The sequence below is a fragment of the Pseudoscardovia radai genome (assembly GCF_002259605.1).
GTDB lineage: Bacteria > Actinomycetota > Actinomycetes > Actinomycetales > Bifidobacteriaceae > Pseudoscardovia > Pseudoscardovia radai.
In genome coordinates this window covers 173,015-230,685 of record NZ_MWWR01000003.1, presented here as the reverse complement: position 1 = coordinate 230,685, position 57,671 = coordinate 173,015, and the positions used below count along the sequence as shown (strand labels likewise).

Genomic DNA, 57,671 nt, shown 5'->3' with positions numbered 1-57,671 from the left:
GCTGTTCCTGTACCGCCGCAGCATCGTCGGCTGGATCCTCACCGTTCTCACCGGCGTCATGATCGGCTTCACCGTGGCCGTCTGGGTGCTCACGAACCGTTCGAACACCGCCGTGTACTCCGAGATGGAAGGCAAGCCCGGCGCCACGGCCATGGTGCTGAGCAACCTCAACAACAAGGCGTACACCTTCTACGACCAGCCGATCTGGGTCGACCCGCGCACCAAGGACATGGTGCTGATCGGCACAAGCCTGAGCGGCATCTTCCTCGTGGGCGAGGGCGACTATGGCCGCGTGCAGCGCGCCATGGACGCCCAGACCAAGAAGATCAAGAGGATCACGCAGGGCTCCGCCATCCCGATCTACCGCATCTGCGTGGGCACCGGCCCCAAGCAGGTCCCGCTCAAGGACCTTCGCAAGTCCATCGTGCGCGGCCATAAGATGAAGCTGCGCCAGGACGAGCTGACGAACCTCAACAACCGCATCAGCACGCTGCAAAAGCGCAACAACACCATGAACATGCCGCAAGGCATCGACCCCAGCCGCGTACATATCAGCCCGCGCGCCCTGCGCGGCCGCTGACGGAACGCCGCACCACAGCACGGCGCGCGCCGCATGGCATCCAGGCCCCGTCCCATCGGACGGGGCCTTTCCGTATCCGCATGCCGGAAACGCGCCGTCGCTTCGAAAATCGAAGCCGGAGGCTCGTTTTTCTGCGCCCCATCCGGGGGCATTCCGCCATGCGCCCATCGTATTGCCATGAATTTTCCTTGCAATTGCAAGGCTTGAGGGCATCATGAAACATATCCGTAACGTAAAAGTCGACTTTGCGAAACCGGTGACCCTAAACTTTACGATGAATTCCTAAAGACGAAAGGATGGTCAGATGACCGACATCAAGACCAAGGAAGACGTCGAGGCCCTCATCAACCGCGAAGGCATCGAGTACGTTTCCGTTCGCTTCACCGACCTCATCGGTGTCCAGCAGCAGTTCACCGTTCCGGCTGCCGCGTTCCTCAAGGACGCGTTCACCGACGGCATGCCGTTCGATGGCTCTTCGGTGACCGGCTTCCAGGCCATCAACGAGTCCGACATGAACCTCAAGCCGGATGTGACGACGGCTTACGTCGATCCGTTCCGCAAGCACAAGACGCTTGTGGTGATCTTCTCCATCGTGGATCCGATCACCGACGAGGCCTACAGCCGCGACCCGCGTCAGGTCGCCGCCAAGGCCGAGGCCTTCCTGCAGTCCACCGGCATCGCCGACACCGCCTACTTCGCCCCGGAGGCCGAGTTCTTCATCTTCGACAAGGTGCGCTTCGAGAACTCCATGGCGCGTTCCTTCTACGAGGTGGACTCCATCGAGGCTCCGTGGAACTCCGGCAAGGAATACGAGGACGACGACACCCCGAACATCGCATTCAAGAACAAGGTCAAGGGCGGCTACTTCCCGGTTCCGCCGATCGACCACTCCCAGGATCTGCGCGATGACATGGTGCACAACCTCGAGGAGGCCGGCCTGGTGCTCGAGCGCTCCCACCACGAGGTGGGCGGCGCCGGCCAGCAGGAGATCAACTACCGCTTCAACTCGCTGCAGCACGCCGGCGACGACCTCATGAAGTACAAGTACATCGTGCATGAGACCGCCGCACAGGCCGGCAAGGCCGCGACGTTCATGCCGAAGCCGATCGCTGGCGACAACGGCACCGGCATGCACTGCCATCAGTCCCTGTGGAAGGACGGCAAGCCGCTGTTCTTCGACGAGAAGGAATACGGCGGCCTGTCCAAGATCGCCCAGTGGTACGTGGGCGGCCTCATCAAGCACTCCTCCTCCGTGCTTGCCTTCACGAACCCGTCGCTGAACTCCTACCACCGCCTGGTCCCGGGCTTCGAGGCCCCGGTGTGCATGGTCTACTCGGCCCGCAACCGCTCCGCCGCGATCCGTATCCCGCTCGCCGGCAAGTCCCCGGCCGCCAAGCGCATCGAGTTCCGCGCGCCGGATCCGTCCTGCAACCCGTACCTCGCCTTCTCCGCCCAGCTCATGGCAGGCCTTGACGGCGTCATCAACCACATCGAGCCGCCGGCTCCGATCGACAAGGATCTCTACGAGCTCCCGCCGGCCGAGTACGCGAACATCAAGCAGGCTCCGGGCTCCCTCGACGAGGCGCTCAAGGCCCTCGAGGAGGATCACGACTTCCTCACCGCAGGCAACGTCTTCACCGACGACCTGATCGAGACCTGGATTGACATCAAGCGCGCCGAGATCGACAAGGCCCGCCTGCAGCCGACCCCGCTCGACTACGAGCTCTACTTCCACATCTGATGCCCCGCCGCATGGCGAGCGTCCGATGACGGATTGAATCCCCTTCCCTTGCGGGAGGGGATTTTTGTTTCTGTGGCGGGAGGTCGTGGGGCGAGAGGTTATGGCAGCGAACGGTGGGCGGCGGGAGACGGGGGCGGCGGGTGCACGATGCCTCCGCGTCCGTTAGGCCCGCCATAACGACGGCGGTAGAATCGTGGGACTACCCGGACGATATGGGGCGAAAGACAATATGAGGCGGACGGAAGGAGAAACCCATGGGGAACACAACGCATGACGCGACGGCCGAGCCGATTCCCACTCCCCGCCCTGGCAAGCCGACGCCCGTCGTGTATACGGATTTCGACGGCGTGCTCAACGCCTTCCCCGACTACACGGTGCTGCGGCGCGGCGGCGTGAACCGCACGCCGCTGTGGCTCAGGCCCGACGACCCGCGCGCCGCCATCTACTCGCCGCAGCATGCGTTCCATCTCGACGGCAACGAGCAGGCGCGCACGCCTATCGGGCGTTTCCGCATCCATTTCTCACGCGAGCTGTCGGACGCCATCATGGCATCGGCCGCCGCCGGAGCCATCAATCTGAGCTGGCTGAGCACATGGCAGCCGTACTGCGACGACATCCTCGACCCACTTCTGGACTGGAACCCCGCCACGGTCGGAACGATTCTCTGGTATGACCCGGTGACGAACGAGCATCGGCGCACGGGCAAGCTCGAGGCGGTTGTGTCGCGTCTGCGCTTCGAGAACCGCGGCGCCGATCCCGCGCCGCTGGTGTGGATCGACGACGAGGAATGCACGCCGCACGCGGCCGATACGCTGCGTGGCCTTGCGCCCCGCTCCCGCGTGCTCATGGTACGGCCGGACGAGCGCATCGGCATCTCACGGCGCCAGTGGCGGCTGATCCACGATTTCTGCGCCGGCGAGCCGATCGACGGCCTGGTGGCGCGCCCGGCGGACGATAATCCGGAGGGCAACGCAGCGGCTGGCGGTAGCGCGGCGAACGATGGCATGCCACAGGTCGTTCTGGACGAGGAGCCAGGGCTGATCCGACGCGAAGGCCATCTCGGGCTGTGATCCGGGCTGTGTGATTCGGGCGGGCGTTATGATCCGGAAAGGCGGCCGCGTACCACGCCTGACGGTAGAATCGTTTGGGAACGGCGCGCCGCCGGCGCCCGCAGCAACCGCAACCGAAGGACACAGCATGAACAAGCCGATCGTCACCGACACCGAATTCCTCAGCAAGCCGTCGCGCGAGGCCACGAAGGACGATGCGCAGGTCATCGCCGACCTGCGCGACACGCTCGCCGCGCATCATGACGATTGCGTCGGTCTGGCGGCGAATATGATCGGCTCCTCCGTGCGTATCATCATCGTGAGCACGGAGAAGGGGCCGGTGGTCATGGTGAATCCGAAGATCACCAAGCATACCGGCGTCTATCTGACGCGCGAGGGCTGCCTGTCGCTGGCCGAGCCGCATCGCGCCACGCGTTTCGAGAACATCACCGTGACGTGGCAGGACGCTGATTTCAAGCGCCATATGCGTGGGTTCTCCGGCTACACCGCCGAGATCATCCAGCACGAGATGGACCATCTCGAAGGCATCCTCGTCTAGGTTTTCTGACGCCGGATGACCAGCGGACCGGTGGCGGCGAGGGCGGCATGCCGGCATACGGACGTGGCTGTTCGGGAACGGCTCCCGTGCATGTCTCTTCCCGAGGAATGACTTATGATAAGTTGTCTGAGGAAATGGAGATAGCGCGGCGAAGCGCACTTATCCTCACAAGGTCGGAGGAACACATGGCCAATGAACACGGGTACGGGTCGGACCGTCAGTCCATCCCATCGAATGACGATTCCCCGTACGACGATTCCCAATACAACGATTCCGGGTACGCCGATTCCCGCTATGCCCAGCCCCGGTACGGTGCCGTGAACGGCGGCAACGGATACGGCGATGGAACCGACGGGACGGACGGCGGTTACGGCGCCACAGACAGCTATCGCAGCGCTGCCGCGGATTCCGTGGACTGGCAGTCGCTCTACGCCTCCGCCGAGGCGGATACCGTCGTTCCCAACTCCCCGTCCGCACGCCGCATCTATGACACCGACATGGATCTGGGCGGCGCGCAGGACGTCCCGGACGTGACCGACCCGAACGGATTGTCATCCGCCGAAGGCCTGCCCGGCGTCGATACCCCGTCCGACGCGGACGACCAGCAGATTCCCGCGCTGTCCAGCACCGTCGATTACGGCACCCAGCCGGCCTACGATGTCACGAACGACCGCGGCATGCAGTTCGATTCCATCGCCCAGTCGACGACGCAGTCCGCCGACTCGTACACCATGGACGGCGATGCGGCGTCGGCGCAGCGCGTGGAAAAGCCCATCGAGCGCGTATCCGTCACGATGAAGATCGTCCTCGGCGTACTGCTCGCGGCCACTCTCGTCGCGTTCCTCATGAACCGCATGTCGCAGAGCGAATCCGTGCGCTACCTGACGTCCTTCATCGCCTTCGCCACCGGCTTCCTGTTCTTCCTCTTCCTGTTCTTCTCGAACGGACGCAACCGCGTCATCACGATCCGCAAGTCCATCACCGCCGTGCAGATCGTGATTCTGCTGCTGACGCTGGGATGCGCGGCGGGCGCTGTGTTCAAGGGCCTCGACCTTCCCGGATACTTCGCCAACACGTCGGCCGACCTGACGTACGTGTCGGTGTCGAAGTCCCCGTACAGCATCAAGGGCAAGACCTCCGACGGCTCCGAGCTGACCGTGAAGCTCTCGCAGGGTCAGTATGACAGCTGCAAGACCCAGCTGGCGGGTACGAACCCGGCCAAGAAATTCGCAACGGTGCGGTATCTGCCGCATTCGATGACGGCGATCGACGTGACCTGCACCACCAAGTGACGGCGCGGCGATAATGCCACGATAGAAAATGGGAAGGGGTGGATTCGCTCAGGCGGATCCACCCCTTCTTGTATCCGGTTTCCGGCGTCCGGCGTCTGTTTCCGACATCCGGCGTCCGGAATACCCAGGATGCCAGGCCTCACGCCGCGGCGCGCCCCGGTTCATGCGCGAGCAGGGCGCGCGCGATGCTTTCGAAGCTGCGCGCCACATCGGAATCGGCCAACGCGCCGTTCTCGTCGAGAACGGCCGGACGCCCGCCTTCCGTCGTCTCCCTGAGCTCGGGAACGAGCGGCAGCTGCCCGAGCAACGGCACATCGTAGCCCAGCTCGTCGGTCAGCGTCCGCGCCACGCGTTCGCCGCCTCCCTCGCCGAAAAGACGCAGGCGCTCGCCCTTGTGGTCGAAGTAGCTCATGTTCTCCACCACGCCGTCCACCTGCAGCGGCATCTGCAGCGCCACAAGGCCCGCACGCACGGCCACCTCGGAGGCGGAGGGCTGCGGCGTGGTGACGACGACGAGCTCCGCGTTCGGCAGCGTCTGCGCCACGCTGATGGTCATGTCTCCGGTTCCGGGGGCCAGGTCAAGGAGAAGGACGTCGGGCTCGCCCCACCACACGTCGGTGAGGAACTGTTCGAGCGAGCGCTGCAGGCGCGGGCCGCGCCACAGAATGGCGCGGTCTGAGCCAGCGAAAACGCCGATCGACATGAGGCGCACGCCCCACGCCTCGGGCGGCACGAGCATGCCGTTGAGATTCGTCGGACGGTCGGTGATGCCGAACAGACGGGGCAGGGAGAAGCCGTAGATGTCGGCGTCGATGGCGGCGGTATCGTAGCCCATCGCGGCGAAGGTGGCGGCGAGGTTGGCGGTGACGGAGCTTTTGCCCACGCCGCCTTTGCCCGATGCGATGGCGAAGATGCGGGTTTTCGAATCGGCGCGGGTGAAGGGGTTGGCGCGACGCTCGGCCTTGAGACGCGCAACAAGCGCCTCGAGCTTGCCCTGGCTCATGGTGGAGGTGTCGATGGTGACGTTGAGCCGGCCGCCGGGATATCCCGCCAGCGCGGCCGTGATACGGCGGCGGATGGTGTCGGACAGCGGGCACCCCGGCACCGTGAGTTCCAGATGCACGGTCACATCCCATGCGGGGGCGGAGGGATCCGGAGCCTGGGCCGGATTCTCGGCCGGATCCGGGGCGGAATCCGACGCCTGGAGCGGATCGGACGGCGCGGATGCCGACCGCGCCACGTCGACGCCCGACACCATGCCGAGGTCGACGATGGTGCGCCCCAGCTCGGGGTCCATGACGTGCCCGAGCGCCGCCATGACATCGTCATGCACGCGCCCGTCGGTGAAAGTAGTGCTCATGTCTTCCGTTCTTTCCTCTGTGCCGGCGCGGGGTTCACCGACGCGGTTTACCGACACGATCCATCGGCCGTCCGCGCCGCGTTCCGCCACCCCACTGTATTGCCGGGCGTCCGATGGCACAAGACCCTCCGATGACGCACGACGTCTCAAAGCGCGGTGCCGTCGTCCTTCTGCGAGTCCTTCTGTGCATCCTCCCCGGCGTCGGCCGTGAAGCGGCCGGTCTCGAGGAAATGCGCGAACTGGCTCTGGTCGATCATGGGGATGCCGAGCTCCTCCGCCTTCGTCACCTTCGCCGCACCGGGCGCCGTGCCGGTCACCACAACGGTTGTTTTGCGGCTCACGCTCGACGTGGCCTTCCCACCACGTTCCTCGATGGCGGTTTTCGCCTCCTCGCGCGAATAGCCGTCCACCGTTCCGGTCACGACCACCACCATGCCGTCCAGCGTCTGGGCGAGCTGGGACGCGACTGCACCCGTCTCGTCGGTGCTGCCGAGCCCGGCGAGCTTCCACGACGTCAGGATCCTCCCGCGCCAGTCCCCCGGCTCGTGGGCCTTGGCGAACCAGTCGTGGATGATATGCGCCTTGTCGTCGCCGATGCCGGGAACCTGCGCCAGCTCCTCCTCGGAGGCGTTCTCGACCGCCTCGAGGGAGCCGAAGGCGCCGGCGAGCTCACGCGCGGTGGGCGGGCCGACGGTGCGGATGGACAGGGCGACGAGCACGCGCCACAGGTCGGCGTGCCGTGCGGCGGAGATTTCCGAAAGCATGTCGAGCGTCGTTTTGGCCGGCTCGGTGTCGGCAATCGTCTCGCTTTTCTTCGGCGCCTTGAAGAACGCGTACTCCTGCCGCCAGAGTCCCGACATGCCGAGCTTCCTGCGGATCTCGCGCTTCTTGCCCGTTTTCGGATCGGTTACTTTCTGCACCTCGACCACGGGGATCTGGCGCCACACACGCACGTCGCGCAGCTGGTCGGCCGTCAGGGAGAACAAATCCGCCTCGCTTGTCAGAACCGGCGTCTGCACGGCGGGCAACTGCAGTCCGGACGCAGGCACATAGGGTTCGGGCTCCTGGCCCGGCTTCACCTTGATCTCCTTGTGGTCGGGGTCATAGGCGCCCAGTTCGGGGCGGTCGGCTTCCGGATTCGTCAGCGCGACGGCCGCCTGGATGCCCAGATGCTCGATGTCAAGCGCCTTGCGCGAGGCGAGGTTGTAGATGCGCTCGGTCAGCTGCGCGGGACAGGTCTCGATATTGGGGCACCGGATGTCGATGTCGCCTTCCTTGGCCGGAGCAAGCGGCGTGCCGCAGCTGGGGCAGACGGAAGGCATGACGAATTCGCGCAGGTTCGCGTTGCCCTCCCTTTTCGACAGCACAGGCCCCACGATTTCGGGAATCACGTCGCCCGCCTTGTGGATGATGACGGTGTCTCCGATGAGCAGGTTCTTCTCCTTGACCACCTGCGCGTTATGCAGCGTGGCGCGGGACACGGTGGAGCCTGCCACGTAGACGGGGTCGAGCACGGCGACGGGCGTGACGCGCCCCGTGCGCCCCACCTGCACGATGATGTCGCGCAGAACGGTGTTGACCTCCTCGGGCGGGTACTTGTAGGCGATGCCCCAGCGCGGGGCGCGCGACGTGGCGCCGAGCCGGCGCTGCAAGGAGAGATCGTCGACCTTGACCACGATGCCGTCGAGCGCATGCTCGATGTCGTTGCGATGCTCGGCGTAGTACTCCACCATGTCGATGATCTCGTCAAAGGAGGAGACCTTACGGTTATGCGGCGAAACGGGCACGCCCCACGTCGCGTACAGGTCGTAGGCCTGCGATTGGTCCTGGATGGCGTCATGCCGCGGGTCCGCGTGCTCGCCCCAGACGAGGCGGCCGATGCCGTGCGCGTAGAAGCTCAGGCGGCGCGAGGCTGTGACGCGCGGGTCCTTCTGACGCAGGGAGCCGGCGGCGGCGTTGCGAGGATTCGCGAACACGGGCTGCCCCATCTGCCTCTGGCGGTCGTTAAGCATCTGGAAATCGTCGAAGCGCATGAAAACCTCGCCGCGGATCTCGACGAGCTCGGGGATGTCCTCATGCGGACCGCCGAGGTTTTGCGGAATCGTGGAAATCGTGCGCACGTTGGGCGTGATGTCTTCGCCGATGACGCCGTCTCCGCGTGTCAGGCCCTGTTCGAGCACGCCGTTGCGGTAGATGAGATTCAGCGCCAGGCCGTCGATCTTGACCTCGCAGGTCATGGGAAGCGGCTTGCCCTCGGGCCAGTCGAGGGCGGCGCGCACGCCGTCGTACCAGTCATGCAGCTCTTCGTAGCTGAAGACATCGTCGAGCGAGAGCATGCGCGAGGGATGGCGCACGGAGGCGAAGTCGGAGGAGACCTGTCCGCCGACACGATGGGTCGGCGATTGCGGGTCGTCCAGCTCGGGATAGGCGGCCTCGAGCGCCAGAAGCGTGTTCATGCGGGCGTCGTAGGCGGCGTCGGAGGAGACAGGCGCATCCTTGACGTAGTAGGCGATCTGGTCGGATTCCACCCAGGCGGCGACCCTCGCCCACAGCCTCGCCGCGCGGGCCGGGCCGAGAGTCGTCACATCAAGCGCCGTCAGGCGCGCGGCATCCGAGTCGGTCGGCTGCAGATGCGCGATCCACGCATCGCTTCCCGGTTCCTCGTCGGGAGACGCGCTATCAGCCGCGCTGTCGGGAGACGATGCGGGCGCAGCGTCGTCGGCTGCGGACATTGCCTCGGGCGTCGACGCGTCGGCCTTGCCATCGTCGGCAGCGCCACGGCCCGTCTGAGGCACGGGGTCGGGATCGTCGGAGTCGAAATCCCATGCAAGCTGTTCGTCTGTCATATCTGTGCGCCTTCCATATCTGCCATATCTGCGCCGTTCATATCTGCGCCGGGCGGCGTCAGGCACCGAGCGACTGACGGAACTGCCAGTCCACGGCGCTCATATGCGTCACGGAGCTGTCGTTCATGCGCGAGGACGCGGTCGCGAGATTCGCGGCGGGGATGAACATGCCGAGGTCCACGCACACGCGCTCGGCGTCGCGCACGATCGACGCCAGCTTCATATGCGGCCACACCGGGATATTCGCCTCATGCAGCACCGCCACGGCCTCGTCGAGGGTATTCGGCACATCGATGTTCTGCGAGACGGCGTTGCCGCGCAGCTGTTGCAGCTCCACCCCCGCCGGCGACATCTGGTCGGGGTTGATCTGCAGGCTCACCATGTAGCAGGCCACGGCCACGGCGAAATCGTCTCGCATCCACTCCGCGTAGGCGAGACGGTAGTAGGCGTACGATGCGTCCTCCCTGGCCAGCGAGACGCGCAGCGCGTTCAGCGACGCCGCATACACGGAATCCCAGTCGCGTGCGACGACCATCTGCGTGGCCAGCAGCATATGCGGCACCGAATACGCGGGCGAGTACTGCACGAGCATCTGCAGATGCGGCAGGGCCTCCTTGGGGCTTCTGACCTGCGCGATGAGGTTGGCGAGCGCCATATGCATGCCGAAGAGCTTGTCGGGCACGAGCACGACCTTCTCCCCCGGCATGGCGAACAGGCGGTTGTACACCACGCGTTCGGCGTAGGAGTTGAAGTAGCGCGGCACGCCGTCGATATGCGCATAGGTCTCATCGATCTTGGCCACGGCCTCCTCGGCCACGGCGATGGCGCCGTCGATGTCCCCGACATGCAGGTGCGAGCGGGCCGCGTCGTCGGCCTCGTCGAGGATATGCGTGGCCGTGAACGCGAGGTTGGGGATCTCGGTGCCGTCGATGATGGCGGAGGTCACGTCAGTGGAGTGGGCCTCGAGCTCGGGGTCGCCGATGCCGTGGACGACGCCCATGACGGCGCGTGCCTTCTCGGCGGAGCCCATGGACGGATCGGAAGCGATGCGGTGGAAGTCCGACATGGCGCGCTGGAGCAGGTCGGCGCGCTGGATGGACAGGCCGGTGGAATCGGTGCAGCCGAGGATGCGTGCCACGCTTGGCTCGAAGGTCACGTCGCTCATCTCGGGCACCTCCTGGGCGCCGACGGGCGAGAACCGCGAGCCGTGGATGTCGAAGGCGGCGTCGATGGACCCCAGTCCCCCGTCTTCGCGCGGCTCCATGACGGCGCCGAATTCGCGGAAGAAACGCATCGGGTCGCTCAGGCCCGTGTCGCGCAGCATCGTCAGGAAGCGGTCGCGGTCGAAGGTGACGGTGACGAGGGGGCGCAGCATCGAGAACATGTCGAGGTTCTGCCCGTCGTCGCCGGAGTCGGAGGTCTCGGAGGACGACATCTCCTGCGAGCGCATGGACATGGAGTAGCCGTTGGGCATCTGCCCGGCCGAAGGATGGTTCGGCATGCCGTTGCCGGTCGTGTCGTTTTCTTCCGACGATGTGCCGTGTGCATCCGCGGAGGCAGAGGCGGAGGAGGCGGCCGTGGCGTCCGGGTCGACGATGCCCGCGATGCCCGAGGCCGCGGAATCCGATGCGGAGGACGCCGTGGGGCCGGACAGCGGACCGATGCCCTCGGCCGCGCCGTCGGCCTCGATGCCGCGTTCGCCGTGCACGTCGCCGTCCTTGGGGTCGGAGCGGGAGGCATGCTGCTCGGCCTGGCTCAGCGGGTTGAGCAAGGACGCGAGAAGGGCGCCCATGGCGGCGGACTGCTCGCGCAGCGCCTCCTCAAGCCCCAGGGAGTCAAGGCGCAGCGAGACGGTTTTCACCGCGGCGTCGGCGCCGAAGGCGAGTGCCGCGATGATAAGGCCCAGGCGCAGGTTGTAGTCGGTCGCCAGGCGCCGGCGGGCGGAATCGTCAAGCGTGATCCAGGAATTGTCGGCCACATCGTAGCGTTTCGAGGGCATGAACGATTCCCCGACCGCGGAGTATTCCACGGCCACGTCTCCGCCGGCGAGATTCGCGCGGAAGTCGACGTCATGGCGGAAGGGCACGCGGATTTCGTCGAGAAGATGCGACAGGACGCGGCGGTACACCCATTCGGAGCCACCGCAGTCGGTGACCTCGCGGGCAGCGGGCGCACGACGGGAGGCCCCGGAGTGCGTCGGTGTTCCGGAGTGTGCTCGGGTTCCGTCCTCTGCGACGGCGGAGGAATCGTGGGCCATGCCGCCGCGCGCCGCACCGTCGGACGACGCCGCACTGCCAGACGCCGCCGCACCGTCGGACGACGCATCGGCGTACAAGGTGCCGGCAGACGGCGCATCGGCGGACGGCCATTCGGTTTCCGACGACGGGGCGAGGGCGGGGTCCGGATGCTGCACGTATTCCAGGAAGCCGCGCCGGCGCGCGTAATCCACCAGCTGGTACACCGCGTTGCTGCGGGCCGTGAAGCGCCTCGTCGGGTCGGTCTGGGCGCGGTGCAGCATCGCGAGCGCCGGGTTCTCGAGCAGCTCGAAGTCGATGCGCGCCGCATCCGCCTTCGTCAGCGTGTCTTCGATGGGCAGGAAGCCCTGGTACTCGTTGTACTTGAGCTCGGTGTCGATGGCGAGGAAGCGGTTGAGCGCCCCCTCGAGGCGCAGCGCCGACATGCCCTGCCTCAGCGGCAGATCCTCCTTCCACAGGAAGTACACGTCGCCGGTGCTGTCGGACTGCGCGATCTCCAGCGGCTCCTGGCCGTGGCGCGCCTCGAGCCCGGACATCGTGCCGAAGACGCCGGCCTCGCGCATGAGGTCGATGAAGTATTCGTCGAGGCCGGAGACGCGCTGCTTGAGCATACGCGCGGCGCGGATGTCGTCGGCGGCGGAGCGGATGGCCGCGAGCGGGGCCTCGTGCGACAGATGGGAGACGATGTTGTCGGCGCCGTACGCCTTGGCGGGCGCGCCTTTGCCAAAGAAGATGTCGAACTCGAGGTAGGCGATGGCGATGGCGTCGCGGTACGTGAGGTTGCAGCGGTTCTTCGCCGGGATGTCGGCGCGCGTGCTCATGAAGGTGTAGCGGTCATGCCATTTGATCCATGTGGCGACGCGGACGGGCGCCGGCTGTCCCTCGCGGTTGACGTAGACGCCTCCCACCACCGCCTCGGCGATCAGGTCGTCGTCTGTGCGCGGCTCGCCGGAAAGCCAGCTCAGGGGCACGTTCTGGTTGCGTTCCTTCTCGAACACGAGGGCGGGTACGCGCCGGCTCGTGTTCGGCGCGGCGTCCATGCCCACGTACACGCGGCCCTGTGCGTCGGCGAAGGCGATGGGCAGGAAGCGGCGCGGTTCGAGGAAGATGCCGATGGAGAAGCCGCGGGATTTCGCGGCCGGGAGCTGCGCCCAGCCGTAGCACTGCGCCTGCGGGTAGGACACGGGCACGCCGGGAATCATCCTCGCCTTCGTCAGCGGGCCGAGGGTGATGACATGGGTGCGCGCGAGGTTGAAGAGGAACCGATCCTTTCCATCGGACGCGCCGGAAGGCGGCATGGGCACGTCCGCATCGCGCCGTGCGCCGCCCCGCGAGCCGCCCAGAGAGGAGCCCAGGGACGCCAGCGCACGCGTCAGGCGTCCGCCGCGCCCACGGCGCCGCGGATCGTTGTTTCTTCCTGAGGAGAACGGAGTGCCAGTCATGCTCACCATTGTCGCCGCTTTGTCAGACATGCGCCGGCGAATCAGCTCTTGGCGCAGAAGCCGGCGTGCCGGGCCGTCGATGGCGGCCTTGGCGCGCGCCTCCATACAATGTAGGGTGTGAAAAACAGGAAGCTGCCCGTATTCGGTTGGAAAACGCTCCTTCTTGCATCGGCGATCGTCGTCCTGCTGCTTGAGGTCTTCGTCTTCAACCTCCCGCACTGGAACTCGCTGACCAAACCGCAGCCCGAGGAGACCCAGCAGACCCTCGGCGACGGTCTGGACCGTCTTGACGACGGGACGGTGCGCATCGAGGACTCCTCGGAGGCCTACTTCGAGGTGACGGCGGACGACCAGCCCGTGGAATACGTGCGCATGGTCCCCTCGTCGCTCGTACGCTACCAGCACACCGTGTCGAACGACACGGCGACTCGCATCGACGTGCTGCCCACCGGCTCCACCGAATGGATCACGGGGCGCGTCGATTCGTTCTGCTACCAGATCGACCAGAGCACGTACCTGAAGAACCGCACGGGATATTCCGGTCCCGTCAGCAAGATCCGCGTCTGGTTCCAGGAGGCGCGAGGCTCCCGCATCCCCGTCTCCTCGGTTATTGTCAACGCGCGAGTGCCCTTCCACATCGACTTCGTGCGGGTGATCCTCCTGCTCGCCTTCGCGGCAATCGCCATCGCCTTCCGCCCGCGCTCCAAGCTGCACAGAATCGTGCTGGACACGGCCAGCACGAAGCAGCGCCTCGCGTTCTGGCTCGCCATCGGCGTGCCGTGCACGGCCGCGATGACATGGGCCTTCATCGGCAACGGCCTGGCGCAGACGCCCTCGGTGTTCCACCATTCGAACGCGTATGTCTACGATTTCAACCAGTTCCAGCAGACGGCCGACGCCATCCTGCACGGGCATGCATGGCTCGACCTGACGGTCTCGCCGCAGCTGGCGGATTCCTCGAACCCGTATGACGCGGGCGTGCGCGAGGCGCTTCTGTCCCAGGGCGCCTACCCGGTGTACTGGGACCATGTGCTGTACAACGGGCACTATTACTCGTATTTCGGCGTCATCCCGGTGATTCTGCTATTCCTGCCGTTCCAGGCCATCACAAGCATCTGGACGGACGGCGGCCTGTCGCTGAGCACGATCACGGCCGGCTCGTTCATGTTGTGCCTGGCCGTGGTGTTCGGCGCGCTGTGCGCGGTGCGCTTCGTGCAGAGGCATTTCCCCGACGCCAGCGTGTCCGCGGTTTTCTTCGCGTTCGTGCTGCTGTTCTCCGGGTCCACGATTATGGCCCCGATCTGCCGCGTGGATTTCTACACGATTCCCTTCTGCGCTGGTCTGTGCATGGCCTCGATCGGACTGTACCTGTGGCAGAGCGCGCTGCGCGTGGTCGACCCGTCGCGGCCGGCGAAACGCAACGGCGCGCCGCGCACGCGCGTGTGGACGGTCGCCGACAAGGAGGGCGACGCCACGCTGGTGCGCGTGTCGAAGGCGCGTCTGTTCTGGGGATCGTTCTTCATGATCTGTCTTCTGGGCTGCCGCCCTCCGCTGGTGGCGCTGTGCGTGCTGCTCATCCCGATGGTCATCACGATCTGCAAGCAGACGAACCGCCGCGCCGCGGCGATGACCGCGGATTCCCCGGCGACGCACCGGACGCCCGCGGGGCTGCGCGACATCCTCGGATACGTGCTGGCGTGCGCGATCCCCGTCGCCGTCGTGCTCGCGGGACTCGGCTTCTGGAACTACGTGCGCTTCGGCTCGCCGCTCGATTTCGGCAACGATTATCAGCTGACGGTCGTCGACCTGAACAACTACCACGAGCCGCTCGACGTGTTCGTGGAAATCGTGTTCTACTACCTGTTCCTGCCGCTGAAGTTCACGAACGAATTCCCGTTCATCACGTCGCCGCAGACCGCGCTGAGCTCCTGGCAGTGCTACGAACCGATTATCGGCGGCATGTTCGCGATGACGCCGCTTCTCGTGCTCCTCGTGGCGTTCCCGTTCCTCAAGCGCCGGCTCAAGGAGCACGACGGATGGCTGACCTGCTGGCTGTGCCTGGGCACGGGACTGCTCATGCTCGCGTTCATCAGCTACAAGGGCGGTCTGCTGTGGCGCTACAAGATCGACTTCGCGCTGTACATGGTGGTCATCGCCCTGTTCGTGCTGCTTCTCCTGCTTGGCTGGGCGCGGCGCAACGAGGGCCGGGGCGCCGCGACTGCCGTGATGTGGGTGGTGCTCATCGCCACGCTCGTGGCGGGGCTTCTGTGCTTCCAGTCGGTTTTCGTGCGCAATGTCTCGTACCCGATTGTGTCGGACCAGCCCGGCATCTTCCACTACGTGCGCAGCTGGTTCCAACTGCTCATCTGAGACGGCCCGTCCGCGGTAGCAATATCGGCGGGCGATGGCATCGGACGGCGGTGACGGAATCGGGAGGCGGAGGGCGGAATCGTTTTCCTCCCGCCCGCCTTCCCGGCGCGAAGCCCGGAGCCTTTCCGCGCGACTGCGTACAGTGGGGCCTATGAAATTCTCACATCGCGTGAACGTCGGACGCATGAACCCCATCGCCGCCGAGGCAGCGGCGGCACGGGCCGCGGGCCATCCCCTCGGCCAGCTCAATGACTCGAACCCCACCCACCACGGTCTGGCTCCCGCAAGCCTCGACGAGCTGTATACGGCAGATCCGCGCGGCCCCCGCGAGGCACGCGAGGCCATCGCCGCCTTCGCCAGCTCACGCCCGCAGGGGAGCCCCACCGATGCCGACGACGTGTATGTGCTCAGTTCCACGTCAGAGGCCTACGCCTGGCTTGCCATGCTGCTGTGTGACCCCGGCGAGGCGATTCTCATGCCCAAACCCGGATACCCGCTTATCGAATCGATCTGCGCCCTGACGGGAACGCGCGCCATCCCCTACCGCCAGTTCTATGACGGCTCATGGGGCATCGACGTGGCGTCCATGGAGCGGGCGCTTGAGGAAGCCGACGGCGCCGTGCGCGCCATCGCCATCATCAATCCCAACAATCCGACGGGCGCCTACACACATCCCGGGGAACGCCGTCGCATCATCGAACTGGCGCGCCGCTATGACACGGCGATTATCGCCGACGAGGTGTTCTACGACTTCCCTCTCGAACCCTTTGACACGAACCGCCGATGGGCGGGCGAAAAGGATGTCCTGACGTTCTCGCTCGACGGATTCTCGAAAATGCTCGGCGCCCCGCATGCGAAGGTCGGCTGGATCCAGGTATCCGGCCCTGCGGATGACGTGGCACAGGCCAAGCGGCATCTCGACATGATTTCCGACGACTTCCTGCCCATGAGCAATATCATCTCCGCGCGCATCCCCGGCATGCTCGAGGAAACACCGAGGCAGACAGCGCGTATCGGCGAGCGTGTGCGCGGCAATCTCGCACTGCTCCATTCGATTCTCGACGCCGATAAAACGGACGGCGACGGCGTGGTGGACGTTATGCGCAGCGAAGGCGGTTGGAACGTGCTCGTACGATTCCCTTCCACGATCGACGAGAACGACCTGGGCCTGCGCCTGGCGCGCGACTATGGCATGAACTGCCAGCCCGGATACTATTTCGACATGGATTCCAACGGATTCCTGTCAATCTCCCTGCTGCCCGAGCCGACGGTATTCGAAGCGAACGTGCGCACGATTCTGTCGGCCGTGCACGACGAGCTCGGCGCCTGACATTCCGCCGCGGCACACAGCCCGGCGAATACGGAAGCCCCGCGAATACGACTGTGGCCGCACTCCATGGAGTGCGGCCACAATGCGTTACGGGATGTGTGCCGGGTTATGAACGCCCGCGGGCTTCTTCCCCAGTACGTTCCGCTCTCAGGCATCCTTCTGCGTGGAGGCGAAATACGCGGCACCCACGATTCCGGCATCGTTGAGAAGGCCGGCCGGAACGATCGGCGTGTCGATCTCGATGTACTGGAAGTACTTGTCGCTTTTCTTGCTGACGCCACCGCCGACAACGAAGATGTCGGGGCTGAACAGGTGCTCCAAGAGCTGGTAATACTTGGTCAGGCGACGGCCCCACTTCTTCCAGCTGAGGTCATCGCGGGTACGCGCGTAGTCGGAGGCGTACTGCTCGGCGTCCATGCCCTTGAGCGTCAGATGGCCGAGCTCGGTGTTCGGCACAAGCACACCGTCCATGATGATGGCGGTTCCGATGCCCGTTCCCAGCGTCGTCATGAACACAAGACCCTTGCGGTCCTTGGCGGCGCCGTACCGCGCCTCGCCCACGCCCGCGGCATCGGCATCATTGACGACGCGCACGGTGCGGCCGGTCCTCTCGCGCAGAAGCGCATGGATGTCCACACCGACCCACGACTGGTCGAGGTTCGCCATGAAGTCCAGGGGCTTGCCCGGCTTGATGGGTGCGGGGAAGGACACGCCGATCGGGACGCCGTCCGGGACATCGTAGTGGTCGAGGATCTGCTTGATGATATCGGCAACCGCCTCGGGCGTGGACTGCTCCGGCGTGGGGATGCGCAGACGCTCATCCGCGAACTTTCCCTCCTCGAGGTTAACCGGTGCGCCCTTGATGCCCGAGCCACCCACGTCAATGCCAAATGCCTGTGCCGTCTCGATCATGGTTTCCTCCTGAATCGACACTTGTCAAGAACCCTGTGGCTTCTTGAATTTCTGCATGCACCGTCGTTCGACCACATCATTGCCGCCGTGCGACAGCCTGCCTTCACTGTACCCCATGGCGCGGGCCGATGGCGCATCGGGCGGGTTTCCCGGCACTTTCCGATACCGCGGCCCTTCCTCCGAATCCTCTCGCTCTCTTCTTTCTCTCTTCGCTCCTCCTCCCATCCCTTCCTGCCCCCATTCTTCCTGTTTCCTGCCTCTTCCTTTCCTATCTCCTCCCATATCCCCCTTCCCTCCTCTCTATCTCCTTCCCATCCGGGAACGTAATGACATTGGGACGTTTGCCGCCCAGCAACGGGCTCATGCGCACGGCGGTGGAATAATAAGGGCATGTCAGACAATGCAGAATCTTCGAACACCATCAGCCCGCATCGCAACACACTGCTGGACGCCATCGCAGTGCGCACCTCGGTGCGCACATACAGCGACGAGGAGATCCCTCTCGAACTCGACCGGCAGCTGAGGTCCACAATCAACGCTGTCAACACACTGTCGGGCCTGTCAATCCAGTTCGTCACCGATGACCCGGCCACCTTCGCCGAAGCGAATGCAAGCGGGCATTTCACCAATGCACGCAACTACTTCGCCGCCGTCGGCGCCAAAGACGACCCCGAGGCGCAGGAACGTGCCGGCTTCTATCTCGAACGTCTGGTTCTGACGGCCACGATGCGCGGTCTGTCGACCGTATGGGTCGGTGGCAGTTGGGACAAGGAATCCGCGGCGAAGCATCTCCGCATCCGGTCGAGCGAAGAGCTGATCGTCGGCGCCGTGGTGGGTTATTCGGCCGACCACGTCGAGGACCTCACGCTGTCCGAACGTGCGGCGGCCGCCGCAGGCCACCGTCCGTCGCTGACATACGGAGACCTCGTGACCGTCTCTGGCGACCCGAACGCCGTCCCCGACTGGTTCCGCTCCGGCATAGACGCTGTGATCAAAGCCCCGAGCGCGCGCAACGGACAGCCCGTGCGCTTCACCTTCGACACGCTGACCAATCGTCTGCGTGCCCACATCGAAGGCGAGCACACGCCCATGGCCTTCGTTGACCTCGGCATCGCCAAGCTTCACTTCCAGCTGGGTGCCGGCGGCGGCACTTGGGCGTGGGGCGACGATGCGCGCTATGCGCGCGACGAGTCGATCGACTGACCGCGCGCTTCCGCCGCCTGTCCCGGATGACGGTTCCAGGGCACAGTACCGGAGCGACGGTCTTCCTTGAACCGTCTTCCCTAGGCGGTCTTCCCTGGACTGTCTTCCCTTAAGCGCCCACCCAACGCACAAGGCCAGACAACCGGTTTCTTGCCGATTGCCTGGCCTTGTCATATCCGGCGTGATTCCGTCTCCGCCCTTACTCGGAATCGGAGGCGGAGCCGTCCGACGATCCGCTGTCGTCGCCAGCGGCATCGTCGTCGCCGACGGCATCGTCGTCATCGGGAACGACCGTCGCCGACACGCTGACGAGCTCGGGCGCGGGCTTGGCCGGCTCGACCTTGCCGTCCGGCGTGAACGGGATGCCCGTGAACGTGAGCTTCGCGTCCTTGCCTTCGCCCTCGGTGCCGATGAGAATCTTCTCATTGTCGTGGAGACGGCCTTCGAGCACGCCCTCGGCAATCTCGTCCTCGACATCGTTCTGGATGACGCGGCGCAGCGGACGCGCACCGAGCAGCGGGTCATAGCCACGCAGCGCGATGGTGTTCTTCGCCTCATCCGTGAGGTCGATTTCGATATGGCGCTCGAACATGCGGTCGTTGAGCTTCTTGAGGTCGAGGTCCACGATCTCGCGCACCTGCGGCTCGGTGAGCTGCTTGAACACGATGATGTCGTCAAGGCGGTTGAGGAACTCCGGACGGAAGTTCTCCTTGAGCTCGCTGGTGACGGCCTCCTTCATGCGCTCGTACGACGTCTCCGTGTTGCCGCTGACGTTGAAGCCCGTCGTGGCGGAACGCGTGATGTTCTTCGTGCCGAGGTTCGTCGTCATGATGATAATCGTGTTCTTGAAGTCCACCGTGCGGCCCTGGCCGTCGGTCAGGCGACCGTCGTCCAGCACCTGCAGCAGCGTGTTGAAGATATCCGGGTGGGCCTTCTCGATCTCGTCGAAGAGGATGACGGAGAACGGCTTGCGGCGCACGCGCTCGGTCAGCTGGCCGCCGTCATCGTAGCCCACGTACCCCGGAGGCGCACCGAAGAGCCTCGAGGCCGCGTACTTCTCGCTGTACTCCGACATATCCACGCGGATCAGCGCGTCCTCGTCGTCGAACAGGAACTCGGCGAGCGCCTTGGCCAGCTCGGTCTTGCCCACGCCGGTCGGGCCGGCGAAGATGAACGAGCCGCTCGGACGCTTCGGGTCCTTGAGGCCCACGCGGGCGCGGCGAATCGAGCGGGACAGGGCCGCGACGGCCTCATCCTGTCCGATGATGCGCTCGTGGAGCTTTTCTTCCATATGCATGAGCTTGGAGGACTCCGCCTCGGTGATCTTGTACACCGGGATGCCCGTCGTGTCGGAGAGCACGTCGGCGATCACATTCTCGTCGACGGTCATGGAGACGTTGGAGGCGCCCTGCTTCCAGGCCTTCTCCTTCTCCTTGCGCTCCTTCTCGAGGTTCTCCTGCTCGTCGCGCACATGCGCGGCCTTCTCGAAGTCCTGGGCGTTGATGGCCTCCGTCTTCTGGGAGTTGAGCATGGCGATCTTGCGGTCGATCTCCTTGAGCTCCGGCGGGGCGGTCAGGCGCTTGATGCGCAGGCGTGCACCGGCCTCGTCGATCAGGTCGATGGCCTTGTCGGGCAGGTTGCGGTCCTGGATGTAGCGCTCGGATAGCTCGGCGGCCGCCTGAAGCGCGTCATCGGTGATCGTGACCTTGTGGTGGTCCTCGTAGCGCTTGCGCAGACCCTTGAGGATCTCGATGGTCTCGGCCACGCTCGGCTCGGGCACCTGGATCGGCTGGAAGCGGCGCTCGAGGGCCGCGTCCTTCTCGATGTACTTGCGGTACTCGTCGTTCGTGGTCGCGCCCACCACCTGCAGCTCACCGCGGGCGAGCATCGGCTTGAGCATGTCGCCGGCGTCAAGCGCGCCGTCGGCGGAGCCGGCACCCACGATCGTGTGGATCTCGTCGATGAACAGGATGATGTCGCCGCGCGTCTGGACTTCCTTGAGCACCTTCTTCAGGCGTTCCTCGAAATCACCGCGGTAGCGCGAACCTGCCACCATGGAGCCCATGTCGAGCGAGTACAGCTGCTTGCCGCGCAGAGTCTCAGGCACGTCGCCCACTGCGATCTTCTGCGCCAGACCCTCGACGACGGCGGTCTTGCCGACGCCCGGCTCGCCGATGAGAACGGGGTTGTTCTTCGTACGGCGGCTGAGCACGACCATCACGCGCTCGATCTCCTTGCTGCGGCCGATAACCGGGTCGAGCTTGCCGTCGATGGCGTCCTGGGTCATGTTGCGGCCGAACTGGTTGAGGATGGCGGAGCCGCTCTTGTTCTGCTTCTCGGCAACATGGCCGGAGTTGGCCAGGTCGCCCTCCTGCTCGCCGCCCTCGCCATTGCCGCGGATCGCGTCGATGACGGACGAACGCAGATCGTCGAGGTCCACGCCCATCTTCACCAGCACCTGGGTGCCCACGCCCTCGCCCTCCTGGATGAGGCCGAGGAGGATGTGCTCGGTGCCGATATAGCTGTGTCCCAGCTGCAGGGCCTCGCGCAGAGACAGTTCGAGAACCTGCTTGGCATGCGGGGTGAACGGGATGTGACCGCTCGGGACGGCGTGCCCCTTGCCGATCATCTCCTCCACCTGCTTGCGCGCGGTCTCCAGATCGACTCCCTTGGATGCGAGCGTCTTCGCCGCCACGCCGTCACCTTCGCGGATCAGGCCCAGAAGCAGGTGCTCGGTCCCAATGTAGTTGTGCTGGAGCGAACGCGCTTCCTCCTGAGCCAGCACGATAACCCTGCGGGCTCGATCGGTGAAACGTTCAAACATCGGATAAACCCTCCTACTAAGTGCTTGCAACTTTACCGATTCGCGATGACGAATGGGGCGGAATCGTTCGAATATCGCTGTGAACTGAATGTGTTTGTCCTCAGCGAAATCCGCGAGCGCCCGGACACCGACCGGACGTGGTGCATGACGCGCAGAACAACGCATGACTCACGCATGAAGCATGAGTCCATTACAGTGGTACCTAGGAATGCGGCTATGAGAACCGTCAGACCCTTGGAAAGGAGAATCATGACCGAACCTTCCACCTCGACGGGGTCTTTCCCCGTCGTCAAGAAGAATTCCGACATCGTCGTCGGCATCGACGGATCGAAGGGATCGTGCTGCGCACTGGCATGGGCGATGCAGGAGGCGTCGCTCACCGGCCAGTTCGTCAACGCCGTGTACGGATGGACCTATTCCTGGGATATGGGCCCCGAGCCCGAGGACGAGGACGGCTGGCGCGCCATCCGTGAGCAGATCACGAAGAAACTGTACGGATGGGCCGAGATCGCCAACGAGGGCATCGATTTCGACATGTCGAAGCTCAAGCTCACCAGCGTGCGCGCGTCGGGCAGCTCCGCGCTGCTGCGCATCGGCCAGGAATCCGACCAGATTGTGGTCGGCCGCCGATCGCTGAGCCCCGTCGCCCGCTGGTTCTTCGGATCGGTGTCGTCATCCATCGCCGAGCATTCGCATGTTCCCGTCACCGTGGTGCGCGTGCCGGAGTACAAGGAGAATGCGGTCAAGGAGAACATCCATAACGCGCTGAGCGACGACCTCAGGTCGGAGCCGGCGGCCTCCCGCCCCATTGTGGTGGGTCTTGACGGCTCGGACTGCTCGCTGCGCGCCCTCGAGTTCGCCGCGCGCGCCGCGCATTACGAGAAGCGCCAGCTCAAGGTTCTGTACTGCTGGCAGCTCAAGAAGCTCGAAGGCGATTTCAAGGACCGTGTGCCGAGCGAGGACGAGGCGCAGGAGTTCGCGAGCGCCAAGGTGCAGGAGTGGATCTCGAAGGTGCAGCTTCCCGAGGATGTGAATGTCAAGGCGCTTGCCTTCCACATCGCTCCCGGCAAGGGCATGATCCAGGCGAGCGAGGACGCCGATCGCGTGGTGGTCGGCTCGCGCGGGCTGAGCGGTTTCGACGCGCATGTGCTGGGCTCGGTGAGCCAGTATGTGCTGGAGAACGCCACGGGCACCGTAACCGTCGTGCACTGAACGGCACGAGCTGAACGGCGCGAGCTGAACATCTTCTGCAAACAGCGGGGAGGGATTCTTTGAAGGAATCCCTCCCCGCTGTTTGCATACCTTCGCCGCGCGTCATTGTGCACGGTGGCTGTCATTCTGCACGCCATACGCCGCGGGAAGACGCCATGGATGAATCTTCCCGCAGCCGGCGCTTATACGATGGCGGACCGGCTCACGGCGCAGAAGCCGTCAGGCAGCATACCCGGCCTCTTCGGTTCCGTCGGTTCCGTCGGTTTCTTCCGCAGCGGTCTCTTCCACAGTGATTCCCTCCGCAACGGTGTCCTCCGCAGTGACGCCCTCCTCGAAGGTGTTCTCTGCGGTCTCGCCCGCCGATTCGCTTGTTGCATCTTCCGACGCGGTTTCTTCCACGATTCCGCCGTCTTGCACAGCATTGCCGGCCGCGGCTTCATCGGCCAGAGTTCCGTCAGGCACGGTTCCGTCGTTTGCGGTGCCGGTGACGGCTTCGGCAGGTTCTTCGGGCGCGGCCGCCTCTGCAGGCTCGGTGCCGGCTGCATTGTCTGCGTCATCGGGTTCGGTGGATTCCGGCTCGTCAGACTCCGGTTCGGCGGTCTCATCGGATTCGCCGGATTCATCGTCCTCGGATTCTGCGCCCTCGGATTCCTCGCCATCGGACTCATCGCCATCAGACTCACCAGTCTCGTCGGCATCGTCAGATTCATCCGCATTTTCGATATCGTCTGATTCATCGGACTCAGCGGACTCATCGAATCCATCGGACTCAACGGTTTCGTCCGGTTTCTCGTCGAGGCTCACATCAAGCGACTCCTCGTATTCGACGGATGTGGGATGCGACTGGTCGGAATCGGTGTCGAAGGCATCGTCATCCGTATCGGGAACGGCGTTCTCGTCGATATCCTTCTCGTCGGCGTCATCCTCGGAGTTGATGCTTTCCATCATCTCCACCTCGGCGCGCTCCTCGCGCCTGCTCTGGCGCACGATTTCAATCGTGTTGTCATCAAGCGCGGGCTCGGTCTGAATCCACATGGGTGTCGGCGACGGAGGCGTGATCTCGGAGTGCTCGCCGCATCCGTGGTCGCGGGAGACGACGCGGCCGTCATCGGGGCTCCACTTGTTGGCGCACACGCCGAACAGGCGGCCCAGGTCACCCTTGATGGGAACGAAGAAGCCACAGGTCTCGCACACCTTGCCGTTCGCGGTCCTCGTGCTCAACGCCTTGGGACCGTGCGGACCCTCGTACCAGCGACCGGCCGCCTGGGAGCGGCCCAACGGCGAAAGAACACGGCGGCGGTCCAGCTCGAAGTCATCCACGATGTCCTCGGCCTCGTCATGCTCCTCGCGTTCTTCCTCGGCCTCGGCCGCCTTCTCGGGATCGGCCTGCTCGAGTTCATGCCTTTTCTCGTCGTCGGCCTTCTGCTGCGACGTTTCGGCGCGCGTCTCGGTTTTGCGGAATCCGTCCTCGAGACGCGGATCGTTCTCCTCCGTGCCGATGGAATCGGTGGGAGACAGATCCGACGGCTCGAGTCTGTCCTTCCACGGAACCCATTCGGGAGCAAGAAGGGCGCCCTCGACGGGAACGAGGGATGATTCGCAAACAGTCCAGACATCACGGTCGGTGTCATGGAACAGGGTGATCGACCACTCCCAGTGCTCATAACCGGGAACGGCTGCCTGGAATCGGAAATCCGTCACGCCGTCGCCGATATCGGTGGCGCCCACGAAATTGCCGACCTGCGTCTCGTCCTCCGCCACGAGGAACGCCACATTCAGCGCCAGTTCCTTGGGATCGATGCGCGGATACGACTCTTCCGAATCCTGTTCATCAGCGTCCTGCACATCGGCACTCGGTTCAGCGGTGCTCTGTTCGTGGGCACCCTGTTCATCGGCGCCCGCTTCCGTTCCTTCGCTGGCGACGGCGTTCCCGTCATCGGAATCGGAGCCGGCATTGCTTCCGTTTTCGCTCCCGGTACCGGCGCTATCCGCGGAGTTCTGCGGCTCCGTGAGGTGCATAGACTGTTCGGCCTGCGCAGTGTCATCGCCGTCCGCAGAAACCTCCGCGGTCGCATTTTCCGTAGCCGCGCTGGCCTCCGGGGTTTCTGTCGCAGCGGTTTCTTCAGCAGCGGTTTCATCAACTGTGGCCTCATCCGAAGCGGTTTCTTCGACGACGGCTTCTTCCGCAGGGTTTTCTTCGACAATGGCTTCATCGATAGCGGTTTCTTCCACAGCGGCTTCTTCAGCAACGGTTGTTTCAGCAACGGCCTCGTCAGCCGTGTTTTCTTGCACGGCGGTTTCCTGCACAGCGCCTTCTTCAGCCGTCTTCACCTCAGACTCCCCTGTTGCGGTTACCTGCGTGCTCTCCACGGCATCCTCTGCAGCATCATTCGCCGTGACATCTTCCGCGGCATTCTCCACAGCATCTTCCGTGGCATCCTCTGCAGCATCTTCCGCGGCATCCTCCACAGTGGCTCCGGTCGCCTCCACCAGGTCATCACGGCGTTCCTCGCCTCCCAGGCCATCGCTCATGCCATCGGGAAAAGCAGGATCGGCGAACGAACCATTGGAAGAAGCTTCGGTGAAATCAGTCATAGTTAGAACCTTAGAGTATTTCGTCGCGATATGCGAACGGCGGCCGCGATGGCCGCCGTTCGTGGTGTACGGCAGGATGCCGGCAATCGGCTTCCTATGTCGAATCGGTTCCTGACATCAGACCGGCCCCTATGCCAAGCCGGTCCCCTATGCCGGGAACCGGCTCAGCGACGTCGGGTCGGTTCCCGATTCAGACCAGTTCCCGACACCAAGCCGACCATCGGCGTCGAATCAGTCCTCGACGTCGAAGTCGTCGGCGACGGCGCGGAGCATCGCGGCGAGTTTCTTCGAATCGCGCGGATTCGGGTAATGGCGACGGCGCAGGTCGTTGCCCGCGGAATCCAGCAGCTTGATGAGATCCTCCACAATCGCCGCCATGTCTTCCGGAGCGGGCCTGTTCGCGCGCACCATGGACGGGAGCGGACCGGCCACCGTCAGCGACAGCGCCTGTGGTCCTTTTCTTCCGTCACCGACCGAGAACTCCACCTTCGTGCCCTTGCGCAACGTGGCGATGTCGGCAGGCACCGCCGATGCGGGAAGGAACACATCCTTTCCATCCTCCGATGTGATGAATCCATAACCCTTCTTACGATCAAACCAACGCACGCGTCCGCTAGGCATATGTCACCTCCACAAAAAGTTGGCCGGCGATGGCGCGGGGCCTTTCCGAGCCCCGACGCCACACGCCGGCATTCGATGACCTTGTGTCATCGGTATCCACATTCAGGGAAACATTCTAACGCTATTTCGCGCGTCCGCCGCCGTTTGCCTCCCGATTACGCTGTGGCTGAACCGCGGGGCGGCCTGGCTCCTGTCCCGCGTCCACGGGGATGACGATCGAATAGGTCAGGCCTCCGCCCGGCGTGCGCGTCGCGCAAATAAGGCCGTGATGCGCCTTGACCACGGACTGCACGATGGCCATGCCCAGACCGGTGCCGCCCTTGAGACGCGCCCTGGACGGGTCGGCGGTATAGAAGCGTTCGAAGATACGCTCGCGCTGGTCCGGTTTCATGCCCGGACCGTGGTCGTTGACAACAACCACCGCATATTGCCGCCACGGCTTGTCCGTCGTCTGCTGTCCGAGGGATTCGATGAATTCGTACAGGGAGCCTTCGGTGCTGGGCTTCTCGGCGAGGTCCCCGCCGTCGGGCGCCATGACGACGGTCGCGCCGAGTTCGACGGGTGAATCCGCGGGAGTGTAACGGTGGATGTTGCCGATGATATTCGTCAGCACCTGGTGCAGCCTCATGGAGTCGCCGACCATACTGACGACGGGCATCGGCGCGTCGGTGATATCGAAGCGTACCGCATCGTCGCTGCCGTCCGCGCCTTCGACGGGCGGCACGCTTCCCGTGACGTCAACGGATCCCATGCGCACGGTGCGCTCCGGATCCAGCGCATGCAGGTCCTCGGCCGATCCGCTGATGATCTCGTCCATGCGCACGCCGGGCTTGAACTCGATCCCGCGGCCTTCGTCGAGTCGTGCGAGGGACAGCAGGTCTTCCACGAGGGCTGACATGCGCTCGCTCGAATGCTCGATGTGGTCGATGGCGTCGTCCGCGTATCCGAGGATCTGCTCCGGGTTCTTCCCGTCCGTCGCGGCGCGCTGCATCTTGTACAGTTCCGCGTAGCCGTGGATCGTGGCGAGCGGCGTGCGCAGCTCATGCGAGGCGTCGGAGACGAATTGCTTCATCTTCGACGTCGTCTTCTCCTGTTCCTTGAAACTTCGTTCGATCTGCACGAGCATCGTGTTCAGGGACGCGGCGAGGGAGCCGACCTCGGTGTTCGGAGGTAGGTCCTGGACGCGTTCAGACAGGTCGCCGGCGGCGATCTTAGCGGCAGTTTTCTCCATGCGCTTGAGCGGCAGCAGCGCGCCGCGCGTGAACATGATCGCGAGCGCACCCGCCGCCAGAAGGGTGCAGATGCCTGCGATGGCGAAGTACTGGGTGATCATGTCGGTGGTCTCGTACACGTCGCGCAGCGACAGGCCGATGTAGGCGATGCCGATAACCGTTCCCTGGGATGACGCGGTGGCGTCGCCCGCCGTTGAGGCGACGATTCCCGAATCGGCGAAATACGTATTGAGCGTATCGACGTCGGATGGCGTCACACTGGTATCGACGGCTTTGAGCGTGACGCCATCGGACGCGACGGCATCAAAAGCCATGGCATCTGATGCGACGTAGGAATCCTCGGCGTTCTGCGTCGCAGTGGCGTACGTGTCTGCGGCGTCCATGACGGAGGACACGGTGGAAGCTGCCGTGGAACCGTCGGCGGAGTTCGCGGCACCGGTGCCGGATCCGGTGTAGTCGCTGTTGTTGTAACCGCCGCCATCGGACTGCTGGGAGGAGCTGCCCGGATCGCCGGCGCGGATGATCTGGAAGGCCTCGACGCGCCAGTCCTGCTTGGCGGAGGCCAGTTCCTTGGCGGAGATCTGCACGCCGTCCGGCACGGTGACGGATGCGGGGACGGTGAAGGGCTCGCTGTAATCGACGGCGGTCAGGTCGAGGGAGTCAAGGTTGGGCTGGCTGACGATTCCGTCGCGCATGGACGGCGTCATGGTGGAGATGATGTCTCCATCCGTGTCGCGGATCTGCAGGAAGTAATCGGTCAGGGAGTAGCTGCGTGGGCTGGGGCCGTTGCCCAGGAGCTGCTGGTAGTTGTTGAAAACGAGCTGCGCCTGCTGCGAGAGCTGGTTGTCGGTTTTGTCAAGGATGTACTGGCCGACGAGGCGGCGGATGGCGATGCCGAGCACGCATTCGGCCAGGAGAACGACGAGAATCACCATCGAGACAAGCTTGAAGGACAGTGACATGCTGTCGAAACCGTGGGCGATGCGCTGCTTGATGGTGCGCCTGGACTTGCCGTCCTGTGCATTCTTCGGTTTCTTCGGCGCGGGCGCGGGCGCGGGACCGTGACCGGCTGCGGATTGCGAATCGTCGGCTCCTGTACAGGAGGACGTCCCGAGGGTATGAGCGGCCCCGTCCGACGGCATAGGTGCCGTCGGAGCATTCTGCTGCGCCACCTGCTGCGTCGCCTCCGCCTCACGCATGGGCTGTTCCGATGCGTCTCCGGGGGCATCCCCATCAGGTCCGGACCACGACGAGGGATTCTCCTGGTTCACTTGCTCGCTCCTGCACTCCTCCACCGGTCATCGGCGGAAAACTACTTGTCGGAATTGCCGCGCGGTGCGCGAATCATGTATCCGATGCCGCGCTTGGTCTGGATGAGCGGCTCGACCTTCTTGCCGTCGACGACGATTCCGTCGACCTTCTTGCGCAGATAGGAGATATACGATTCGACGATCGCGGCGTCGCCGCCCCAGTCGTACTGCCACACATGGTCGAGAATCTGCGCCTTGCTCACGACGCGGCCCTCGTTATCCATGAGATAGCGTAGCAACTTGTACTCGGTCGGGCTCAGGTCGATTTCCTGGCCGGCACGGGAGACATCGTGGCTGTCCTCGTTGATCTCGAGGTCGGCGACGCGGATGATCGGATCGTCCTCTTCCTCGCCCTTGGTGCGGCGAAGGATGGCGCGAATCCTAGCGATGACTTCCTCGAGGGAGAACGGCTTCGTGACGTAATCGTCCCCGCCGACGGTCAGGCCCATGACCTTGTCCTGCGTATCGTCACGCGCGGTGAGGAACAGGACCGGCGCGTCGATGCCCTCGCGGCGGATGCGGCGCGTCACGGTGAATCCGTCGATATCCGGGAGCATGACGTCCAGGACGATGAGGTCGGGATTCGTCTCCTTGATGACGTCGATGGCCTCGCTGCCGGAGGCGGCGGTCTTGACCTCGAAACCCGAAAAATGCAATGATGCCGACAGCAGCTCCCTGATCGAGGGCTCGTCGTCGACCACGACGATCGTTGCTTCCATATTGTTTGCCATGTGCGTCATGGTGGCACCGCTTTCTGATGTTTCCCTGAGAATTCACTGTAGTCATCTTCAAGAAACCGTGATTGTCCATCACGCGGATATGCGCGATAGGCGCACGCCGAAGAACGGCATGGCTGCCCCATGGTTTCCGCTCCCGGCCCTTCCATGGGGGTGGCAGCGATGCCTCGCCTCGGCATCGGATTATGGGTTATCCACATAATTCACGATTCCTTCACGAGGTTCCTCACGCCCGGTTTTCCACACAATCCGAACGCTTACGGCACGGCTCTGATGCACGGGGAGCCGGTTCGAGCGGTTGAGAGCGGTGAGCTTCGTCCACATTGTCCGTTCGCCCAGCGTGTCGGATTGCGCCTCGCATACCGTGGGCAGTGCCATGGCAAACGTTACTGCGATCGGCTCCGGCCGATCACCCGACAATATCGGCACGAGGACGAAAGGAGGTGACCCCGATGCCACAGTATCAAGTCGACTCAGAGCAGATTCAGACCTCGAGTTCGGCCGTCCAGCAGTCCGTCGAACAGATCAGGACCGCCGTCAACGGCATGTACTCGAATCTGACCCAGCTGCAAGGCGTCTGGCGCGGCGGTGCCGCGACCCAGTTCGCTTCGGTCATCGCGCAATGGCGCGGTGCCCAGCAGCAGATGGAAGCCTCGCTGGAGAGCATCCAGAACGCCCTGGGTAGAGCGTCGACGCTCTACTCGGACGCCGAGGCCCAGGCCTCTCGTCTGTTCCTGTCGTAAGACGGAGCACCCCGTTGCATGGAGGGATTCTCGATCCTAGGCAGAGATCCTCCATCGCAACATCGCCCCTATCCCACTATCCCGGCGGCCGAACTCGCTGAGGCCGCTTACGAGAAGTCCTCGGATTCGTCTCCGTGACTCCTCCCTTCTTTTGCGCAGCGAATCCGAGGTCGTATTGCGGGGGCTTCGCCTCCCGCCCACCTTCCGCCATCGGTGTCACGGTACTTTTGGCGGAAGGCTCTCACCATGCCCGGCGACAACGGTGTCGCCCGGAATCCCCGTTCCACACGGCAATATCGCTCACACACACCGCGTTCCGCGATATAGAGTCACACCACATTCACGCCAGTGCCGCATTGGTGTCATGCCATCCCCGATTGTGCCCCGCCATCCCCAGTCATATCCGACCATGCTCGCTCTATGCACCTGGGCACACCGAAGCGCACCGGGAATACGAACACCAGGAATACGAAAAGGCCGCCATGCAATGCATGGCGGCCTTGGCTTGGCGCATCCTACGTGAATCAGTCAGCGGCGAACCGGGACGGCTCGTGACCATCCGACTGCATTCCGCGCGGTAGGCGCCTATCGATCGGACCTATCGACCGATCAGTAGCCCATGTCCTGGCCCTGGGCGGCCGGAGCTGCCGGCGGTTCCGGCTTGTTGGCCACGACGGCCTCGGTGGTCAGGAACAGACCGGCGATGGAAGCGGCGTTCTGCAGAGCGGAACGGGTGACCTTCACCGGGTCGGTCACGCCGGCCTTGAAGAGGTCCTCGTACTCACCGGTCGCGGCGTTCAGGCCATAGCCGGCGGGCAGGTTGCGAACCTTGTCGATCACCACGTCACCGGACAGGCCGGAGTTCTCGGCGATCTGCTTGATCGGGGCCTCGATGGCGCGGAAGACGATGCTGGCGCCAGTGGCCTCGTCGCCTTCGAGCTCGGTCTTCTTGGCGGCAGCGGCGGCAGCCTGGATGAGGGCCACGCCACCACCGGGCAGCAGGCCTTCCTCAACAGCGGCCTTCGCATTGCGGACGGCGTCCTCGATGCGGTGCTTGCGCTCCTTGGCCTCGACCTCGGTCGCGGCGCCGACCTTGATGACGGCGACGCCACCGGCGAGCTTGGCGAGACGCTCCTGCAGCTTCTCACGGTCGTAATCGGAATCGGTGTTCGCCATCTCCGCACGGATCTGGGAGATGCGGGCCTCGACGTCGTCCTTGGAGCCGGCGCCGGACACGATGGTGGTCTCGTCCTTGGAGACGATGACCTTGGCGGCACGGCCGAGGACGCTCTCGTCGATGGAGTCGAGCTTCAGGCCCAGCTCGTCGGAGACGACCTGGCCGCCGGTGAGGATGGCCATATCCTGCAGCATGGCCTTGCGGCGGTCGCCGAAGCCCGGGGCCTTGACGGCGACGGCGTTGAAGGTGCCGCGGATCTTGTTGAGGACCAAGGTCGGCAGAGCCTCGCCGTCGACGTCCTCGGCGACGATCAGCAGCGGCTTGCCGGTCTTCATGACCAGCTCGGCGATGTGGATGATGTCCTGCTGGCTGGAGACCTTGCCGGACGTCAGGAGGATGTACGGGTTCTCGAGAACGGCCGTCTGGTCCTCCGGGTTGGTGACGAAGTACGGGGAGATGTAGCCCTTGTCGAAGCGCATGCCCTCGGTGAACTCGAGGTCCAGGCCGAACTTGTTGTTGTCCTCGACGGTGATGACGCCATCCTGGCCGACCTTCTCGATGGCCTCGGCGATCTTCTCGCCGATTTCGGGATCGGCGGCGGAGATCGTAGCGGTGGCGGCGATCTGGTCCTTGGTCTCGACGGTCTTGGACTCGGCGTTCAGTTCGTCGGAGATGGCCTCGGTGGCCTTCTCGATGCCGCGGCGCAGAGCGATCGGGTTGGCGCCGGAGGCCACGTTCTTCAGGCCTTCGTGCACGAGGGACTGGGCGAGAACCGTAGCGGTCGTGGTGCCATCGCCGGCGACGTCATCGGTCTTCTTGGCGACTTCCTTGACAAGCTCGGCGCCGATGCGCTCGAACGGATCATCCAGGTCGATCTCCTTGGCGATGGACACACCATCGTTGGTGATGGTCGGGGCGCCGTAGGTCTTGTCCAGAACGACGTTGCGGCCCTTCGGACCAAGAGTGACCTTCACCGTGTCAGCGAGCTTATCGAGACCGGCAAGCATGCCCTGACGAGCTTCGTCGTCATAAGAAATAATCTTTGCCATGTTTTTCCTCCACAAAGGATGGCCTGTTTTCGTTATCTCACCCGATCGAAGACCGCCAGCGAATCGTCAGCTTCCGTTGGCACTCTCGCTCATCGAGTGCTAACTGTGAGACTAGCACTCTTGCCCATGGACTGCCAACCCGGCCACGCAATTCGCTCAGGGAAAAAATACCCGGTTCTTCCATACGCCTTTTCGACACCCGTTTTCTCGAACGGACGGAAGGCCCCGGAGCGCATGCGGAACCGATGGCGCGACGGCTCCGCATACGCGCCACGACACCACGGCACAGCGTCACAGCACTGTCAGCTGGACGACACTGCACCATCGGCGGAGCGACACAGCACCGGCAGTGCGCGGTCACAGCACCGGCAACGCGCGCCCTTCGACGAGCCTTTGGACACTTTCGTCGGATGTGAGGTTCTCCCCCAGCGGATTCGGCTTCCCCGCCCCGTGCCAGTCCGAGCCGCCGGTCACGATCAGGCCGTGGCTGTCGGCGATGTCTTTGAGGCGTCGGCGCTGGTCGGGCAGGTTGCCGCGATGGTAGACCTCGATGCCGTCAAGCCCCGCGTCGATCAGTTCCTCGAGGCGTTCGTCGCTCAGCAGCTGCCTGTTGCGCGAACGGTCCCCGGCGTGCGCGACCACGACGGCGCCACCGGCCTTCTTCACGGTGCGGGTTACCTCGAGCGGCGTCGGTGACGGAACCGGGATGTAGTACTTGTTCGTGGACGCGATGATGGTGGAGAACGCCTCGGTGCGGTCCCTGCAGATGCCGAGGGCCACGAGGGCGTCGGCGATATGCGGGCGTCCTATCGTCGTCTGGCTTCCCTCGCGCACCTGACGGCTGACGCATTCCCACGTCATCTGCGGATAGTCGGCGTGGATGCGCTCGACCATTTCCCTGACACGATTGAACCTGGCCGTCCTCGTGCGCTGGAACATCGCCGCGAGGTCCTCGTCATGCGGATCGTAGAGGTATCCGAGGATGTGCACGCTCGTATGGTCTACGTGCGCGGTGATCTCGGTGCCGCGAATCAGCGGGATTCCGTAGGCGCGCGAGGCGGCCTCGGCCTCCTGCCAGCCGTTCCACGTGTCATGGTCCGTGATCGCGACCCCGTGCAGGCCGATGTCGCGCGCCTGTCTCATCAACGTGTCGGGAGTCTCCGTGCCGTCGGAGAAACGGGTGTGGCAGTGGATGTCCCAACCAGCCGCGGGCGTTCGCAGGTCTGTTTCTTGCATACGGACCATGGTAATTGCCCGGCTGGCCACCATTGCCCGTCCTCCGTCCGCTCTCTTCCAAGTCCGCTCCCCACAGCCATGTCATCCTCACTCGCGCCCTTCAATCGCCTCCGGGGCCCTCTCCCGAGTCCGCTCGCATGGGCCCCGCCCTCGCAATCCCCTTCCGCCTTCTCCCGCCTCACTTCCAGCCCGTCCTCGTCTGCCCATCGAGCCCCCTCTGTGCCCGGCCTTCACGCGATACCGCGGCGGGGATATCGTTGTTCTTTGACACAATGGTGCACGACGTGGGTGCACGACGAAGGTGCATGACAGACCCATGCACAACACAGACCTATGTGAGGACATCATGGCAACAAGCACAGGCAAGGTCACGCGGAAGCGGACGACCGACGATAACGCCCCCGACATGGCGGACGAGACGTCCGCCATCGACACGCAGACCGAGGACGGCGACGCCTCGCTCCGGTTGCCCCGGGGCTGGCGCCACCGCTCGACGTGGCTGTATCTGGTCTATCTCCTGGCAAGCGTAGCGGCGATCATCGCATCGTTCACGCTGTCGGCCGACGCGTTGTATTCCGCGCGCCATCCCGACGAGCTGCTCAACTGCGACGTGAACGCGAAGGTCTCCTGCTCGGCCGTGGCACAGTCCTGGCAGGCGGAGATCATCAAGCTGGGCAATCTCAGCTTCCCGAACGCTTTCTTCGGCATCGCGGCGGAATCCGTGTTCATCACGATTGCGGTGCTGGGCCTGTCGAAGGTGATCTTCCCGCGCTGGTTCACGTTCTGCCACTGGCTGGGTAACCTCGCCGCCCTCGCCTACGCGCACTGGCTGCTGTCGCAGTCCCTGTTCGTCATCAACGCCCTGTGCCCGTGGTGCATTCTGCTCATGTTCTCCACGACCGTCCAGTTCATGGCACTGAGCCACGCGACGGTCACGGTGCAGGGCATGCCGCGGCATCCGAAGAAACTCGCATCGTATTACCGCCTGGGCATCGACATCCTCGTCGACGTGGTCTGGATTCTCGCCATCGTGGCGGTGATCCTCGCCGTGGATGGCTCGGCCATCTTCGCCTGACCGATAGGTGTCCCGCCGCCGACAGGCGAATGCGCAGAGGCCCGTCATGGTTTCCCATGACGGGCCTCATTCATATACGGTTCATTTCGGCATCCGGTATTCGCCGACATCGCAACCAGCAGCGCCGGTTATGCGAAATGGACGGCGCGCGTCGCGTCGTCGACGTCGTCCTCGAGGAACTCGAAACGTCCGACGATGCGCGCGTCGCCGGTCAGCTCCACGCGGTCCGGGAATACGTCGACCCGCACCACGCCACCGCGGATGCGGATGTACCACTCGCTCACGCCCGTCATGGACGCCAGCACGACGCCGGTGGCGCACAGGCCCGTGCCGCACGACATCGTCTCGCCCACGCCGCGTTCGTTGACGCGCATGTAGGCGCGCCCGCAGTCGACGCCCGCGAGGCTTTCGATCCTGACGAACTCGACGTTCTGCCCATGCTCGAGCGGCGGTTCGACAACCGGCGGGCGCGACAGGTCGAGCGCCTCGACGCCGGGAAGCTCCGTGTCGACGCCCCGCGTGACGCCGACGAGGTCATCCACGATGCACACGACATGCGGATTGCCCATGTCCACGAAGGTTCCGCGCACGTTGCCGGGAACGCCGACGAGGGAGACGCGATAATGGCCGTCGTCTCCCTTCTTCCACGGCCCCATGTTCACATGGAAGACGTTCTTGCCCAGACCGTCCACCGGCCCAAGGAAATCGAGGTATTTGACGCCGGCGCGGGTTGCGAGCGCGAATTTCTCGCCGTCCTCGCCCTTCCACACGCCCAGCTGCTTGGCAAACAGCGTGATGACGCGCGATCCGTTGCCGCACATCTCCGCCACGCTTCCGTCGGCGTTGTAATAGTCCATGAACCATTCGGCGCCGTCGGCGATCATGCGCTCGGCCTCGTCCGCATCGAGCTGCGGAATCGTGTCGTGCAGACGGGTGGGCACCAGACGCAGCAGGCCGTCGGCGCCGAGACCGCGATGCCTGTCGCACAGGAACTGGATCTCGGATTCCTCGGGGCGCAGTGTGCCCTCGGGATCGGCGTAGAGCACGAAATCGTTGGCCGTGCCATGCCCTTTGTAAACAATGCGTGGGATCGTCATGCGTCCATAGTACGACCGGCCGGTTTCCACGGCCGGATTGCGCTCGAGAGCGAAACGGTCGCCGCCGAATCCTCCGGTTCTCTTGCTGCCAGTCCCCTCAGTTCCCGGTTCCCCGCTGCCGGACTTTTCTCGATTCCCGGTTCCCTCGCTTCCCGGTTCCCTCACTGTTCCGAAGGCTCGCACTTTCGCGAACGGAGGTGGTTAGACTTTATACGAAAGCTGGGTTTCGCGCATACCCGTGACTTTGCGCAGCCAGGAGAGAGAATGAAAACCGCAATCATTGATGTCGGCGGCGGCTATCGTGCCATCTACGGCGCCGGAATCGAGGACTACTGCCTCAAGCATGGCATCACTTTTGACCATTGCTATGGCATTTCGGCGGGAAGCGCCAACCTCGCGTCCTTCCTCGCCAACCAGTACCGCCGCACCTACCGTTTCTACGTGGACTATTCGTTCCGCAAGGAGTATGCGAGCTTCGACAATTTCCGCAAGACGGGAAGCTACATCGATCTCGATTACGTTTTCGGAACGCTGTCGAACCACGATGGAGAGTATCCGCTGGACTATGAGGCGCTTGCCGCGAATCCGTCGCAGTTCACGGTTGTCGCGGCCGACGGCATCACCGGCAAGGCACACTATTTCACCAAGGCCGACATGCAGCAGGACAACTACGACATCTGCAAGGCGTCGAGCGCCGTTCCGATGGTGAACAAGCCGTATGTGATCGACGGCGTGCCGTATTTCGACGGCGGGATCATCGACCCGATTCCGCTTCGCCGTGCATTCAAAGACGGATGCGACAAGATCGTCATCATCCTGACGCATCCGAAGAACTGGATCCGACCTCAGAAGAAGGACGAGCTGCCCGCCCGTCTTCTCTCCCGCACGTATCCGAAGGCCGCAGCCGACCTGTGGTACCGCGCCCGCACATACAATGCCGAATCACAGGAGGCGCGCATGTGGGAGAAGTCAGGCCGCGTACTCATCCTCGCGCCGACCGACCTGTTCGGACTCGACACGCTGAAGAAGAGCAGGGAGAGCCTCGAGAACATGTACCGCGAGGGTTACCGCGACGCGAGAGCCATCAGCCGGTTCCTGTCTTAGCTTCCTGTTCCCTCCGGAGACACGTTTGGGAGACGCGTTCCCTCCAGTGACACGTTCCCTCCAGTGACACGTTTCGGCCTGCGGCGAAAGCCGCAGGCCGTTTCCGTCTTTGGGACGTCTTCCCTCGTGCACGGTGACTTTCTGCAGAGTCTCTTCCCTCGTGAGCTCCTTTCCTCACGGTTCCTCATCCCTCGCAGGCCCCTTTCCCTGGCGGCCCTCTTCCTTCGCGAATCCTCTTCCCTTGCCCTTCCTCGCAGGCTCTTCTTCCCGTGGTTTCTTCCTGTACGAGGTTTCTTCCCGCCCATGGGCGGTTTCTTGCCGCCGCGCACCGCTTCTTCCGGGCGTGACGAACAGTATGCACGACCGGTGGAATGCGGTTTCTTCCCGCCCGCGCATCTCCTCTTCCCCCTCCACGCATGGTTCTTCCTTCCCACGCACAGTTCGTCCCTCGCGCGGCGCTATTCCCTCGCGCGGCGCTATTCCCTCGCGCGGCGCTATTCCCTCTCTCGGCGCCGTTCCCCCGCTCGGCACCGTTCCCCCGCTCGGCGCCGTTCCCCCGCTCGGCACCGTTCCCCTGCGCGGCGCCGTTTCCTCGCAGTGCGGCGCCGTTTCCTCGCAGTGCGGCGCCGTTTCCTCGCAGTGCCCGGACGGATTATGCTGGTTCCCGGTTGGAACCGCGCCAAGGAGGATGGATGTCTAGCGATGCGCCGATTGGAGTGTTCGATTCGGGTCTGGGTGGACTGAGCGTCGTGCGCCAGATTCGCGCGGACATGCCCCGGGAGAACATCGTTTTCTTCGGGGATTCCGCGCATGCGCCATATGGCATCAAAACAGTCGAGGAAATTCGCGGATACTGTTTCTCCATTGGAGACCATCTGGTCGATGCCGGAGCGAAGGCCATCGTCGTTGCGTGCAACACCGCCACGAGCGCCTGTGTGCAGGAGATGCGGGAGAGGTATTCCATCCCGATCATCGGCATGGAGCCGGCGCTGAAGGTCGCCTGCGACCGCGGCGGAGGCACGCCACAGAACGTCATCGTCGCCGCCACCCCGCTGACCCTGCGGGAGCGCAAGTTCGCTCGCCTCATGGCAAGGTTCCAAGACACGCACCATATCGAGAAGCAGCCGTGCCCGGACCTGGTGACGATTGTCGAATCGGGGCACCTGACGGACCGCGAGCTCGTCATGGAGACGCTGCACCGCTACTTCGACCACTACGACCTCGCACATACGGATTCCGTGGTGCTCGGATGCACCCATTTCATTTTCTTCCGCGACTACTTCCGGGAGTTCATGCCCGACAACGTCGCGATTATCGACGGAAACGAGGGAACCGTGCGCCACCTGCACGTCATCCTCGAATCCCTGGGGCAGCTTGCCCCGGAGCCTCCTGAATCCCCAGAATCCCACGAATCCCAAGCGTCTTCCACCGACGCCGATGCCCTGCCCGAATCCGAGCTTGGAACGGTGACGCTGGAGAACTCAGACACCAGCGAGCGCATCATGCGGCTCGAACATCGTCTTTTCGAAACAGGACACTGAGACCACCCGCGCGATTCCTCCGCCCTCACGATTCCCCACCCGCCCCGCGCGATTCCTCCACCCACATAATTTCTCCACCCATGCAACTATGTGGCCTCGCCACACATACCTTGTAATACGATGCAACGAGGCTCCATAATCGTCGATTGTTAAAGTGCGCCAGACCATCGCGTCCCGAGGCACACTCCACCGGATTGTCATCGAGGCATCTTTCGGCATGAGCCGAGCACCACAATCAAACGAGGCAGACCCCACGTTTTATCGAGAGCGACCACATTTTCTTGGAGCTTGACCACATTTTTCATGTTTTGTTCGCGTTTTTGTTAACCCCATGCGTTACCATCGAAGTGTCACGACATCACAGGTGCCAAGGGGCAATTGGCTCCTCACGCTCAAAGAGGGAGAAACAGCATGGCAACCAAGAACAAGAAAACAAACAACGCTCCGATTTCCGACGAATCCATCATCGAGGCGCTGACGACACAGATGAAGATCAAGGACGCGGCCAAGGTTCTCGGCCGTTCCTACAACTGGCTCCTCAAGAAGAGCCACGACCTGGTGCAGGCCGGCCTCATCGAAAGCCGCGACGCGTACCCGGTGTATCACCGCACGGGTGGCCCCGCCGGCAAGACGATCACCGTCTACTTCAATTCCGCCGTCTGGCCGCAGGACAAGTACTACATCCGCGGCAGCTTCGACGAGTGGCAGAGCGAACCGGGCTTCGCCCTTGTGTCGTCGTCTTCCGACAACGCCTACTACTCCGTCGCGATTACCCTCCCGCAGGGTGTCGAGGGCGCCGATTTCTTCATCAACAACGGCCAGGACCTCAACGATCCGGCGAACCTCTACCAGCCGGCGCCGGGCGCCAACTTCCACCTGTCCGCCAGTGACGGCAGCGACTTCACGATCGAGAACTTCGACAACGCCCATCCGGGCAAGCCGCAGAACTGATTCCGACCAACCGGACCGGATTCCGGTGTGCCACGCACCGCGCACCGAACCACACGAAAAGGCCGAGCGACCACATGTCGCCCGGCCTTTTCTTATGCCGTTTCTTCCTCACGGCCCTTCCATCGACCGACGGGAATGCAGTGACCGACGGGAATGCAGTGACCGACGGGAATGCGGCGATCGGTGCGCATCGTAGACGGCGGCATCACGACGCCCCCGCCGCCTACGACCTGATATATCAGCGCAAGCCCGCACCGGCGCGGCATCACACCTGGATTCCGAGCTCCGACAGCATCTGGCACAGCATCACGTAGTCGCGAGCGCCATGCGCATCCGCATCGTATTCGCCGTCCGGGGTTCCGGAGAACACAAGCCGGAGGACCTCGGGGAACTGCATGGACTCCAGCAGCACCTCGCTGATATCCCACAGGAAGCCATGCGTTTTGCGGCATCGAGACAAAGGAACCTCGATGCCGAGCAGGTCCACGCCGGCCGCACCGTCGTCGCCCCGTCCGTCGGACTGAGACGAAGGTCCTCCGACGTACCGGGAGCGAATCGAGTCGCCTTTCGCCGTCGCCTTCCTGATACGCGAGCCGAGACCGCGCGACCTCGACCGCCGCTTCTTCGGCAGGCCGTAGAAGCTCTCGTATCCGGCGGATTCCGGGAACAGCGTCGGGATGGTGGGAACGCCGAGCGAATCTCCGCTGGACGGGGAGTCGACGCATTCCCAAGACTCCCCCGCGGCGGTGCGCATGACCTTCCGCGTTTTCCGATTCTTCCCCGTCTGTGCACCGTCGGGCGCCTTCCCGTCGGGCGCCTTCCCGTCCGGCGCCTTCCCTACCTCGCCGTCCGACGCGCGGTCCGACGCTTCATCCGAGCCTTTCCCATTCGACTCCCTCTCCGGCGCAGCGCCATCCGCCTCACCGTCCGCCCCTTCGCACACCTTCGGCGCCCCGAGCTCGCCGGAGATCGGCCGGAACACGGCAGGCTCGAACACCCCGTTCGCCATGAACCAGTCCTTGTTAATCACATTCACAAGAACCGGGATGTACTCGTCCGGGCAGCCCGGGATGGAACTCGCCTTCAGACCATCGAGCAGACCAGCCTCCGACAGAACGCTGTCGAGCAGACCACCGCCGAGCAGACCAGAGCCCTCCTGCATTCCGGGCACCTCGATCGGCGGATACTTTCGGCGCCGCCTGAGGGCCATTCTCCTCTCCTCCTCCCGCCGCGCCGTCTCGCGCCTCTCCCATTGCGCAAAAAGCCGCTCGGCCCGGCTCCGGTGCCGCGTGACATTGAGGAACGCGGCAATATCCGTCCTCGCCTCGCCTATCGCGTTCTTCCGACCCGGGGTCGGGATGTGAAACAGACGCGAGGTCGGCATCCACACGTCCTCGAACTGCGTCAGCCTGCCGCACACATAGCCTCCCGGGCAATGGAACAGGTCACGGGCAAGCCTGCGGTCGTGCACCACATGCTCCTCGTCGGACGACAGGCCTCTGAGCACCACCACGTTCGCGGCCAGCGAGACCACGTCCACTTGGAAGACGCCTTCGATCGAATTCGTCAGCACCTTCCACAGGGCCCGGCTGCGTTCGCGCGTCAGCGGATGCATTCCGCCCTGGTTCTCGAACAGGTAATAGGCAAGCGGCGTGGTGCTGTTGCCGATTTTGTAACTGTAGACGAACCAGTCGAAGAACCAGTCATGGATGGCGTCTATCTCCCCGAGGCACCGCGCCATGCCCTGCGGATTCACCTGGATCCGCCGCAGGTACTCGGCGTAGGCCTCGAGCACGAGGTCCTTGTGCTCGGCCAGGTAGTACGCCATGATCGGGGCGAGCGAGAAATACGGCAGCGGGGCGAAGCGGTCCTCGTCGCAGACGCCCAAGCCGCGCAGGTCCTCGGGAAAACCATCGACGCGGTCGTGGCAATACCCGGCGGGCAGGAAAGGTTCGGACGGGCGCCGCCGACGACGGTCCGCGGGCGCCATCTTGCGGCGTTTGCGGGCAGGAGTACGACACGATGCATCCGCATCGGACGTCGCCCCGCACTCGGTTGTCTTTTCTTCGGCGGGTTTCTTCCTTACCTCGGATTTCTTTCCTGCTGCGGGTTTCTTTCCTGCTTCTGTGGGCTTCTTCCCCGTCGCGGCTTTCTTCTCCGTCGCAACAGCCTTTTCTTCCGCGGGTTTCTTCCCCTGCTCGGCGGTCTTCCCCCGGCAGGTTTTCTTCCCCACGCAGGTTTCCTTCCTCAGGCAGGCTTCCTTTCCAAGGCAGGACGTCCTCCCGCACTGGCATATCGCGTTCTCCATGGTTTTCTCCCCTTCCGTCGGTTTCTCCTTCGCGCCGGTCTTCTTCACGTCGGTCTTCTTCGCGCCTCCCCCGTCGGGCCTCTCCCCTCCGAACGGGCAGGAATGCGCGCAGCCGTGCGCCCCGGCCGGGCCGTCTAATATCTGCTCTGTGCTGGATGCGACGGCATCGGATTCGCCGTCGAATTCGGTACTGGGCATTCTTTTCTCCACCTTTCCTTGCACCCCATGAGACAGTGAATTGCGTGTGATTCTTCATGCGACGCCGCTGCGATACGCGGCATCGGGCGGCCGCCTCAATCCGGCCGCGTGAAAACGGGTGTTTCGAACCTAACAGACGGTCCGCGCGATCCGGGGGATTTTCGAAAGGGGAACGAGAAGACAGACGATGATGCGATTTCGCGAAAATCGTCCGCGAATACCAATGCATATCGTTACGACAGCCGCGTCCGCCGCTCGCGTTTTCGCAACCGCGGGCAGGCCTTCCCGCAAGATTTTCCGAACGATTTCTCCATTCGTGCTGGGCAAACGCTGAAAACACAGGGGAAAACGCACCGCATTGCGACACGCCGGGCGTGTCGCGCACAACCCGCCGCCGCCTCGTCCCAATCGCCGCATCGGGAGTGGGAACGTAGAATCGTGACAAGCACAGCCGGACGCACCCGGCACCCGGCACCAGCCGGCACCAGCCGGAACCAGCCGGCACCGCAACCGCAACCGACTTCCGTCGCCAAGGAGGGCATATGGATCTTTCCGGAATCCGTCATGAAATGGATAACCGCTACTGCTTCGCACTCAGCCGCAGCACGTCGTGCGGCGCCTCCAGCAAGAATCCCGACGACGGGGTCGCGCGCTTCTGCGTGCGCATCGAGACGGCCGCCGGCGACATGGACTCCGTCATCCTGCACCTCGAGGACCGCTACCTGCATTCCCGCACCGACGACCTGTACGGCGAGGCGAAGAAGACGCACCAGGACGCGCCAGCCGGCGCCCCGTTCCACGGCCGCTGGAGCACCGCCTACACCTACCCCATGCGCCGCTACGCCTCCGACGGCGTGCACGATTACTACGAGGCGCAGGTCGACATCAACACGCTGTGCACGAAGTATTACTTCGAGCTGCATGGCCGCGACGGCTCCACCATGTACTACTCGGGCTACGAGTTCTCGAGCACGGAGCCCACGAACCCGCTGTACGCCTTCGACAGCCCGCAGACATCGCGCGAGGAGAGTCTGTTCGACGCGCCGGACTGGGCGAAGAACACCATCGTGTACCAGATCTTCCCCACGGCCTTCGCCATCGATGACGAAACGGCGGGTCGCACGCACGATGCCACGTCGCACGACGCGAGCGCCACCGCCGCTCCCACGTCGACCGCGACCACCGCCCCCGAAACCCTCGCCGCCGAAGCCGCCTCCGCCCGCGCGCGCCTGGCCGAGAACGTGAAGAACAAACCGGACTGGCACCAACCGATCACGAATATCTTCACGAACCTGCACGGAACGCTGCGCGGCGTCATCGAGGCGCTGCCGCATATCCAGGAGCTGGGCGCGGGCGCCATCTACCTCAACCCGGTTTTCGTCTCGCCCTCGCCGCATAAGTACGACACCGTCGATTACCTCCACGTCGACCCGTCGCTCGGCACGGACCAGGACCTCATCGACCTGGTGGCCGAGGCGCACCGCCGCGGCATGCGCGTGATCCTCGACGGCGTGTTCAACCACACCTCCGAAAGGTTCTTCGCGTTCCAGGACGCAATGAAGAACGGCCGCGACTCGAAGTACTGGGACTGGTACTGGCTCGACGACTGGCCGCTGGACCCGCACGGCATGCCGAACTACAAGACCTTCGCCTACTACGGCAACCTGCCCAAGCTGCGCACATCGAACCCCGAGGTGCAGGATTACTTCATCGACGTGGTGCTGCATTGGATCGACGTGGCCGACGTGGATGGCTGGCGCATGGACGTGGGCGACGAGATCGACCATGTTTTCTGGAAGCGCCTGCGCAAGGCCGTGCACCGAAAGCACGCGGACGTGATCCTCGGCGGCGAGGCGTGGCATCCCGCCTTCGATTTCCTCGAGGGCGACGAATGGGACACGGTGATGAACTACCACTTCCGCTGGTCGGCGCTGCGTTTCTTCGCGAACGGCGAGTTCCGCGCCAGCGACGTGGTGCGGCAGATCGGCTTCATGCGCGGCAAGCTGCATCCCGTGGCGTGGCCGCTGATGTGGAATCTGCTCGACAGCCATGACACCCAGCGCTTCCTGCACGAATGCGGCGACGACGATGCCAGGCACCGCCTGGCGATGGCCATGCAGATGCTGTCGGCCGGCTCCCCGCTCATCTACTACGGCGACGAGTACGGCCTGGCGGGCGGCACCGACCCGGACTGCCGCCGCGGCATGCCGTGGGACCCGTCCGAGCAGGATGCGCCGACCTACGAGTGGTACCGCGCGCTGCTGCGCCTGCGCACGTCGCTTCCCGCCGTGTACGAGGGCGAGGTGCTGGGAATGGACGCCGATGACGAGCGCGGCGTCATCACGATTGCGAAGAGCACGCGCTTCCTCGAAAGCGAGGCGAGCCATATGCCGCCCTTCGAGCTGGCCGGCCACGATGCCCTCGCCGAGCACCGGAGGGCGGCGCTTGCGGGCCCGCGCATCACCATCGTGTACCATAATTCGCCGAATACCGACCGTCTGGAGGGTTTCGGGGGAACGACGGATCTCATCACGGGCCGCCCGTTCGACGGCACGCTTGCCCCGTACCAGGCGCTGGTGCTCGGCACGAAGTAGCGCGACGCATCCGCCGCTTGGAGTTCAGTCACCATCCGCGGCGGATGCGTTCGGCCACGCCGTCCACCACGTGCCGTATCTGTTCGGGCCACATCAGCGGCACCATATGCCCGATTCCGTTGAGGACCACATGCTCGGCGCCGGGAATCGCCCGCGCGATCTCGTCGGACTTCTCCCACGGCACGATATGGTCCTCACGCCCCGACACGAGCGCAACCGGCACCGTCACCCGCGAAAGCGCCGCAAGCCCCTCGGGCCCGCCGAAGTCAAGGCCCGCGTCCGCCTTCCAGTCCTGCAGCTGCACCGCCTCGGTCTCGGGGTCGGGCCCCACATGCGCGAAGGCGTACTCGTCCTCCGGCCCCACGGTGCCGTATGCGAGCGACATGTCGAGGCGGTCGTGGCGCAGCGCGTCGATGAAGGCGGGCGGCATATGGCGGAAGTCCAGCGCGCCACCCACAATCACCGCGCCCCGGACGGTGGCCGGCCGCCGTTCGAGCACTCCGGCCACGAGCGCGCCGCCGAGGGAATGGCCGACGAGCAGCACGTCGGGGATGTCGCTGATGAAATCGCAGATGGCGTCGGCGTAGTCCTCGGCCGTGTCGCCGCCGCGGTGCGCGGAGCCCTGGCGGCCGGGAAGGTCGGGATAGTAGCGGTCGTAGGCGTCGAAGGTACGCTGTACGCGTGCCAGGCGCGTGCGGTTGCTTCCGGTGCCGTGCACGAACACGATGCTGATACGACGGTCGGCGCAATTCGCGCGGCCCGTGCGGCCAGCGGCGGGTTCCGTGGCCGCGCACTGTGCGGCCACGTCGGGCACAGGCGCGGTTCCGCTTGATTCCCCGGCGGCGAAATAGGCATACGATATGCCGCGCTTGGCATGCACCGCCCACGTGTCGAAATCGGCCTGAGTGCAGACCCCGCGCGGCGTGCGCGCCGCATAGACCGGCTCCTGCGAAGCCGCTCCGGGCGCTTCCGCCGCTTGCGCCGCCTGCGACGATTGCGCCGCCCCGATTGATTCAAGATCACGCGTCATGTTGGTCTCCTCGACGTTCTGCGTTCTTCCCTATTGTGCCCGCGCCGCGTTACGCCCCTCCTCGATGATGCGCGCGAGGCGCTCTCGGTCCGCTTCGGCAATCGCATCGCCGTCATGCGAGGCCACCCAGCGCACGATCTGTCGCGTAGTCAGCACATCCATGTCACAGTCGGCGCGGATGGCGGCGGTGGCGGGAAACACCACGGCACAATGGCATACGGAGGGCGACACGCCGAGGAACGAGGCGGCCGCGTCAGCCAGGAGCATGTCGTTGACGCGTGGGTTCTCCACAATGCCGCCATGGCGCAGCCCCGGCCACGCACCGGAGGGCACGGCGACGGGACTCGCCTCGGAAACGCCGCGTGTCGCCACTGCGTCGAGCACGATGCGCACGGCGTCGGGGTCGGGCATGTCCCGAGTGGGAGCCACAAACCAGAACGGCAGGCGGTCCGGCGCGAACACCGTGCCGTCGAGCGGGTAGATCTCAAACAGGAACACGCCATGCGGGCAGATGACGAGCTGGTCGACGGTCAGCTCGCCATGCGTGTCGGAGATGACGGCGTCCTTGACGACGAGCACGTCCCCCGGCAGGGTGGACAGGCGGTAATGCGCCTCGATCGACACGGCGTCGCGCGCCATGGGGCCGTGCCGGTACACGGCGAGATCGGCGGCGGAACCGGCGATGGCGGGGCCGGCCGCATCGTCCGGCACGATGCGCACGAACAGGGATCCCGTTCCGCGCGATGGCGCGGACATCGTCTCGATGGCGTCGGATACCGCGACACGCCCCGAACGCGAGGCGCGTCGCGAGGCACCGCCGCGCGGAGCGGCATGCGCCCCATGCTTCTGCGATGATTCGGGAAGGTTATGCTCGGCACGGTACCGGCGCCTAGCCTCGTCATGGGCCTTGCGGCGCCGCCGCTTGCGAACGGTGCAGTAGACGTTGTACAGAAGGATCGCGCACAGCACGGCGAAGGCGACGACGCCGTAGAGAATCCTGCGATCCATATTCACCTCACAGCGCTCTGGTGTGGCCTGCCGGAACACGGCTTATCTTATACCAGCGGGCGGCGCGCCATTGGAAGCCGGCCACGCGCCCGCGTCACCAAACCCGCGTCGCCAATCCCGCGTCACGGCCCGATCCCGCGTCACGCCCGCAAACCATCACAGAGTGAAACCGGGCACGAAAAACGCAATGACCACGAAGAACACGGCCACGAGCACCGCCCACAGGCCGCGCCCGCGATGGCGCGAACACATGAATCGCTCGGGATGGTCGGGGTCCACATACACATCCATGGTCTCGCCCTTGCGCGCGGCGAATTCCCGCTGCAGCGTGGCGCGGCCGAACACCTGCAGGGCCACGCCCATATGCTCGATGCCATCGTAGGTATAGCGCATAATCGGCGCATGGGCGCCGGCATCCACGCCGCAGCAGCACGCGTCGACGCGCTCGCGGCACCTGGCCACGCGCACCTCGAGCACCGTGGCGTAGGCAAGGAAGGCCAAGGCGACGGCGACGGCCAGCACCTGGTGCCCCACGCTTTCGCCATGCCGGCAGGCGGCGATATTGGGCACGATGGCCACGAGGAACGCACAGATGGCGATGGCGAGGGGAACGCGCGGGCGCTCGTTGACGTGGGCGCCCCGCCGAATCTGGATCCACGACGAGACGGCGATGGCAAGTTCGATCAGTCCGACGATGAACACGAATGCCGTGATCAGCTTCATGGCTCCGTTCCGCTCCTTTCGGCCTTCGCCCGCCCGCGCATGCCGCATGCCGGAGGCGGTGTGCGGACGGATCCGGCTCCATTCTTGCACGAGTGCCTGAGAACCACGGGCGCCTGAGAACCCAAGCCCGCCGCATACGGTATGCGTCCGCCGCGGCGGCATCCGGCCGTGGCGCATGCCCCGCGGCGTTGCTAATCTCTTAGGTAGTTACGGACAGGCGCGTCCGCGGGCGACGCGAAGGGAGAAGCACCATGAAGCGATTCAGGCAGAAGCGATCCGAGACGTCGGCGCAGAAGACGGCGCAGGCGTCGGGGCACCGCGCCCCCGAGGCGGACCTCGCAGACCAAGGCGAGTCGGCCGCGAAACGCGAGGCGGCGTGCGCCGCCGCGGCCATCGTGCTGTCCGTCGCCGGGCTTTTCGTCACGCTTCTCATGCCGCAGAACCTCGGCTGCATCATCGCGCTCCTGGGCATCGCGGTGGCCGCGCTGCTCACAATGCGCGCCGTGTTGCTCGCACGCTTCCAGCGCTCCCTGCTGCCCGAGCCCCTCGCCACGCTCCGATCGCGCGGCGCCAAGGAGGCCGCGCTGTTCTATGACCGCCGCCCCATCCCGCATATGCTGACGTCGGTCGCGGCCGCCGCCTGCGTGGTGGCAATCGTCGGGTCCGCCTGCTCGGTGACGTATTCCTTCCGCCGCAGCGGCATTTTCTTCGACACGATGAGGACGTGGACACTGGATGACGAGGGCGGCTGGCGGCGCAACGGCGCCCCCGCCAACTACGCAATCGCCGAATCGACGCCGTCGGCGTCGGCCAGCGGCGCGGTGGGCACGAGCATCCCGATCCTTCCGTCATCATCCGCCACCGGATCCGACACGCAGCTGCAGACGAACCCGATGGCGTCGGTCAGCGGCACGAAGGTGGGCAACGATGCGGTGACGCGCAACAATCCGGCCACCGACACCGACGATTCCTCCGCGCTCAAGGTGGTGGGAGTGTCGCTCGACAACTACGCCTACGGCTACTACAACGGCTGGGTGGAGCTGCGGAACAACACGGACGAGACGGTTCTCAACGCCGACGTGGCCATCACGATGCTGACGAACACGAGCACGATTCTCAGCCAGGGCGACGCCCACTGCACCACGCCCATCGAGCCCGGTCAGACCGGCCGCGCCTACCTGCAGATGAAGGGCTCCGGCGCCGCGGCCCTTATTCCCTACACCACCGTCTGGTATACGCCGGGCGACTCCACGGTGAGCGCCGATGACGACCAGTACACGGATTCCTCCAGCACAAGCAGCATCGACTTCGCCGCCTCGCGCACCACGCCGGGCACCGTGTTCCACAAGGCCTCCCCCGGCGTTCCCGCCATCAAGCTCCATTAGACGGCCATCACCGCGAGTCCATCGCCCACCGTCCGCGAGCGCTTCACCGGCGCCACGCCTCGAATCCGAGGCGTGGCGCCTTTCATCTATACCCGTCGGCCGCCGTGCACCCGCGCGCCCTCACACATGCCACTGCGTGGCCCAGTCGAGGTGCTTGTGGAAGGGCACGTCGCGCCAGGAAACCGGATAGCCGGCGCCATGAGCGCAGAACACGGAGTCGGGCGTGTTATCGAGGTCGGAGACGGGGTCATAGCGCGCCTCCTGCACCACGTCGATCTCGTTGCGGCACGGACGGTAGCCGTCGAAGGTGCAGATGATGTGTCCGCGCCCGTGCGTGTAGGCGTTCACGTCGGTGGCGTATCCGCTCATGCGCGCCACCGGGGCGTGTCCGGTCAGGGTCACGATGCCCTCGGCACCATCGTCCGGCCCGAAACCGCCAGCCCCGAAACCGCCAGCCCCGAAACCGTCCGAACCGAAGCCACCCGACACGCCTGAACCCTCCGGCGTGTTTTCCATATCATCATCGATGGCGCAGTCGCCCCGCATCATCTGCACGTCGGACATCGCACGCCCCACGCAATCGGCCGGCACATCGAGGCGGAACGCGTACCACGGCTCGAGCAGGCGGCAGGCATCGCGCTCCCTGAGCTCCATCAGCCCCTGCCGCACGGCGCGGTACGTGGCCTGCCGGAAGTCGCCGCCCTCCGTGTGCTTGAGATGGGCCTTGCCCGCCACCAGCGTAAGCTTCACGTCGGTCAGCGGCGCCCCGATAAGAACGCCCAGATGCTCCTTCTCCGCCAGATGCGTGAGAATAAGCCGCTGCCAGTTGCGGTCGAGCACGTCGAGGCTCACGTCGCTGCCCGTGCGCACGCCGCTGCCCGGCTCCCCCGGCTCGATGAGAATATGCGCCTCGGCGTAATGGCGCAGCGGCTCGAAATGCCCCACGCCCTCCATCGGCTCGGTGACGGTCTCGCGGTACACGATGCCGCCGTTGCCGAAGCCCACGTCGATTCCGAAACGCTCGAGCATGACCTGGTGGATCAGCTCGAGCTGCATCTCTCCCATCACCTGCACCTGCAGCTCCCGGAGGCGCTCCACCCACGCCACGTTGAGCATCGGCTCCTCGTCCTCGAGTTCGCGCAGCCCGGCGATGGCCCGGTGCAGCGTGAAGTCGTCGAAAACCGGGTGCGGCGCCATGGGCGACGGCTTCCAATCCGGCGTCTTGGCCGGCCACACGCTGTATGTGAGCACCGGCTGCAGCGTGGGCGACCCCGCGTCGGGCTCGAATCCGAGGCCCTGCCCCGGGAAGGTGCGCTCGAGCCCGGTGACGGCGCAGACGCCGCCCGCCGGAACCTCGGTGACCACTTCGTATTTGGCGCCGTTGTAGATGCGCACCTGGTCGATTTTCTCCACGATGGCGCCATCGTCGGACGTACCGAGGCCGCGCCCGCCGCCGGGGATCTCGCGCACCACGTCCTTGGCGTGCAGCTCGCCGCCGGTCACACGCAGCCAGGTGAGCCTGTTATGCCGCTCGTCATGCGAGATGCGGTACACCTTCGCGCCGAACGCCGCCGGACGCCTCGTCTCCTGCATCCACATGCCGAGGCCGTCGAGGAACTCCTGGATGCCCGACATGTGCAACGCGGAGCCGAAGAACACGGGGAACACGATGCGCGAGGCGATGAGACGGCGCACGGTGGAGCGGCGCAGCGCACCGGTGTCGAGGTATTCCTCGGTGGCCGCGTCGTCCTGCATGATGACGTCCTCGGCGTACCAGCCCCAGTCTCCGACATCGATGGCATCGTCGTCGGACGCGCCGGTCGCCCCGTCCGCAGCGGCCCCGTCAGCTCCGGTCGCACCGTCAGACCCGTCAGCCCCGTCCGCTCCATCCGCGCCATCCCCGCCGTCAAGCGGCACGATGCCGTGCGACAGCCTGCGCTGCAGCTGGCGCAGGACGGCGTCGCGATCGGCCCCGGGCGCATCCATCTTGTTGACGAATACGATGACGGGCACGTCGTAGCGCTCGAGAAGGCGCCAGAGCATCTCGGTATGCCCCTGCACCCCGTCGGTTCCGGAGATGACGAGGATGGCGTAGTCGAGCACGCGCAGCACACGCTCCGTGTCGGCGGCGAAATCGACGTGGCCCGGCGTGTCGAGCAGCGTGAGCTCGAGGTTTCCGGTGCGGATGCAGGCCTGGTGCGCGTGGATGGTGATGCCACTGCGCTTCTCGAGTGGATCGGGGTCGAGAAACGCGTCGCCGTGATCCACGCGCCCGGCCGTGCACACGGCACCGGTGGTGTACAGAAGCGCCTCCGACAGCGTGGTCTTGCCTGCGTCCACATGGGCCACGATTCCTGCGACGACGCGCCTCGGTTCCGATTCCTGCGATGCATTCCCCGTCTGAGTCATACGCCCCATCATGGCGCGCCCCGCGGATATCCGCATGCCATGCACATGCGCAGAACGAAAGCGGCGCGCCCTGCCGTGAGGCAAAACGCGCCGTCTGGAAGCGACGTGGCATCGCGCCCGTCACGCCACGCCTCGGTTATGAGGCGTGGCGCGGTATGGCATCTCCTCGCGGCGCGGAACCAGTCGCGGTGTCATCGGAATCGTCCGAATCCCTGCGCACCATGAAGCCGCCGAGGAACAGCAGCAGAAGGCCCGCCAGCACGCAGCCGCCGACGAAGGCGCCCATGCCGGGGCCGCCGGCGCCGGGCAGGGTCACCGTCGTCAGATGCGTGTTGGTGAACGGCACGGCGTAGGTCTGCGTCGACGCCGCGCCGCCGGAGCCGTCGCTGCCGTCGCTGCCGTCGCCCGCGCCGTCGCCCGTCTGCGAGGAATCGTAGACCGTCACCGGCGTGTCGAGCGTCTGGCCGTTCTCATCAACGGTCTGCGTGATGACGACGCCGGCCCTGTTGCCGTTGAGGCGCTGCGTGGCGTCGGCCATGCCCTCGCCCACCGTCACCTGCACGCGGTAGACGGCGCGCGAATACGCGACGGCGTTCGCGTCCACGCCGCCGGTTCCGGGCTGGCCGTCCGCGCCGTTCTCGCGCACCTCGTACACATAGGTCTTGCCCATGTCGGCCACCGTGAACGGGAAGGGGCCGAAGGACGCGGTCACCGCGCCGTCCTTGCCGCCGGCCGCATCGTCGGTCGCGCCAATCGTCAGCATCACCGAGTTGCCGGCATCCCCCGTCGTCGCACTCGCCGCAGGCAGCGGCCCCGCCCCGTCGGCGGACCCGCCGTCGTCGGAGCCCAGCGCCGTCATCGTGAAGGAATACCGCGCGCCGTCAGGCCACGAGCCGGTCATGCTCTTGGTCACCGGCACCGCCGTGGTGGGCACTGTGGTGTTCGCGAACGCCGGCGCAGTGGACGTGTCATAGATCATGCTCGCCACGAGCTTGTTCGGATTGGCCGTGGACCGCGCCACCGTCACCGTCACCGCATGCGTGGAGGTGTCGTAGACGGTTGTGCCGGACTGCACGTCCGCGTCCGACGGCACGGATTCGGCGATCGAATACCGGTAGACGCCCTCCGCCGTGTACGTGATCGTGCCGAAGTCCACCGTGCCATCGGCCCCGTTGCTCGCCGTGGAGACGAGCTGCGCCGTACCGTCGGCCGCCGTGGACTGCGTGGCGCCCCCGGGCATCGGCGTGCCGTCGGCCGCGGTCAACGTGAACGTGAACGCGCCGCCCGCCGGCGCCGTGCCGTCGAGCGTCTTGGTGGCCGTAAGGTCCGCCGTGGCCGGCTCGAGCGGCTTCGTGGTGTTATGGATCTTCGGGTAATGCTTGATGTAGGCGTCACCCTGGTCGGGCGTGGCGGCCAGATCGAAATCCGAAGCATCGTCGAAATCATCCACCGTGATGGTGGCGCCGGCCTTGGCGTGGTAGATCGTGCCGTCGGCCACGCCATCCCAGCCGTAGGCGATGTAATCCTTGTTCTTGTCGTCGGCGGTGGTCTGCTCCTTGTCGATCACCACCATGGCGCGCAGGCCGGTCACGCCGTCCTTCACCACCTTCTTCACGTACACGGTGGCCGTGCGGTCCTTCGTGTCGTATTCGATGGTCGGGTCGTCGCCCTGCACCTCGCGGAAGGTGTAGGTGAAGGTGGCCGAATCGGCGTCTCCGAGGTCCTTCAGGGTGATGGGCACGGTGAAGTCGATGAGGCCGTTGTCGCCGTTGGAGATGGTGGTGTTGAGCAGCCTCGGCGCGTTGCCGGACGGCGTGATGGAGAAGGTGAACTGACCGGCCTTGGCAGGCTTGCCGTCAAGCAGCTTCGTGGCGCGGATCTCCACCCAGCCGGTGGTCGTGGTGTTCTGCACCACCAGCAGCGCGTCGGTTCCCGCGTAGCTGACGGAGGCGGACAGCGTGTTGTCGTCGTTGCGCGTCACCGTCACCTTCGCCGTGTAGACGTTCGCGTCATACACGATATTCGCGTCGCTTCCCGCCACCTCGTGGATGGCGTAGGTGTAGACGCCGGGGTATTCGAAGGTGATGTCTGCCCAGGAGGCGTGTCCGGCGCCCTGGTTCGTGGTGGTGGCGGTCGGCGTGCCGTCGGAGCCGGTCGTGGCGTCCGCAGGCATCGGCACGCTCACCGCGTTGCCCTCGGTGTCGATGGCGTCGGTGGAGACGGGGTGCAGCTCGAAGGAGAACTGGCCGGCCGTGTTGGCCGGGATTCCGTCGAGCATCTTCGTCAGACGCAGCTGCGCCGTGGTGGGAACGGCCTTGACGTAGCTGTTCGAGAAGCCGGCGGGCGCCTCGCCCGCGTCATACGTCACCGTGTCGCTCAGTGTGTTCGTGGCCGGGTCGCGCGTCACGGTGACGGTGACGACGTGGGACGCGGTGTCCTTCGCGATGGACGGATCGCCCGTCGCATTCTCGGTGATCGCATACGTGTACGTTCCCTCGGCCGAATACACGATGGGGCCGAAGTCGATGACGCCGTTCTCGCCGTTGTTCGTGTCGCAGTAGATGGTTCCCGTGGTCTGGTCGGTCTGCGGCGTGCACGATTCGGGCATCGGCGTGCCGTCGGCGGCGTTGAGTCGGAAGGAGAACTGGCCGCTGGCGGCGGGCTTGCCGGCGAGCGTCTTGGAGGAGTAGATGTGGTCCTTCACGGCGCCCGGCGCAATCGTGGTATTCCTGAACGTTGGCTTGTCGGAGGACGTCGATCCGTTCGCCGAATACGTCACGCTCGCCTGGAGGTCGTTGGTGGTGGTGTCTCGTGTCACGGTCACGGTCACGAGCACGACGGAGGAATCGTAGGCGATGCCCACGTCGTCGCCCTTGCTTTCCATCATCGTGTACGTGTAGGTGCCTTCGGCGGTGTAGCGGATGGTGCCGAAGGGGATGGTGCCGTCGCTGTGGGCGGACACGGTGAGTTCGGAGCCGTTGTCGGCCGGGTCGGCCGACATGGGCGTGTCGGGCGCGTTGGCCTGCAGCGTGAAGAAGAAGGTATCGGGTGCGAAGCCGGTTTTGCCGTCGAGCGTCTTGTTCGCGCCGATCGAGACGTCGACCGGGTTCGGGGCGATTGTGGTGTTCTGGAAGGCGTTGCCGCCCTGGCCCGTGGTGACGGTGCCGTCCGCGGCGTCCTTGCTGTAGGAGACGGAGGCCTCGAGCTCGTTCGCGGCGTCGTTGCGCGTCACGGTGACGGTGGCGGTCACCGTGCCCGTGTCGTAGCTGATGCCCGCGTCGGCGTCGGCGGGCTTGTTCTCGGTGATGGCATACGTGTAGGTGCCGGCCTTCGAGAACACGATGGGGCTCAGGATCGCCTTGCCCAGCGAATCGTTGGTGATGACGGCCGAGCCGCCGGCGGGGGTTCCCTCCGGCATGGGTGCGCCGTTGTTCGCGGTGACGGTGAAATCGTAGGCATTGCGCGCGGGCGTCTTGCCGTCGATGGTTTTCGTGACTTCGAGCTGCGCCGTGGCGTCCTTGGTGTACACGTTGTTCACGGTGATGCCGCCGGTGTCGGCGTAGGTCACCGTGGAGACGAGTTTACCGACGTCGGCGCCCGTCCCCTTCGTCACTTGCACGGTCACCGTATGCGCCGTGCTGTCATAGCCGACGTCGGGGTCGGTTCCGGGTATTTCGGCCACCGAGTACACGTAGGTGCCCGGCTGGGTATAGGTAATCTGCCCGAAGGTGAACGTTCCGTCGGCGCCGACCGTGGCCGTGTCGCTGTCGGGCAGCGGGGCGTTCGTGTCGGACGCGATGCGGAAGGCGAAGGTGCCGAACAGGTTGCGGACGGTCGCGTCATCACCCGTGGTGCCGTACTGCGACAGCGTCTTGCCGTTGATGGTTTTCGTGCCGGAGATGGTGGCGGTGGCGGGGTTCTTGGAGTAGTCGATGGAATCGTCGACGATGCTCGTCTCCATGGCATTCGGTGTGATGGTGGCGGTGCCCAGGAGGTTCTGGTAGTTCTTCACCTCGGAGCCCGGCTGGTACAACTGGAGCGCCTCGCTGGCCTGGAGCGTGTAGCCGGTCGGGTCGATGAGCTTCTTGTAGGCGTCGATCATGGCCTGGTTGAAACCGTAGTAGTTGCCTGTCGTGGGGTCGACGAGGTTCGCGAAGGAGTAGCTTGGAGCGAACTTGTTGACATAGCCGCCGTCGGTGTAATGCCACACGGCGAGCTGGGTGACCATGCGCTGCTGGTTTGCGTCGAGGCCCGCCAGAAGGTCGGTGGGGTTGTTGGCCGTGATGGTGGCGTTGTTCGGGTAGCCGCGCGTGGCGACCGACATGATGCGGCGCGCGAATTCCGTGGAGTCGGAGATGGTGCCGTAGGCATCGGACTGGAGCCTATACGCGGCGCTGGTCCAGAGCATGGCGATGGAGCCCTCGGTCTCGTTGTACCGGGTGTACTGCATGCCGCTGGAGGCCTGGGGGCCTCGCGGCGCCGTGCTCAGATAGTTGTAGCAGTAGACGACGGACGATGTTCCGCTGCCGTCGGCGACAGAAATCGAGGGAAGCGGGTCGACCCTCTTGCCGTCGCCGGTGGTGGCGATCGCCTGGCGGCTCGTCCACGTGACGTCCTTGTATTCCCACGGGTTCGTGGTGTCGGCGTTGACGGGGAATTCGCTGATGGCCTGCCAGTCCTTCGACGTGTCTACCGTCGTGGTGTCCTCGGGAACGGTGAAGGTCACGTCGGCGGCGGAGTAATAGCCGTCCGATGCCTTGTCTTCGTGCAGCGTGTAGGAGCCCGCCGCCACCTGCAGCACCAGCGCCGTGGTCGTGCTCGTCCACGTGGCGGAGCGCCCGTCGGAGGATATCGTGACGTCCACGGCGGAGGAATCGTCTTTCTTGATATACCCGTCCGCCGTGCTCAGGGTCAGCTGCGCGCCGGCGATCTCCTTGCGCACGCTTTCGCCGGTCGACGTGGACACGGATGTGTCGTACTGCGGGTTGCCGGCCACGTCGTTGCCCCATGCATGGATGGTCAGCGCGCGCGTGACGCTGTCAGCGGTGGAACTTGGAGGAACGGCCGTGGCACGGGTGCTCTCCCCCGTCACGGAACCGGACAGGGCCGTCGCCATAACGCATAGCGCCGCGATCGCAATGAGAAGGACGCGGCGAATCATTGACTTGTGCACGAAAAACTCTTCCGTCTTCTTACCGATACTTCCGATGGGAGCTTGCAGCCGCCCTCATATCCCTCGGGCGGCGGGTCTCCGTGGGCGCTCCCGCGGCCTGGAATGCACGCGGACGGAGCGCAAAGCTGGATAGGCGGCACCGTGTGCGGTGCCCCAGCGCCTATACAGTATCACGCGGTATTCTCAAAATCGTCTCATAACCGTGTGTTCTTCCTCACAGAGGAATATCGCGCGAAGGCGCACCGCGCCGGGGTTTTGTGCTCTTGTTCCACGATGGCTCCGGCGTCGCTTCCCGCGTCCGCATGGTGAGATGAGGGTGTGAGGACGGCAGGTGAGGTGGCAGGCGATGGGGCGGCGACGGTGCGGGCTTACTCACTCAACGGTGGCTCTCGCTGGTCGCTCACGTGCCAGTGAAAGGCACTGTTGGGCGGAAAACGACGCATTCCCAACGATGACACCCCCAACAGTCGCTCTCACCGGCCACCCCAGTGCCAGCGAGAGGCACCGTTGAAAGGAAAACGACGCACTCCCAACGACGACACCCCCAACAGTCGCTCTCACCGGCCACCCCAGTGCCAGCGAGAGGCACCGTTGGATGCCATGCGGGGAATCCGGATCGGGAATCGCACGCCTCTGGTCCGCAAAGCATCACAGTGTTGTGAGGGAAAAACACAAAGGCCCCGACGCGCAGATGCGCATCGGGGCCCTGTTCATCGTCACGCGGCGTCACACACGGCGACAATCATCACTCCGCCGCAATCGTCGCGTCACGCGCCGCCTCAGGCCTTCGCGACCTGGACGCCCAGCTCGGACGCAGAATCGTCGGCCACGACCGTGACATCATCGGCCAGCGTCTCGGAGGCGATGAGATCGCGGAAACGCTCGAGCTTGGCGGCATCAGCGGCCGGAGCCGTGAGCGTCAGCGTGATGCGGTCCTTGATCTGCAGGCCCGCGGACTTACGGGCGTCCTGCGTGGCGCGGATCGCGTCGCGCGCATAGCCCTCGGCCAGCAGGTCGTCGTCAAGCGCCTTGTCCAGCAGCACGAAGCCGCCGGTCGGCAGCGCCGAGGAAACGACGTCGTCGGAATCGGACGCGTTCTTCTCCTCCACGCGGTTGATGAGCTCGTACTCGCCGCTTTCGAGCGCCACGTCGCCGTTCGGCGTCTCGCACATCACCACACCATCGGCCACATGCCACGCGCCGGACTTGGACGCGCGGATGGCGAACTGCACCTGCTTGCCCAGGCGCGGACCTGCCACGCGCGCATTGACGCGCAGCTCGTTGATGACGCGCAGGCCATGGGCGTCGGCGTCCTCGAGGGTCGTGAACTCCACGTCCTTGACGTTGAGCTCGCCGCGCAGCGTGTCGGCGTACGGAGCCACGGCGTCGACGTCCTCCAC

The 57,671-nt window shown here is 64.8% G+C and carries 36 protein-coding genes (2 of these 36 running past the window's edge); 17 read left to right on the top strand and 19 right to left on the bottom strand.

Going from position 1 to position 57,671, the window contains the following annotated elements:
- The 5 genes from PSRA_RS01935 to PSRA_RS01915 all read left to right on the top strand — a co-directional run.
- Positions 1-580 carry the 3' portion of a DUF4191 domain-containing protein gene (locus PSRA_RS01935; RefSeq protein ID WP_094660168.1) on the top strand. The gene continues 194 nt to the left of window position 1, outside the view, so only the last 580 of its 774 coding nucleotides appear in the window; its start codon lies beyond the left edge, outside the window; its stop codon occupies positions 578-580.
- Between the two features lie 304 nt (positions 581-884).
- Positions 885-2,321 (top strand): type I glutamate--ammonia ligase, encoded by a 1,437-nt coding sequence (glnA, locus tag PSRA_RS01930; RefSeq protein WP_094660167.1) that lies wholly within the window; start codon positions 885-887, stop codon positions 2,319-2,321.
- Between the two features lie 254 nt (positions 2,322-2,575).
- The gene (locus tag PSRA_RS01925; RefSeq protein WP_094660166.1) at positions 2,576-3,391 is read left to right on the top strand and encodes a hypothetical protein; all 816 of its coding nucleotides are present in this window, start codon (positions 2,576-2,578) and stop codon (positions 3,389-3,391) included.
- Positions 3,392-3,518: 127 nt separating this feature from the next.
- Positions 3,519-3,929 carry a peptide deformylase gene (locus PSRA_RS01920; RefSeq protein ID WP_094660165.1) on the top strand — a complete coding sequence of 137 codons (411 nt, stop codon included), beginning with the start codon at positions 3,519-3,521 and terminating at the stop codon, positions 3,927-3,929.
- A gap of 185 nt (positions 3,930-4,114) precedes the next feature.
- Complete coding sequence (locus PSRA_RS01915) at positions 4,115-5,221, top strand: hypothetical protein (protein WP_094660164.1); 1,107 nt, start codon at positions 4,115-4,117, stop codon at positions 5,219-5,221.
- 139 nt (positions 5,222-5,360) lie between these two features.
- On the opposite strand, the gene PSRA_RS01910 is transcribed toward PSRA_RS01915, so the two are convergent.
- From PSRA_RS01910 to PSRA_RS01900, 3 genes are all read right to left on the bottom strand, one after another.
- Positions 5,361-6,581, bottom strand: coding sequence for an Mrp/NBP35 family ATP-binding protein (locus tag PSRA_RS01910; RefSeq protein WP_169712460.1), 1,221 nt, complete (start codon positions 6,579-6,581; stop codon positions 5,361-5,363).
- 146 nt (positions 6,582-6,727) lie between these two features.
- Complete coding sequence (ligA, locus tag PSRA_RS01905; RefSeq protein WP_245834831.1) at positions 6,728-9,427, bottom strand: NAD-dependent DNA ligase LigA; 2,700 nt, start codon at positions 9,425-9,427, stop codon at positions 6,728-6,730.
- Positions 9,428-9,485: 58 nt separating this feature from the next.
- A complete protein-coding gene (locus PSRA_RS01900) occupies positions 9,486-13,124 on the bottom strand; it encodes a hypothetical protein (RefSeq protein WP_143516294.1) in 3,639 nt (1,212 codons plus the stop codon).
- 117 nt (positions 13,125-13,241) lie between these two features.
- Between PSRA_RS01900 and PSRA_RS01895 the strand changes: the two genes are divergently transcribed.
- A complete protein-coding gene (locus tag PSRA_RS01895) occupies positions 13,242-15,494 on the top strand; it encodes a hypothetical protein (protein WP_094660162.1) in 2,253 nt (750 codons plus the stop codon).
- A 151-nt stretch (positions 15,495-15,645) separates the two neighbouring features.
- Entirely contained in the window at positions 15,646-16,824 is a 1,179-nt protein-coding gene (locus PSRA_RS01890; RefSeq protein ID WP_094660161.1) for a pyridoxal phosphate-dependent aminotransferase, read from the top strand.
- A gap of 147 nt (positions 16,825-16,971) precedes the next feature.
- On the opposite strand, the gene ppgK is transcribed toward PSRA_RS01890, so the two are convergent.
- Entirely contained in the window at positions 16,972-17,736 is a 765-nt protein-coding gene (gene ppgK, locus PSRA_RS01885) for a polyphosphate--glucose phosphotransferase (protein WP_094660231.1), read from the bottom strand.
- Positions 17,737-18,126: 390 nt separating this feature from the next.
- Here ppgK and PSRA_RS01880 point away from each other — a divergent pair, with 390 nt between their 5' ends.
- Positions 18,127-18,939 carry a nitroreductase family protein gene (locus tag PSRA_RS01880; protein WP_094660160.1) on the top strand — a complete coding sequence of 271 codons (813 nt, stop codon included), beginning with the start codon at positions 18,127-18,129 and terminating at the stop codon, positions 18,937-18,939.
- Between the two features lie 199 nt (positions 18,940-19,138).
- Here PSRA_RS01880 and PSRA_RS01875 read toward each other — a convergent pair whose 3' ends face one another.
- Positions 19,139-21,763 carry an ATP-dependent Clp protease ATP-binding subunit gene (locus PSRA_RS01875; RefSeq protein ID WP_094660159.1) on the bottom strand — a complete coding sequence of 875 codons (2,625 nt, stop codon included), beginning with the start codon at positions 21,761-21,763 and terminating at the stop codon, positions 19,139-19,141.
- 249 nt (positions 21,764-22,012) lie between these two features.
- Between PSRA_RS01875 and PSRA_RS01870 the strand changes: the two genes are divergently transcribed.
- Positions 22,013-22,975 (top strand): universal stress protein, encoded by a 963-nt coding sequence (locus PSRA_RS01870; RefSeq protein ID WP_158216286.1) that lies wholly within the window; start codon positions 22,013-22,015, stop codon positions 22,973-22,975.
- A 219-nt stretch (positions 22,976-23,194) separates the two neighbouring features.
- Here the strand turns inward: PSRA_RS01870 and PSRA_RS01865 are convergent, their stop codons facing one another.
- Complete coding sequence (locus PSRA_RS01865; protein WP_245834830.1) at positions 23,195-24,820, bottom strand: DUF3027 domain-containing protein; 1,626 nt, start codon at positions 24,818-24,820, stop codon at positions 23,195-23,197.
- Positions 24,821-24,850: 30 nt separating this feature from the next.
- Between PSRA_RS01865 and PSRA_RS01860 the strand changes: the two genes are divergently transcribed.
- Positions 24,851-25,576 carry a hypothetical protein gene (locus PSRA_RS01860; protein ID WP_245834829.1) on the top strand — a complete coding sequence of 242 codons (726 nt, stop codon included), beginning with the start codon at positions 24,851-24,853 and terminating at the stop codon, positions 25,574-25,576.
- A 225-nt stretch (positions 25,577-25,801) separates the two neighbouring features.
- Here the strand turns inward: PSRA_RS01860 and PSRA_RS01855 are convergent, their stop codons facing one another.
- The 3 genes from PSRA_RS01855 to PSRA_RS01845 form a co-directional block, all read right to left on the bottom strand.
- Positions 25,802-26,191 (bottom strand): cold-shock protein, encoded by a 390-nt coding sequence (locus PSRA_RS01855; RefSeq protein ID WP_094660155.1) that lies wholly within the window; start codon positions 26,189-26,191, stop codon positions 25,802-25,804.
- Positions 26,192-26,312: 121 nt separating this feature from the next.
- Entirely contained in the window at positions 26,313-28,622 is a 2,310-nt protein-coding gene (locus PSRA_RS01850; RefSeq protein ID WP_094660154.1) for a sensor histidine kinase, read from the bottom strand.
- Between the two features lie 113 nt (positions 28,623-28,735).
- Positions 28,736-29,464, bottom strand: a complete 729-nt coding sequence (locus tag PSRA_RS01845) for a response regulator transcription factor (protein WP_094660230.1) — start codon at positions 29,462-29,464, stop codon at positions 28,736-28,738.
- Positions 29,465-29,922: 458 nt separating this feature from the next.
- On the opposite strand from PSRA_RS01845, the gene PSRA_RS01840 reads away from it, so the two are divergent.
- On the top strand, positions 29,923-30,213 hold the full coding sequence (locus PSRA_RS01840; RefSeq protein WP_094660153.1) for a WXG100 family type VII secretion target: 291 nt from the start codon (positions 29,923-29,925) through the stop codon (positions 30,211-30,213).
- A 609-nt stretch (positions 30,214-30,822) separates the two neighbouring features.
- Here the strand turns inward: PSRA_RS01840 and groL are convergent.
- Both groL and PSRA_RS01830 read right to left on the bottom strand, forming a co-directional pair.
- Positions 30,823-32,439, bottom strand: a complete 1,617-nt coding sequence (groL, locus tag PSRA_RS01835) for a chaperonin GroEL (protein WP_094660152.1) — start codon at positions 32,437-32,439, stop codon at positions 30,823-30,825.
- A 357-nt stretch (positions 32,440-32,796) separates the two neighbouring features.
- Positions 32,797-33,675 (bottom strand): PHP domain-containing protein, encoded by an 879-nt coding sequence (locus tag PSRA_RS01830; RefSeq protein WP_094660229.1) that lies wholly within the window; start codon positions 33,673-33,675, stop codon positions 32,797-32,799.
- A 406-nt stretch (positions 33,676-34,081) separates the two neighbouring features.
- Between PSRA_RS01830 and PSRA_RS01825 the strand changes: the two genes are divergently transcribed.
- Positions 34,082-34,750 (top strand): vitamin K epoxide reductase family protein, encoded by a 669-nt coding sequence (locus tag PSRA_RS01825; RefSeq protein ID WP_094660228.1) that lies wholly within the window; start codon positions 34,082-34,084, stop codon positions 34,748-34,750.
- A gap of 128 nt (positions 34,751-34,878) precedes the next feature.
- Here PSRA_RS01825 and dapF read toward each other — a convergent pair whose 3' ends face one another.
- Positions 34,879-35,847: a diaminopimelate epimerase gene (dapF, locus tag PSRA_RS01820; RefSeq protein WP_094660151.1), complete on the bottom strand. Its 969-nt coding sequence runs from the start codon at positions 35,845-35,847 to the stop codon at positions 34,879-34,881.
- A 264-nt stretch (positions 35,848-36,111) separates the two neighbouring features.
- Between dapF and PSRA_RS01815 the strand changes: the two genes are divergently transcribed.
- The 3 genes from PSRA_RS01815 to PSRA_RS01805 all read left to right on the top strand — a co-directional run bounded on the left by PSRA_RS01815 (position 36,112) and on the right by PSRA_RS01805 (position 39,443).
- The gene (locus PSRA_RS01815; RefSeq protein WP_094660150.1) at positions 36,112-36,951 is read left to right on the top strand and encodes a patatin-like phospholipase family protein; all 840 of its coding nucleotides are present in this window, start codon (positions 36,112-36,114) and stop codon (positions 36,949-36,951) included.
- Positions 36,952-37,643: 692 nt separating this feature from the next.
- Positions 37,644-38,492: a glutamate racemase gene (gene murI / locus PSRA_RS01810; protein WP_094660149.1), complete on the top strand. Its 849-nt coding sequence runs from the start codon at positions 37,644-37,646 to the stop codon at positions 38,490-38,492.
- A gap of 411 nt (positions 38,493-38,903) precedes the next feature.
- On the top strand, positions 38,904-39,443 hold the full coding sequence (locus PSRA_RS01805) for a hypothetical protein (protein WP_094660148.1): 540 nt from the start codon (positions 38,904-38,906) through the stop codon (positions 39,441-39,443).
- A gap of 265 nt (positions 39,444-39,708) precedes the next feature.
- Here PSRA_RS01805 and PSRA_RS01800 read toward each other — a convergent pair whose 3' ends face one another.
- Positions 39,709-41,949, bottom strand: a complete 2,241-nt coding sequence (locus tag PSRA_RS01800) for a hypothetical protein (protein WP_094660147.1) — start codon at positions 41,947-41,949, stop codon at positions 39,709-39,711.
- A 542-nt stretch (positions 41,950-42,491) separates the two neighbouring features.
- On the opposite strand from PSRA_RS01800, the gene PSRA_RS01795 reads away from it, so the two are divergent.
- Positions 42,492-44,543: a glycoside hydrolase family 13 protein gene (locus PSRA_RS01795; protein ID WP_094660146.1), complete on the top strand. Its 2,052-nt coding sequence runs from the start codon at positions 42,492-42,494 to the stop codon at positions 44,541-44,543.
- Positions 44,544-44,571: 28 nt separating this feature from the next.
- Here the strand turns inward: PSRA_RS01795 and PSRA_RS01790 are convergent, their stop codons facing one another.
- The 3 genes from PSRA_RS01790 to PSRA_RS01780 all read right to left on the bottom strand — a co-directional run bounded on the left by PSRA_RS01790 (position 44,572) and on the right by PSRA_RS01780 (position 47,304).
- Positions 44,572-45,573, bottom strand: coding sequence for an alpha/beta fold hydrolase (locus PSRA_RS01790; protein ID WP_094660145.1), 1,002 nt, complete (start codon positions 45,571-45,573; stop codon positions 44,572-44,574).
- A 30-nt stretch (positions 45,574-45,603) separates the two neighbouring features.
- Entirely contained in the window at positions 45,604-46,581 is a 978-nt protein-coding gene (locus PSRA_RS01785) for a nuclease-related domain-containing protein (RefSeq protein WP_094660144.1), read from the bottom strand.
- Between the two features lie 156 nt (positions 46,582-46,737).
- Positions 46,738-47,304: a DUF3592 domain-containing protein gene (locus tag PSRA_RS01780; protein WP_094660143.1), complete on the bottom strand. Its 567-nt coding sequence runs from the start codon at positions 47,302-47,304 to the stop codon at positions 46,738-46,740.
- A gap of 251 nt (positions 47,305-47,555) precedes the next feature.
- Here PSRA_RS01780 and PSRA_RS01775 point away from each other — a divergent pair, with 251 nt between their 5' ends.
- The gene (locus PSRA_RS01775; RefSeq protein WP_094660142.1) at positions 47,556-48,689 is read left to right on the top strand and encodes a hypothetical protein; all 1,134 of its coding nucleotides are present in this window, start codon (positions 47,556-47,558) and stop codon (positions 48,687-48,689) included.
- Positions 48,690-48,809: 120 nt separating this feature from the next.
- Here the strand turns inward: PSRA_RS01775 and PSRA_RS01770 are convergent, their stop codons facing one another.
- From PSRA_RS01770 to ileS, 3 genes are all read right to left on the bottom strand, one after another.
- Complete coding sequence (locus PSRA_RS01770; RefSeq protein ID WP_094660141.1) at positions 48,810-51,098, bottom strand: elongation factor G; 2,289 nt, start codon at positions 51,096-51,098, stop codon at positions 48,810-48,812.
- Positions 51,099-51,234: 136 nt separating this feature from the next.
- Complete coding sequence (locus PSRA_RS01765; RefSeq protein ID WP_143516292.1) at positions 51,235-56,271, bottom strand: Spy0128 family protein; 5,037 nt, start codon at positions 56,269-56,271, stop codon at positions 51,235-51,237.
- Between the two features lie 779 nt (positions 56,272-57,050).
- Positions 57,051-57,671, bottom strand: the 3' end of a protein-coding gene (ileS, locus tag PSRA_RS01760; RefSeq protein ID WP_094660139.1) for an isoleucine--tRNA ligase. Its footprint extends 2,706 nt past the window's final position; the window shows 621 of its 3,327 coding nt (coding positions 2,707-3,327); its start codon lies off the right edge, out of view; it ends in the stop codon at positions 57,051-57,053.

Bases quoted from the DNA above. Each gene is read 5' to 3' on its own strand.
- PSRA_RS01920 (WP_094660165.1), top strand. From the start codon at position 3,519: ATGAACAAGCCGATCGTCACCGACACCGAATTCCTCAGCAAGCCGTCG.
- PSRA_RS01790 (WP_094660145.1), bottom strand. From the start codon at position 45,573: ATGACGCGTGATCTTGAATCAATCGGGGCGGCGCAATCGTCGCAGGCG.
- PSRA_RS01815 (WP_094660150.1), top strand. From the start codon at position 36,112: ATGAAAACCGCAATCATTGATGTCGGCGGCGGCTATCGTGCCATCTAC.
- PSRA_RS01830 (WP_094660229.1), bottom strand. From the start codon at position 33,675: ATGCAAGAAACAGACCTGCGAACGCCCGCGGCTGGTTGGGACATCCAC.
- PSRA_RS01825 (WP_094660228.1), top strand. From the start codon at position 34,082: ATGGCGGACGAGACGTCCGCCATCGACACGCAGACCGAGGACGGCGAC.
- ligA (WP_245834831.1), bottom strand. From the start codon at position 9,427: ATGACAGACGAACAGCTTGCATGGGATTTCGACTCCGACGATCCCGAC.
- PSRA_RS01850 (WP_094660154.1), bottom strand. From the start codon at position 28,622: ATGCGTGAGGCGGAGGCGACGCAGCAGGTGGCGCAGCAGAATGCTCCG.
- PSRA_RS01795 (WP_094660146.1), top strand. From the start codon at position 42,492: ATGGATCTTTCCGGAATCCGTCATGAAATGGATAACCGCTACTGCTTC.
- PSRA_RS01900 (WP_143516294.1), bottom strand. From the start codon at position 13,124: ATGACTGGCACTCCGTTCTCCTCAGGAAGAAACAACGATCCGCGGCGC.
- PSRA_RS01800 (WP_094660147.1), bottom strand. From the start codon at position 41,949: ATGCCCAGTACCGAATTCGACGGCGAATCCGATGCCGTCGCATCCAGC.
- PSRA_RS01780 (WP_094660143.1), bottom strand. From the start codon at position 47,304: ATGAAGCTGATCACGGCATTCGTGTTCATCGTCGGACTGATCGAACTT.
- PSRA_RS01890 (WP_094660161.1), top strand. From the start codon at position 15,646: ATGAAATTCTCACATCGCGTGAACGTCGGACGCATGAACCCCATCGCC.
- PSRA_RS01840 (WP_094660153.1), top strand. From the start codon at position 29,923: ATGCCACAGTATCAAGTCGACTCAGAGCAGATTCAGACCTCGAGTTCG.
- murI (WP_094660149.1), top strand. From the start codon at position 37,644: ATGTCTAGCGATGCGCCGATTGGAGTGTTCGATTCGGGTCTGGGTGGA.
- PSRA_RS01875 (WP_094660159.1), bottom strand. From the start codon at position 21,763: ATGTTTGAACGTTTCACCGATCGAGCCCGCAGGGTTATCGTGCTGGCT.
- PSRA_RS01785 (WP_094660144.1), bottom strand. From the start codon at position 46,581: ATGGATCGCAGGATTCTCTACGGCGTCGTCGCCTTCGCCGTGCTGTGC.
- PSRA_RS01880 (WP_094660160.1), top strand. From the start codon at position 18,127: ATGTCAGACAATGCAGAATCTTCGAACACCATCAGCCCGCATCGCAAC.
- PSRA_RS01845 (WP_094660230.1), bottom strand. From the start codon at position 29,464: ATGGCAAACAATATGGAAGCAACGATCGTCGTGGTCGACGACGAGCCC.
- PSRA_RS01925 (WP_094660166.1), top strand. From the start codon at position 2,576: ATGGGGAACACAACGCATGACGCGACGGCCGAGCCGATTCCCACTCCC.
- groL (WP_094660152.1), bottom strand. From the start codon at position 32,439: ATGGCAAAGATTATTTCTTATGACGACGAAGCTCGTCAGGGCATGCTT.
- dapF (WP_094660151.1), bottom strand. From the start codon at position 35,847: ATGACGATCCCACGCATTGTTTACAAAGGGCATGGCACGGCCAACGAT.
- glnA (WP_094660167.1), top strand. From the start codon at position 885: ATGACCGACATCAAGACCAAGGAAGACGTCGAGGCCCTCATCAACCGC.
- PSRA_RS01770 (WP_094660141.1), bottom strand. From the start codon at position 51,098: ATGACTCAGACGGGGAATGCATCGCAGGAATCGGAACCGAGGCGCGTC.
- PSRA_RS01775 (WP_094660142.1), top strand. From the start codon at position 47,556: ATGAAGCGATTCAGGCAGAAGCGATCCGAGACGTCGGCGCAGAAGACG.
- PSRA_RS01805 (WP_094660148.1), top strand. From the start codon at position 38,904: ATGGCAACCAAGAACAAGAAAACAAACAACGCTCCGATTTCCGACGAA.
- PSRA_RS01915 (WP_094660164.1), top strand. From the start codon at position 4,115: ATGGCCAATGAACACGGGTACGGGTCGGACCGTCAGTCCATCCCATCG.
- PSRA_RS01910 (WP_169712460.1), bottom strand. From the start codon at position 6,581: ATGAGCACTACTTTCACCGACGGGCGCGTGCATGACGATGTCATGGCG.
- PSRA_RS01855 (WP_094660155.1), bottom strand. From the start codon at position 26,191: ATGCCTAGCGGACGCGTGCGTTGGTTTGATCGTAAGAAGGGTTATGGA.
- ppgK (WP_094660231.1), bottom strand. From the start codon at position 17,736: ATGATCGAGACGGCACAGGCATTTGGCATTGACGTGGGTGGCTCGGGC.
- PSRA_RS01870 (WP_158216286.1), top strand. From the start codon at position 22,013: ATGACCGAACCTTCCACCTCGACGGGGTCTTTCCCCGTCGTCAAGAAG.